Origin of the sequence: Bradyrhizobium sp. 1200_D9_N1_1 (assembly GCF_052075915.1) — a bacterium.
GTDB lineage: Bacteria > Pseudomonadota > Alphaproteobacteria > Rhizobiales > Xanthobacteraceae > Bradyrhizobium > Bradyrhizobium diazoefficiens.
This window is the reverse complement of the sequence record NZ_CP197226.1, coordinates 226,579-282,826: the sequence shown is the minus strand read 5'-3', so window position 1 is coordinate 282,826 and position 56,248 is coordinate 226,579. Positions and strand designations below refer to the sequence as shown.

The following is a 56,248-nucleotide window of genomic DNA, read 5'->3' as shown; positions in this document are numbered from 1 at the left end:
TCGCCTGCGAGCGCTGGCCCTTCATGGTCGCGGCGAAGCGCTCGAGAATGCCGTCCTCGAAGGCGGTGACGATGGTGTCGTGGACATAGCTCTTGCGGCAGATCGCCGGCGTGTTGGAGAGCTTGTCGGCCGCGGCACGGATCGCGTCCAGCACCTGCTTCTTGCGGCCGCGCTGGCTGGTCGCCGGCGTGATCCGCGACAGCGATTCCACCACGACGGCGGAGGCCATCAGGGTGCGAAAATCCTTCAGCGAAATCTTGATGCCGGCGATCTCGCGCAAAAACGCGTTCACCTGCGTGGTGTTGACCGCGCGCACGATGCCGTAGGCATCGCGATACTGGAACATGCGCTTGCCGGGAACGCCGCGCAGGATGCCGATGGCGCGCACCAGCTTGGCCGCGTCGCACTCCTTCCGCACCGCCTTGCCGCCCTTCGCCTTGAAGGTCAGCACGAAGCAATCGTCTTCCAGTGTCACGTTCGACTTCAGCAGTGTGGTCGCGCCGCGGGTTCCGTTGAGGCGGGCATAGGATTCGTTGCCGGGACGGATCGCGGTGCGCGCGATCAGCTCGATCACGGCCGAGAGCGCGAATTCGCGTGTCGGCTCGTCACCCGACAGGAACGCCGACACCTTGCGCCGGATCTTTGGCAGCGCGCCGACGAGCTTCTCCAGGCGATGCGCCTTGCGGTGCTCGCGGACCTTCTCCCAGTCGGCGTGATAGCGGTATTGCAGCCGGCCCGCGGCATCGCGTCCCACGGCCTGGAGATGCGTGCTCGGATCGGCCGAGTAGCGCACCTCGCGATAGGCCGGCGGCACCGCCATGGCGTGCAGCCGGCGGATGGTGCGGGCGTCGCGGATATGCGCGCCGTTGGGACGGACGAAGGAATAGCCCTTGCCGCGCTTGATACGGCGGATGGTCAGCTCGTTCTGGTCGCCGAGCCGCAGGCCCAGCTCCCTGGCCAGCGCCTCGACCGTCGCCGCGGGCGCCGTGTCGAAGACCTTTTTCGGGCTGAGACGCCCCGAAACGGCCGGTTTCGGCCATTGTCCCAGGGCCTTGGCCAGCGCAACAGCTGCAGGATCGGCTGAAGCGGGCCGCATCGTCCCGAGATTCTGCTGATCCATCATAGTGTTACGCCTTAGCCCTGCCTGTTACCGGTCAATGCCGCTGTTCTGATTTTTGTTCCTGGGGGTCTCTTTGGACCCGGGTTGGCCATTTAGGGTGTTCCGAACCGTATTGCGAGTCCCGAATCAGTGAGAGACGGTTCCCAAATACCTCCGAACGGCGCATGGGGCTCTGCGCAGGCCTGTTCCGGGGATCTGGGTAAAGAGCCGAAAGGCGCCGCCCGGCCTGTTTCAGATTTGCGACAGCCGGCCCGCGCACCTTGATCCTCCGCATGGCAGGCCGCTCGCCGAAGGTCCAGCTTGTGCACCTTGTCGGGTCCGGTTAGCCCGACGCATAATCAGCCCAATGATTGATGTCGGCATTGCCTGAGCTTGCCGCATGTGGAGGGAAATATGTCCGAGAAGATTTACGACGTGCCGGCGGAATGGGCAAAGCGCGCCTGGGTCGACCAAGCCAAGTACAAGGAAATGTACGCCCGCTCGATCTCGGACCCGAACGGTTTCTGGGCCGAACAGGCCAAGCGCATCGACTGGATGAAGGCGCCGACGAAAATCGAGAACGTCTCCTTCGCGCCGGGCAACGTCTCGATCAAATGGTTCGAGGACGGCGTCCTCAACGTCGCCCATAACTGCATCGACCGTCATCTGCACAAGCGCGCCAACCAGACCGCAATCATCTGGGAAGGTGACGATCCCTCGCAGTCCCGCCACATCACCTACAAGGAGCTCCACGACGAGGTCTGCCGGATGGCCAACATCCTGCGTACCCGCAACGTCAAGAAGGGCGACCGCGTCACCATCTACCTGCCGATGATTCCGGAAGCGGCCTACGCGATGCTGGCGTGCGCGCGGATCGGCGCGATCCACTCCGTGGTGTTCGCGGGCTTCTCGCCCGACAGCCTCGCCCAACGCATCAACGACTGCCAGTCCAAGGTGATCATCACCGCCGACGAAGGCCTGCGCGGCGGCAAGAAGGTGCCGCTGAAGGCCAATGTCGACGCGGCGCTCGCCAAGGCCGACGGCGTCGACTGGGTCGTCGTGGTCAAGCGCACCGGCGGCAAGATCGACATGAACCCGACCCGCGACCTCTGGTATCACGAGGCGGCGGCGATGGTGACGACGGAATGCCCGGTCGAGCATATGCACGCCGAGGATCCGCTGTTCATCCTCTATACCTCAGGCTCGACCGGCCAGCCCAAGGGCGTGCTGCACACCTCCGCCGGCTATCTCGTCTATGCCGCGATGACGCATCAATACGTCTTCGACTATCACGACGGCGACATCTACTGGTGCACCGCCGACGTCGGCTGGGTCACGGGCCACAGCTACATTCTCTACGGGCCGCTCGCCAACGGCGCGACCACGCTGATGTTCGAGGGCGTGCCGAATTATCCGGACAATTCCCGCTTCTGGAACGTCATCGACAAGCACAAGGTCAATACCTTCTACACCGCGCCGACCGCGATCCGCGCGCTGATGCAGGGTGGCGACGAGCCGGTGAAGAAGACCTCGCGCGCCTCGCTGCGCCTGCTCGGCTCGGTCGGCGAGCCCATCAATCCGGAAGCCTGGGAGTGGTATCACCGCGTCGTCGGCGAGGACCGCTGCCCGATCGTCGATACCTGGTGGCAGACCGAGACCGGCGGCATCCTGATCACGCCGCTGCCGGGCGCCACTAAGCTCAAGCCGGGCTCGGCGACGCAGCCCTTCTTCGGCGTGGTGCCGGAGATCGTCGATGCCGACGGCAAGGTTCTGGAAGGCGAGACCACCGGCAATCTCTGTCTCACCCGGGCATGGCCGGGCATGATGCGCACGGTCTATGGCGATCACGCGCGGTTCGAGCAGACCTATTTCTCGACCTACAAGGGCAAGTATTTTACGGGCGACGGCTGCCGGCGCGACGCCGACGGCTATTACTGGATCACCGGCCGCGTCGACGACGTCATCAACGTCTCCGGCCACCGCATGGGCACCGCGGAGGTCGAGAGCGCGCTGGTTGCGCATGAGAAGGTGTCGGAAGCTGCCGTCGTCGGCTTCCCGCACGACATCAAGGGCCAGGGCATCTACGCCTATGTCACCCTGATGGCCGGCGTCCAGCCGACCGAGGATCTGCGCAAGGAGCTCGTGACCTGGGTGCGCAAGGAGATCGGCCCGATCGCCTCGCCCGACCAGATCCAGTTCGCGCCGGGCCTGCCCAAGACCCGCTCCGGCAAGATCATGCGCCGCATCCTGCGCAAGATCGCCGAGGACGAGCCGGGCAGCCTGGGCGACACCTCGACCCTGGCCGATCCCGCCGTGGTCGACGACCTCGTCAAGAACCGGCAGAACAAGAAGTCGGCGTAAGCCAAGGTCTCGTGCCCGGGACGCAGCGCAGCGCGCACTTCAGCGGTGCGCTGCAGAGCCGGGGCCCGACTGTCCACACGCAAAGAACTGGGTCCCGGCTCTGCGCCTCGTCACTTCGTGCCGCGCCTTGTCCGGGACACGCGACCAAACCTCGCTCCGCACTCTGTCGCCCCCCGAAACAACAGCGGTTCACACCCTCACGCTCTTGTCAGGGCGCTTGCCGGCATGGCCGTATCTTTCCCGCCGAGTGTTGTTTTCCGGTCATTTACTTTATTTCGAACATTTCCTTTGTTCCCCCTGCTGGCTGGCCCTCGGCGGCCGCGCGTAGAAACCATCCGGTTAACAGGCGCGGTTAAGAATGTCCGGGCAAGGCAGCGATTGCCGGGTTCTGCGTAGATTTGGACGACCCGTACGGGGCAAGGGGAAGCATTGATGGCGATGAGGATTGCTGTGGCGCTGGCCGCCACCATCGGGGCAGGGATATTGATGTCAACGGCGGCGGAGGCGCGGCCGGAAATGGTGGGGACGCACCTGGCCGACTATTCGCCGGGCACTATCGTGGTCAAGACCAACGAGCGGCGGCTCTATCTCATTCTCGATGACGGCCACGCCGTGCGCTACCCGGTCGGCGTCGGCAAGTCCGGCAAGCAGTGGGCCGGCACGACCCGTATCGACGGCAAATACCGCAATCCGGCCTGGTCGCCGCCCGCCGAGGTGAAGCGCGACAAGCCGCAGCTTCCCGACGTCATTCCCGGCGGCTCGCCGCGCAACCCGATGGGCGTTGCGGCAATGACGCTCGCCGGCGGCGAATATGCGATCCACGGCACCAACGTGCCGGGCTCGGTCGGCGGCTTCGTCTCCTATGGCTGCATCCGCATGCTCAACGACGACATCACCGATCTCTACAGCCGCGTCTCTGTCGGCACGACGGTGGTCGTGACACGCTGATCACCGGGATCGGAGAGAATTGAAAGAGCCGAGTCCTCGACGCGGCTTTTTTGTTACCAGAAGCGCCACCCCCGCGCGCACCAGCCGTCGCGATGGCCGCCATTGTAGCTGCGCGCATAACCACCCGCGAGCAGCACGGCCGAGACGTTGGCCGCGCGTTTGGTCGCGACATCGGCAAGAACACGCCCGTATTTGTCGGGGCCGAGATTGGTGATCGTGACGCCGCCCTGGCCGAGCAGGTTGCGCAGCGCGTCGGTGGCGGCTTCAGCCTTGTCCAGTTCCTCCTGGCAGGACGCTTTCATCTCCGGCGCATCGATGCCGCGCAGGCGCACGCGCACGACGAGATCGCGGCCGCCCTGCTGATGCACGCGCGCGAGAAAAGTGTCGCCGTCGATGGTGCGGATGACGTCGACGGGCTGACGGCTAGCGGAATTGCCGGATTGCTGGAGGATGATCTCGGTATCTTGCGACCGACCGTCGGCTCCATGCGGAACGGGCACTCCGTGCCGGAAGGTGAGCACGATCGCCGCCGCGACGCCGACCACGAACATCCACGGCAACAGGCCCGCGAAGCGGCGGCCGAACGGCGAACCGCCGAACTGCGGCCGATAGGCATTGGGGCGATCGTGGAAGCGCATCAACTCACGCTAGGACTGAGTCGGGGAAACCGGCAAGGCACGATCGGCACCCGGGCTGATCGGTGATCGCCTGATCGCCCCGATCGTTGCCCGACGAAGAATCGTACCTATGCGCGGCGCGCTGTTCCAAACGCTCTCCGTTCGATACCTCCTGTAGTTGTACGGAATTTAAGATTCACGCGTTGTTTAGTAATAGGGCGGAGTACTCGGTTTGCGTGTGGGGAGCGGTAAGCATGGCATCGTTCAAGGTTCGCATCGGTACAAAACTGGGATTGACCGCGAGTGCGGGTGTCCTTCTCGTCGGCGGCATGCTCGCCAACCAGCTCATTCGCAACGAGCAGATCGCGGACCTGAGCCGGCTGGTGGTCATCAACACCGCGAACAAGGCCAACGCCCAGGGCGCCGAACTCGCAGTGACCCGGGCACGCCTCGCCATAGCGGAAATCGGATCCGCATCCTCCGCCGACGGTCTCGCCAAACATCTCGAAACATTGCGTGGCTCCATCGCCGGTGCCACGACCGAAATAGACGCCGCATTGGAACGGTCCAAGCGTGCCGAAGCCAAAGAGCTTTGTCGCGAGGTGAAGATCCTGCTCGACGCCTCTCTGAAGGCCGGCAACGATCTCGGCGAGGCTCGTGGCACCGCCGTCGCCGAATTCGCCGCGGCAAGCCAGATCGAGGAGGCCTGGAACAAGGCCCTCGAGACCCTGTTGGCGTCGTCCGCAATCGCCGCATCGCAGAACCGGCTCAACATCGAGGTCGCATTGCGCGAAGCCGACGCCTTGTTCAAGGCGGTCAGCGCGGCCGACTGGCATTTCACGGCGACCGGCGACGCCGTGCAGAAGGACCGCATCGCCGAACGCGCCGACGCCATGATCCGCGCTCTGAAACAGGTCCGTCAGTCCGCCGACGACAAGAAGATCGCCGACGGTGTCGACGCGCTCGCCGCGCTCGCCGGACGCTACAAGGCGGTAACCGGCGTAGCCATCAAGGCGGAGGAAGCCAAGAGGAGCATTTTCGACGAGCGGGTGCTTCCGGCCGCCAAGGAAATCACAACGCGCGTCGACAAGCTGGTCGCCGCCAACAACGAATATATGGCTCTGCGGCAGAGCCAGCTCGTGACCGCGCTGGAGCAGGCGACCCAGGTCAGCCTGGCCGTCGGCGTCCTCGTGATCCTGGTCCTGGCCGGCTCCGCCCTGTTTTCCGTGCTGAGCATCGCCCGGCCGATCCGTCGCATCGGCGACGTGCTGCTGCAACTCGCCGGCGGCAACAAGGCCGTCGAGATTCCCTACACCGCCCGCGGTGACGAAGTCGGCGACAACGCTCGCGCGGCCCGCACGTTCAGGGACAACCTGATCCGCATCGAGCAGATGGAGGCCGACCAGAAGGATCAGGAGGCCGCAGCCGCCGCGCAGCGCAAGCAGGAGATGATCCGGCTGGCGGGCGCGTTCGAGGATGCGGTCGGCGGCATCATCAATTCGGTTTCGGTCGCCTCGCAGCAGCTCGAATCCGCCGCCGGCACGCTGTCGGGGACAGCGGAAGAGACCGAGCAGCTTTCCGGAATGGTGGCCGCGGCCTCCGAAGAAGCCTCTGCCAATGTCGGAGCCGTGGCGTCCGCCGCCGAGGAGATGAGCGCATCGGTCGTCGAGATCGGCCGGCAGGTCCATGATTCCAGCCGCATCGCCGGCGAAGCGGTGAAGCAGGCCGAGCGTACCGACGTCCGGATCAACGAATTGCTCAAGGCCGCGGGCCGGATCGGCGACGTCGTCAAATTGATCACCGCAATCGCGGAGCAGACCAACCTGCTGGCCTTGAACGCCACCATCGAAGCGGCGCGCGCCGGCGAGTCGGGCCGCGGATTTGCCGTGGTGGCGAGCGAGGTCAAGGCGCTCGCAGCCCAGACCGCGCGGGCAACCGACGAGATCGGCGCACAGATCGCCGACATGCAGACGGCGACGGAAGACTCCGTCGGTGCCATCAAGGAGATCGGCACGACCATCTCCAGGATTTCGGACATCTCGACCACCATTGCCGCCACCATCGAGGAGCAGGGGGCTGCGACGGCCGAGATCGCACGCAATGTCAGCGAAGCGGCCAAGGGAACGGTCGAAGTCGCCGACAAGATCGCCCAGGTCAGTCATGGCGCCGGCGCCACCGGTTCGGCGTCGACGCAGGTGCTGGCTTCCGCGCGCTCACTCTCGACCGAGAGTGGCCGCCTCAAGCACGAGGTCGCGAAATTCCTCGATACGGTGCGGGCCGCCTGAGGACCCGCACCTCCTGCGGCCGGCCCGAGGCCGGTCGCAAGCCATCATTCTCATGTGACGAACAATCAACGGCTTTGGGAGACCCCCACGCCGAGCCCCCGCTCGCGCCTGGGTCAAACATATAGACTGGGGGATTGAGCGATGATCATCAGCATTGTCGGCGGTGGCGCAACCGGCATCACGATCTTGCGTCATCTGGCGGAGCTCGTGGCATCAGGGCGAGACAACGGCGCGATCAGCGGAATTCAGCTCTTCGACAAGTCCGGTTTCGATGGCGGCGTTGCCTATCGCACGCAGAGCGACCGCCATCTGCTCAACATGAAGGCGTCGACGATGTCGATCCGTCCGGGCGACGCGGACGAGTTTCTGCGCTGGCTTCGGGCCCGCGGCCTCTCCTGCCACGGCAACAGGCACCTGCCGCGGATGGTCTATCGGGACTACCTCGACGCCGTGCGACTGGCCGCGATCGCGCAATGCCGCGGCGCCGGCGTGCCCGTTCATGTCGAGCATGCCGAAATTGTCCGCATGCGGTTCTCGCCGGATCGCGATGTCCTGCTGACGACCGACCTCAACATCACGCATATCTCGTCCGTGCTGATCCTCTGCACCGGTCACAACGCGCCCGACGACCATTACGGCCTCGCCGCAATCCCGAACTACATCCGCGACCCCTACGCCCAATTCGCCTTCGCCGATCGCGACGGCGTCGAGGTCGGCATCCTCGGAAGCGGACTCAGCGCGGTCGACACCGCGGCGGCGCTGGCCAAAACCCACCAGTCCGTCAGGATGACCTGCTTCTCCAGAAGCGGCCTGTTTCCGACGGTGCAGCCGGTGACGCTTCCCGCCACCGCAGATGACTTCCGCGACGCCCTGCATCGCTATGTGGCCAGCCGCGAGCGAATCGAAGCGGACGCCTTTGCCGCCCGCCTTTCCGGACTGCTGCTGGAGACCACCGGAATTCGCTGCGATCTGTCTTGCCGCAACGTCGGCGGCGATGCGCTGGCCGATCTCGAGCACAACATCGGGCGCGCCGAGTCCGGCGAGCCCAGCGTCTACTCCTATCTCGTCAGTGTCATCGACGTGATGTGCGATGCCTGGAGCCGGATGCGCGATGTCGAGAAGATGCGCTTCATGGACGTCTACAATTCCGGCTGGCTCCGCAATCGTTCGGCGATGCCGCTGGAGAACGCAATCCGTATCCGCGACCTGATGCGCTCGGGCAGGCTCTCGGCCCGCGCCCGGCTGCGCAACGTGACCGGCATCGGCGGCCGATTTCGCGCGATCCTCGGCGACGGCGATCGTCACGACGTCGATTACGTCATCGACGCGACAGGACCGTCCTACCGGCTGGACTCGAGCCCGCTCTATCAGGACATGCAGCGACAGGGGCTCATCGCGTTTGACGCACTCGGCGGGATTCGCTGCGGCTACGACGACAGCCGTGTCCACGACCGCCACGGCACAGCTCATCCGAACGTGTACGCGGTCGGTGGCCCGACCAAGGGCACGCACTTCTACGCCGCCGCGGTCGATATCAACCTGCGCCGCGCCCAGGAGCACCATTATCTCTAGCGGCCGGGACGAGCCTTGCCCGCATCATCGGCCGATCCGGCTGACGGCTCAGAAATCGGAAGCGATGCCCTTGCGCTCCCAATCGCCGTAGCGGGTCGGCTCGGGTCCCTTCGGCCCCTGCAACTCCTTCGGCGTCGCCTTGGCGTCGTCCTCGGCCTGGATCGCCGCAGCCTGTCGGCGCGCCTCGGCCTCGGCCAGCGCGCGCTGGGCTGCCGGCGACAGCGGCTTGCGATCGGAAACGGGTGGCTGGTCACTCATCGCCAGGTCTTCTAGCGCAGGACGAGCCGCAATGCGACGTCCAATAACGCATTCCTGAAATCGGGCCCAAAGGGCTGAAAAAGCCGGAAGCGATTCTTACATTTGGCATATTCGCGTGCCAGAGATCGCTTTCTCAAGGCATGCGCCCATATCGGCGGAACTGCCGCTCGCTCAGAACCTTGCTTCCGCATGCCATCTCAACGTTTCGCCCCACCATCCGAAGTGCCTGGTCTCGCGGCGCGGCGGATTGCCGCCGACATCGTCGACGGCGTGCTGCACAAGCACCGCACGCTTGACGACCAGCTCGACGGCAGCGGCGCCCATCCCGGACTGAAGACGCTGGCCGACCGCGACCGCGCGCTGATGCGCCGCCTGGTCGCGACCGTGCTGCGCCGGCTCGGCACGCTCGGCCATGTGCTGTCCCGCCTGCTCGACAAGGGCATTCCCTCCGAAGCACCGCGCGCGCAGAGCGCGCTGCTGATCGGCGCCGCCCAGATCCTCTGGATGGACGTGCCCGATCATGCCGCCGTCGATCTCTCCGTCCGCCTCGTGCAATCCGACCGGCGCGCCGCGCGCTATGCCGGCCTCGTCAACGCCGTGCTGCGCCGCTGTGCGCGCGAGGGCCAGGCGCTGGTCGAGGAAGTCGCCACGCAATCGCTGGACCTGCCGCCATGGCTGCTGGCGCGCTGGCGCGCACATTATGGCGAGGCCACCGCAAGAGACATGGCGCTGGCGCTCGGCCATGAGCCGTCACTCGATCTGACCGTGAAGTCGGACGCCGAACAATGGGCGAGCCGCCTGCACGGCGAGACGCTGCCGACGGGGACGGTGCGGATGCTGCTGCACGGCTCGGTGACCATGCTGCCCGGCTTCGCCGAGGGACAATGGTGGGTGCAGGATGCCGCCGCCGCATTGCCGGCCCGGCTGTTCGGCGACATCAAGGGCAAGTCCATTGCCGATCTCTGCGCCGCCCCCGGCGGCAAGACCGCGCAACTGGCGCACGCCGGCGCGCATGTCACGGCGATCGACCGCTCGCCCGCCCGGGTCGCACGGCTGCGCGAGAATCTGGCGCGGCTGTCGCTCCAGGCCGAGACCGTCGTCGCTGACGCCGCGGAATGGGCCGGCCCCGCCGAAGGTTTTGACGGTATCCTGATCGACGCGCCCTGCACCTCGACCGGCACGATCCGCCGTCATCCCGACGTGGCCTGGCTGCGACAGGAGTCCGACATCGCCGCCCTGACCGCGCTCCAGCAGCGGCTGCTGCGAAAATCGGTCTCGCTGCTCAAGCCGGGCGGGACGCTGGTCTACTGCACCTGCTCGCTGGAACCCGAAGAGGGCGAACAGGCCATCGCCACGCTGCTGGCCGCAGAGCCTGCGCTTCGCCGCGTCCCGATCGAGGCGTCGGAGGTCTCAGGACTCTCCGAGATCATCACTGCCGAGGGCGACCTGCGTACCCTGCCCAGCCATCTGCCGAACGCCGATCCCAAGCTCGGCGGGCTCGACGGATTCTTTGCAGCCCGGCTCGTTAAATCCTGATTTTGCACTGGTTTTTGCAACCTCGGCGTTGATTCCCACCGTTCAAGGTGGTGTCAGACGGTCGATTTTGGGATTAATAAGGATTCGTCGGAATCCTCCTCTCCCCCTTCAAGGCAAGGCGTGTCGGTCGCTCAACGCAGACGTATCTCGACGCTGGTGATGAACCGCTTCGCGCGGAACATGCTCGCGCGCGCGAGCGGCGGCTCCGTTGCGCTGTCACGGGTCTGGCCCGGCCGCACCGACCGCCTGATCATCGCGCCGCATGATCTGCGCACCGCGGACGCGACCCGCGCCGCCGAGATCTATGCCGGCCGCTTCGTCTTCGCCGGCAAGATCGTCAATTGCCACGGCCGCTCGATCTTCGATCTCGAGCCGCCGTCGGAGGATTGGGAGGTTGCGCTGCTCGGCTTCGGCTGGCTGCGCCATCTGCGCGCCGCCGACACCGCACTGACGCGCGCCAATGCGCGCGCACTGGTCGAGGACTGGATCGCCAACCCCGCCAACAAGCGCCGCCCCGTCGCGCGGCGCGCCGACGTGCTCGCGCGGCGCGTGATCTCGCTGCTGTCGCAGGCGCCCCTGGTGCTCAACGACACCGACAACAAATTCTACCGCCGCTATCTGCGCGCGCTGGCCCGCGAGATCCGCTTCCTGCGCTACACCATGGTCAACATCCCGGACGGGGTGCCGAAGCTCCAGGTGCTGATCGCGCTGTGCTACACGACACTCTGCCTCGCCAACCAGGCGCGCCATATCCGCAGCGCCTCGAAAAAACTTTCGGACGAGTTGCAGCGGCAGATCCTGCCCGACGGCGGACACATCTCCCGCAATCCGGGCGCGCTGATCGAGCTCCTGATCGACCTCTTGCCGCTGCGGCAGACCTTTGCCGCGCGCAACATCGCGCCGCCGCCGGCGCTGCTCAACGCGATCGACCGCATGATGCCGATGCTGCGCTTCTTCCGGCACGGCGACGGCAATTTCGCGCTGTTCAACGGCATGAGCGCAACGCCCTCGGACCTGCTCGCCACGCTGCTCGCCTATGACGACACCCACGGCGCGCCGATGGCGAACATGCCGCATACCGGCTTCCAGCGCCTCGATGCCGGCCAGACCACGCTGATCATCGACACCGGCCCGCCGCCGCCGGCCGGCGTCAGCCACGACGCCCATGCCGGCTGCCTGTCGTTCGAATTGTCCTCCGGCATCAGCCGCATCGTCACCAATTGCGGGATGCCGACCACGGGCCGCGACAATTGGCGGCCGTTCGCGCGCAGCACGGCGGCGCATTCGACGCTGACCTATCACGACACCTCTTCATGCCAGTTCGTGGAGATGTCGGCGATGAAGCGGCTGTTGCATGGCTCGCCTGTCACCAGCGGCCCGGTCGAGGTCGAGAGCTATCGCGAGGTCGTTCAGAACGGCACGCTGCTCACGACGTCGCATGACGGCTATCTCGCCAAATTCGGCGCGATCCATCGCCGCGTCCTGATGATCGCCAATGACGGCGCGCGCATCGACGGCGAGGACACGCTGTCGCCGCCGCAAGGCGGACGTTTCAAGGGCGCGGATGCCGATTTCGCGGTCCGCTTCCATCTGCATCCGGCGGTGAAGGCGAGCCGGCTGTCGGATGCCCGCGGCGTCATGCTGGTGCTGCCGAACCGCGACGTCTGGACCTTCGAGGCGCTCGACGACAAGGTCGACCTCGAGGACAGCGTGTTCCTGGCCGGCAATGACGGCCCCCGCCGCACCGCGCAGATCGTGATCCGGCAGGATGCCCGCCAGGCGCCCTCGCTCCGCTGGAGCTTTGTCCGCTCCACCGCTTCGCCCGCTGTCACCAATGCCCGCCGCAACGCCCGCCGCGAGCCGGAACTTCCGCTGTAAATGCGCACGATTCGGCCCCATCTCATCGTTGTGAAAACGGCCGAAAGCTGCTATCGAGCGCTCGCTCGCGCGACTGGCGACCTTGGATGGAGCACCATCGGGAAGCGCGGGACTTAAGACGCCGCGCGCCTGGGCATAGACACTCCTTAAGACAGAGGATCTTGCTCATGACTGACCATCCCCGCCGCGTCACCCGTGCCCTGCTTTCCGTCTCCGACAAGACCGGCCTGATCGAATTCGCCAAGGCGCTTGCCGCCCATGACGTCGAACTGGTTTCGACCGGCGGCACCGCCAAGGCGATCGCCGCGGCCGGCCTCAAGGTGAAGGACGTTTCCGAGCTGACCGGCTTCCCCGAGATGATGGACGGCCGCGTCAAGACGCTGCATCCGAAGGTGCATGGCGGCCTGCTCGCGATCCGCGACAACAAGGACCATGCGGATGCGATGAAGGCGCACGGCATCGCGCCGATCGATTTGCTCGTCGTCAATCTCTATCCGTTCGAGGCGACCGTGGACAAAGGCGCGGGCTTCGAGGATTGCATCGAGAACATCGACATCGGCGGCCCCGCGATGATCCGCGCCGCCGCCAAGAACCATGACGACGTCGCCGTGGTGGTCGAGGCCGAGGACTACAAGGCGGTGCTCGACGAGCTCGCCGCCAACAAGGGCGCAACCACGCTGAAGCTGCGCCGGCGGCTTGCCGCGAAGGCCTATGCGCGCACCGCGGCCTACGACGCCGCGATCTCGAACTGGTTCAACCGGCAGCTCGAGATCGACGCACCTGATTTCCGCGCCTTCGGCGGCAAATTGATCCAGTCGCTGCGCTACGGCGAGAACCCGCACCAGACGGCGGCATTCTATGCGACTCCCGACAAGCGCCCAGGCGTCTCGACCGCACGGCAGCTGCAGGGCAAGGAGCTCTCCTACAACAACATCAACGACACCGATGCGGCATACGAGTGCATCGGCGAGTTTGACGCCAAGCGCACCGCGGCCTGCGTCATCGTCAAGCACGCCAATCCCTGCGGCGTCGCTGAGGGCTCCGACCTCGTCAGCGCCTATCGCAAAGCGCTCGCCTGCGATTCGACCTCGGCGTTCGGCGGCATCATCGCGATGAACCGCGCGCTCGACGCCGACACCGCGCGCGAGATCACGAAGATCTTCACCGAGGTGATCATCGCGCCCGACGCCAGCGAGGAAGCGATCGCGATCATCGGCGCGCGCAAGAACCTCCGCCTGCTGCTCGCGGGCAGCCTGCCCGATCCGCGCGCGCCGGGCCTCACCGCCAAGACGGTGGCCGGCGGCCTGCTCGTGCAGAGCCGCGACAACGCCGTGGTCGACGACATGACCTTCAAGGTCGTGACCAAGCGTGCGCCCACGGACGCCGAGATGCGGGACCTCAAGTTCGCGTTCCGGGTGGCCAAGCACGTCAAGTCCAACACCATCATCTACGCCAAGGATCTCGCCACCGTCGGCATCGGCGCGGGCCAGATGAGCCGGGTCGATTCAGCTCGCATTGCGGCGCGCAAGGCGCAGGATGCGGCGGTTGAGCTGAAGCTCGCCGAGCCGCTCACCAAGGGCTCGGTGGTGGCCTCGGACGCGTTCTTCCCGTTCGCCGACGGCATGCTCGCCTGCATCGAGGCCGGCGCCACCGCCGTGGTGCAGCCCGGCGGCTCCATGCGCGACGACGAGGTGATCAAGGCCGCCGACGAGCACGGCATCGCCATGGTGTTCACGGGAACGCGGCATTTCAGGCACTGATTTCGCCGTCATTCCGGGGCGCGCGCAGCGCGAACTCTGGTACGCAATTGCGCACCTGAGAATCTCGCGCGACAACTTCTGGATTCCGGGTTCATCGCTCCGCGATGCCCCGGAATGACGGCGGGAAGCTACTCCCGCACCCGCATCAAGAGCCCCAGTCCCGCGACGAAGAACACCACCAGCACGGCCATGCCGGCCTTCTGGCTGGCCGTCACCGCCGTGATCATGCCGATCAGCAGTGGGCCGATGAAGGACGTCACTTTCCCGGTCAGCGCGAACAGGCCGAAATACTGCGCGATGCGATCCTTTGGCGCGAGGCGGATCAGCAACGTGCGCGAGGCAGCCTGAAGCGGACCGCCGGCGGCGCCGATGAGGCAGCCCAGCACGAGATAGGCGCGTTCGGCCGCGCTCGAGAACAGGGGAGCGCCCGGCTGGGGGGCCGCGACCTTGACGAACAGCACGCTGTCCTTGTCGACCAGAAGGATCGCCGCCACCGACAGCAGCAGAATCAGCATGCTGCCGGCGATGACGCGCTTCGGCCCGAGATGATCGTCCAGCTTGCCGCCGAGCCAGGCGCCGAACGCGCCGGCTATCGCGAGCATGATTCCGAAGGTGCCGATCTGGATCGTGTGCCAGCCGAAGGTGCCGGCGGCGTAGATGCCGCCGAACGCGAACAGCGACACCAGGCCGTCGGTGTAGATCATGTTGGCGAGCAGGAACGCCGCGAGCGATTTCTGCTGCGGCAAACTCCTGATCGATTGCTTCAGCTCCGACAGGCCTTTGCGTAGCGCCTCGCGCACCGGCCGCTTCGCCGGATAGTCCGGCGTGAACAGGAACATCGGCGTCACGAAGATGATGAACCACACCCCGGTCAGCGGTCCGGCGGCGCGATCTCCCTGATGACTGGCCGGATCAAGCCCGAACAGCGGCGTGAAGCCGAGCAGCGTGCGTCCGGTCTCGGGATTCGCAGCGAGCAAGCCGAGCACGATGATCAGGCTGACGATGCCGCCGATGTACCCCGTGGCCCAGCCGGTGCCGGAGAGCCGGCCGATTCGCTCGGGCGGCACCAGGGTCGGCATCATCGCGTTGTTGAAGAGGGTGGCGAATTCCGCGCCGACGCTGGCGAGCGCGACCGCGGTGAGCAGGGGCGGAATGACTGAGGGATCGCCGGGCTTGCCGATCCACAGCGAGCAGGACGCCAGCACCAGCAGCGTGCCGAACCCCGCGATCCATGGTTTCCTGCGGCCCGAGGCATCCGCGATGGCCCCCAGCACCGGCGACATCAGCGCGATGGCGAGGCCCGCAGCCGCCATCGCAAAGCCCCACAGCGATTGGCCTGTGGCAGCATCTGGCGCGATGCTGGTGGCGAAATAAGGCGCGAACACGAAGGTCGTGATCAGCGTGAAATAAGGCTGCGCAGCCCAGTCGAAAAAGATCCAGCTGATGACAGCGGCGCGCGGCGGATAGGTCCGCAGCACGCCGGCCATGCGCGCATCCGAGGCGATCGTCGTCATCACGCAGTCCTCATCACGAACAGTTTTGCCTGTCTTGGGGCAAACCGTATAGCATAAGCGACGCGTGTGAACTGTCCCGAGGACCCGGCGGAAATTTGATGATGTCGTCATTTTCGACCCGGCGGACGTTTTTCGCCTTCCTGGCCACTCTGGCGCTTGGTCTGGCATCTGCGACCGCGCAGGATGCGCGGCGGGGCTATGTCCCGCCGGCGCTCGACACGGTGCATGCCGTTGCAGCCGAGCACGGCATGGTGGTGGCGCAGGAAAAGATATCGGTGCAGGTCGGCGCCGATATCCTGCGACGCGGCGGCAATGCCGTCGATGCCGCGGTCGCGACCGGCTTTGCGATGGCGGTGACCTATCCGCGCGCCGGCAATATCGGCGGCGGCGGCTTCATGATGATCCATTCCGCCGAGCGCAACGAGGACATCGCGATCGACTATCGCGAGACCGCGCCGGCAGCGACCACGCCGCAAATCTTCCTCGGCCCCGACGGCAAGCCCGACATTGCGAAGTCGCGCGATTCCGCGCTCGGCATCGGCGTGCCCGGAACCGTCGCAGGCCTTGCCCTGGCATTGGAAAAATATGGCTCGGGCCAGTTCACGCTCGCGCAATTGCTCGAGCCTGCGATCGCGCTCGCCCGCGACGGCTTCGTCGTCAGCGACGACATCGCCGACACGCTCCCGGGCTGGCACCGGCGGCTGACACGCTGGCCTTCCGCGGCCAGGATCTTCTCGCGCCCCGATGGCGCGCCGCTCAGTGACGGCGACAGGCTGGTGCAGGGCGACCTTGCCGATACGCTGGCGGCCGTCGCCGCGCAGGGACCACGCGGCTTCTATGAGGGCGCGGTCGCGGACAAACTCGCCAAGGCCGTGTCCGAGGCGGGCGGCATCATGACGCCAGCCGATCTGAAGACCTATCAGGCGGTGATCCGCACGCCGGTGCGCGGCACTTATCGCGGCTACGACATCGTGTCGATGCCGCTGCCTTCCTCCGGCGGCGTGGTGCTGGTGGAGACCCTCAATATCCTCGAAGGCTTTCAGCTTGCCGACCTCAAGCAGGGATCGCCGGCATCGCTGCATCTCCTGATCGAGGCCATGAAGCGTGCCTATGCAGACCGCGCGCGCTATCTCGGCGATCCCGCCTTCGTCAATGCGCCGATCGAGACCCTCACGGCAAAGGACTACGCCGCCAAGCTGCGCGCGGGCATCTCCACCAGCCGCGCCACGCCGTCGAAGCAGCTGGTCTCCGCCGCCGCCTCGCCGCGCGAGGGCAGCAACACCACGCATTTCTCCGTCGTCGACAGCCGCGGCAACGCCGTCAGCAATACATACACGCTGAACTTCAGCTATGGCGTTGGCCTCGTCGCCGAGGGTACCGGCGTGCTGCTCAACAACGAGCTCGACGATTTCACCGCGGCGGTCGGCGCGTCCAACGCCTACGGCCTTGTCGGCTTCGAGGCCAACCTGCCAGGGCCCGGCAAGCGACCGTTGTCGTCGATGTCGCCGACCATCGTGCTGAAGGACGGCAAGCCGGTGCTGGTGACGGGTTCGCCCGGCGGCAGCCGGATCATCTCCACCGTGCTCCAGGTGATCGTGAACGTGCTCGATTACAAAATGGATGTGGCCGCCGCCGTTGCCACACCGCGGCTGCACCATCAATGGCTGCCGGACGAGGTGCGCGTCGAGCGCGGCTTTCCCGACGATGTCCTGTTCGAGCTGAAGGCGATGGACCATCCCATCGTCGAGCCGATGGGACAGACTTCCGCCAATTCGATCGCGGTGACACCGAATGGCCCCCTCGGCGCACCCGATCCGCGCACACGCGGCGCAGAGGCGGCAGGGCAGTAACTCGTCCGCCGCATGGCACGGAAGCGGGCGCCGGCTTGCGCCCGCTGCTGCGCGTGCTACCACCGCGCGGCTTTTAAGAAACTGCCGGGGAAACACACATGACCACAGCCGATCCGAACCAGCGCATCGAACGCGCCGAGATCGAGGACACCAGCCTTCTCGCCTTCTATCGCGACATGAACGCGCCGGAGCGGCGGACGTTCTGGGCCTGCGCGGCGGGCTGGGCGCTCGACGGCATGGACTTCATGATCTATCCGCTGGTGATCGGCACCATCATCGCGCTGTGGAAGGTCGATGCGGCCTCGGCGGGTCTCGCCGGCACCGTGACGCTGCTGGCCTCTGCGATCGGCGGCTGGCTCGGCGGCCACCTCTCCGACCATATCGGACGAGTCAGGACGCTCCAGATCACCATCATCTGGTTCTCGTTCTTCTCGCTGGTCTGTGCCGTCGTGCAGAATTTCGACCAGCTCCTGATTGCACGCGCCGTGCTCGGCCTCGGCTTCGGCGGCGAGTGGGCGGCGGGCGCCGTGCTGATGGGCGAGGCGATCCGGCCGCAATATCGCGGGCGCGCGGTCGGCTCGGTGCAGTCGGGCTGGGCGGTCGGCTGGGGTCTCGCCGTGCTCTCGCAGGCGATCCTGTTCTCGCTTCTGCCGGCCGAGACGGCCTGGCGCTGGATGTTCGTGATCGGCGCGCTGCCGGCGCTCTTGGTGTTCTACATCCGCCGTTCCGTCACCGAGCCGGAGATCGCAGCCGAGGCCCGTGCCAGGCATGCGGAAACGGGCAGTCATCCGAAGCTTTGGGAGATCTTCACCTTCCCGATGGTGAAGACCACGATCCTGGCGTCGCTGATGGCGACGGGTTGTCAGGGCGGCTACTACGCCGTCACCTTCTGGGTACCGCAGTTCCTGACCAAGGAGCGGCATCTGTCGATCGTCGGCTCGACCGGATATCTCTCGACGCTGATCATCGGCTCCTTCATCGGCTATCTCACCGGCGCCTGGCTCGCCGACCGGATCGGGCGGCGCAATCTGTTCCTGATCTTCTCGCTCGGGGCCATGGCCGTGGTGCTGCTCTATACGCAGCTGCCGCTGACCAACGAGATCCTGTGGGTGCTCGGCTTCCCGCTCGGCTTTTTCGCCTCGGGCTATTTCTCGGGGATCGGCGCGTTCCTGACTGAGCTCTATCCGACGCGGCTGCGCGGCTCCGGCCAGGGCTTTTGCTACAATTTCGGCCGCGGCATCGGCGCGCTGTTTCCGTTCCTCGTCGGTGCGCTGTCGGCGACGACGTCGCTTGCGAACGCAATCGCGATGTTTGCGGTGGTAGCCTACGCGCTGTTCTTCATCGCCGCCTTCGCGCTGCCGGAGACGCGCGGTCGCGTGCTGCACGCGGATTAGTGGAAGGCTGTCATTCCGGGGCACGCGAAGCGTGAACCCGGAATCTCGAGATTCCGGGTCTGGTGCTTCGCACCATCCCGGAATGACAGGAACTAACTACCGCCCCACCTGGTACGGCCCACCCTTTTCGAGCGCTCTGGCGTAGGCCGGCCGCGCATGGATGCGCTCCAGGAACGCCATCGCCCTGGGATGGCCCTGCTCCAGCCCGCCGCGCGCTTGCGCGGCTTCGAGCGGAAAGCTCATCTGGATGTCGGCTGCGGTGAACTCGTTGCCGGCGAACCACTCGCTCTTCGCAAGCTCGCCTTCCCAGTAATCCATGTGCTGCTTGAGCTGCGGATTGACCAGCGCGGTGAGCGCCTGGTTCGAGACCTTGCGCACCAGCGGACGAAGCAGCGCCGGCGCACGCTTCGGCATCAGCGTGAACAGCAGCTTGAGCAGCAGCGGCTGCATCGCCGAGCCTTCCGCATAGTGCAGCCAGTAGGTGAAGCGCAGTCGCTCCGGCGTGTTCGGCGGCGGGATCAGTCGGCCGTTGCCGTAGGTGGCGATGAGATATTCGATGATCGCGCCTGACTCGGCGATGGTGTTGCCGTTGTCGGTGATGACGGGCGACTTGCCGAGCGGATGGATCGCGCGCAGCTCCTTCGGCGCGCGCATGTCGGGCTGGCGCTGATAACGCGCGATCTCGTAGGGCACGCCCAACTCCTCGAGCAGCCACAGCACGCGCTGCGAGCGGGAATTGTTGAGGTGATGGACGGTCAGCATCGGCGGGATCCCCAGGCTAGGCGTGGTCTGTTCGCCGCGTACGTGCCAGCCCGGGAACGCAATGTCGAGCCATCCGGACGGATATTTTAACCCGGGTATATTGACGCCGATAATTTACCCGGGTATTAAATGATCAACGTCATCGGGATATGGCAATGATTTCAATGCAGAGGACATTCACGGCCTTCCAGGGCCAGCGCCGCCTGGCGTCCGGGTCGGCCGGAGAGGTCGCACTGGTCGTCAAGCGGATCGTGCCCCCGCCGGACGAGCCCATCATCATCTTCGAGGACGCTACGGGCCGATCGATCGACTTCGATCTGCGCGGCGGCGATCGCGAGGTGCTGGCGCGGGTGGCGAAGCTTGTCCCGCCTCCGGTTGAGGAGACCGCACCACCGAGCGAGCCGCGCGGGCGCGGCCGGCCGAAACTCGGCGTGGTCGCGCGCGAGGTAACGCTGCTGCCGCGGCACTGGGAATGGCTCAACGCGCAGCCGGGCGGCGCCTCGGTCGCGCTGCGGAAACTCGTCGACGAGGCACGGCGTGCCAGTGGCGACAAGGACCGAGAGCGGCAGGCGCGCGATGCGGCCTATCACTTCATGTCGACCATGGCGGGCAACCTGCCGCAGTTCGAGGAAGCTTCGCGGGCGCTGTTCGCGGATGACCGGCGGCGCTTCACCGGGCTGATCGCCGACTGGCCGACCGACATCCGCGACCACATCGTCAAGCTCGCCTACAGCGACCGCGCGTAAACCGCGCGGCGCTTTCCCTCAACCCTATCGACGGCCCAAGCCGCGCCTCGCGCGGCAACGGCTTCGCACGTCCTGATGAAAGGCAAATCCATGTCCGCCGCCACGCCACTCTGGACAACATTCCTGCGCTTCCTCGCGCCCCTGATGCTGAGCAACGCGCTGCAATCGCTGTTCGGCACGGTCAGCAACGTCTATCTCGGCCAGATGATCGGCGTCGACGCGCTCGCGGCGGTCTCGGCGTTCTTTCCGGTGATGTTCTTTCTGTTCGCCTTCGTCATGGGCTTGAGCACCGGCGCCACGGTGCTGATCGGCCACGCGTTTGGCGCCGGTGAACATGGCCGGATCAAAATCGTTGTTGGCACGACGCTCGCGGTCGGCCTGCTGCTCTCGATCTCGATTGCACTGGTCGGCGGGCTGTTCAGCCGGCCATTGATGATGGCGCTCGCCACGCCCGCGGACATCCTCGACCAGGCCAGCGCTTATGCGCGCGTCATGCTGCTCACGATGCCGCTCGGTTTCGTCTTCCTGCTGATGACGGCGATGATCCGCGGTGTCGGCGATGGGCTCACGCCTCTGCTGGCGCTGGCGCTGTCGACCGCGATCGGCCTGATCCTGACGCCAATGCTGATCCGCGGCGCGTTCGGATTGCCGGCGGCCGGCATCACCAGCCCGGCATGGGCTGCCGCGATCGCCAACATTGCGACGCTGATCGTGCTGGCCCTCTATTTGCTGCGGAAGAAACATGCGCTTGCTCCCGATGCCGCGCTGCTGCGTCATCTGCGGCTCAACGGCGCGGTGCTCGGCAAGGTCCTCGGCATCGGATTGCCGAGCGCGATCGGCATGGTGGTGATGGCGATCGCCGAGCTGGTGCTGCTCGGCCTCGTCAACGGCTTTGGCTCCGACGCCACCGCGGCCTATGGCGCCGTCAACCAGGTGATGGGCTATACGCAGTTCACGGCGATGTCGATCTCGATCACAGTCTCGATCCTCGGCGCACAGGCCGTCGGCGGCGGCGACAGGGACCGGCTCGACGGCATCGTTCGCACAGGCCTCGCGTTCAACCTCGTCCTGACCGGCGGCCTCGTGGCGTTGATCTATCTCGCGCCACGCGCCGTGCTCGGCATCTTCATCACCGATTGCGCCGTGCTCGATCTGGCGAAGGAGTTGCTCACCATCGCCTTGTGGAGCTCGGTGCCGTTCGGCCTGGCAACGGTGTTTTCCGGCGCCATGCGCGCCGCCGGCGTGGCGCTGACGCCGATGCTGCTTTCGATCTTCGCGATTCTCGCGATCGAGCTGCCGGCCGCGGTCATCCTGAGCCGCACGATTGGCCTGAAGGGCGTATGGGCCGCCTATCCGATCGTGTTCTGCGCCATGTTCGTTTTGCAGATGGGCTATTATCTCCTGGTGTGGCGCAAGCGGACGATCCGGCGTCTGATCTGAGCCGGATCATCAAGGTATTATGACCATCATTAAACGGTGGACCTGTGGCGCGCGCTGCGCCAGAATGGACGAAAAGCCAGATCAAAAGTCAGGTCAGGGAGAACGATTTTGACCCGCACAGCCCCGCAATTCCTGTTCGATTTCGGCAGCCCGAACGCCTATCTCAGCCATCTGGCGATCCCGGCGATCGAGCAGCGCATCGGCGTCAAATTCGAGTATGTGCCGATCCTGCTCGGCGGCATCTTCAAGTCGACCAACAACAAGTCGCCGGCCGAGACGCTCGCCGGCGTCAAGAACAAGCGTGAATTCCAGGCGGTCGAGACCGAGCGCTTCATCAAGCGCTTCAAGGTTCAGCCCTATGTCTGGAATCCGCACTTCCCCGTCAACACGCTGAACCTGATGCGCGCCGCGATCGCGGCGCAGCTCGAGGGCGTGTTCGAGAAATACGTCGAGGCCGCCTTCCACCACATGTGGCGCGAGCCGAAGAAGATGGACGACCCGGAAATCGCGGCGAAGGCGCTGGCATCCTCCGGCCTCGATGCGCAAAAGCTGTTCGCCCGCGCCCAGGAGCCCGAGGTCAAGGGCAAGCTGATCAAGAACACCGAAGAGGCGGTCGCGCGCGGCGCGTTCGGCTCGCCGACCTTTTTCGTGGGCAACGAGATGTTTTTTGGCAAGGAGCAGCTGCGCGAGGTCGAGGAGATGGTATCGGGAAAGTGATTCCCGCATCTCCCGGAAAGCTAGCAATCTCCCCCGATGCCATCCTGGCCTAGTCGCAATTGCGCACCAGGTCAGAGCGACGTCCAAGAAGCGATAAGAGCAACAACAAGGAAGATCCCATGCGCATCCTCGTGGTCGGCGCCGGCGCCATCGGCGGCTATTTTGGTGGCAGGCTGTTGCAGGCCGGCCGCGACGTCACCTTCCTGGTCCGGCCGCGGCGCGCCGGCGAGCTTGCGAGCGCCGGCCTCGTCATCAAGAGCCCGAACGGCGACGTGACTCTGAAGGCTCCACCGACGGTCGAGGCCGACAAGCTGAAGGACAAGTTCGACGTCGTGCTCCTGAGCTGCAAGGCGTTCGATCTCGACGATGCCATCAAGTCGTTCGCGGCGGCGGTCGGGCCTGATACGGCGATCATTCCGATGCTGAATGGCATGAAGCATCTCGATACGTTGGATGCCAGGTTCGGCAAGGAGCGCGTGCTCGGCGGGCTCTGCGCCATCGCAGCGACCTTGAGCGAGAAGCGCGAGGTGGTGCAGCTCCAGCCGATGCAGGCGATCAGCTACGGCGAGCGCGACGGCAAGCTGTCCGACCGGGTCCGGGCGATCGACGAAGCCTTCAAGAGCGGCATCGTTGGGGCCACCGCCAGCCAGAACATCATGCAGGACATGTGGGAGAAGTGGGTGTTCCTCTCCTCGCTCGCGGCCTCCACCAGCCTGATGCGCGCCTCCGTCGGCAACATCCTCGCCGCCCCCGGCGGCAGGGATTTCCTGCTCGGCATACTCGATGAGACCAGTGAGATTGCCACCGCGTCAGGCTATCCGCCAGGAGGCCCGTTCTTCGAGCGGGTGAAGGGCAACCTCACCACCGAGGGCTCGCCGATGACCGCCTCGATGTTCCGCGACATCAAGGCCGGCCTGCCGGTCGAGGCCGATCACGTCGTCGGCGATCTCATCGCACGCGGCGATGCCGCCAAGGTGCCGCTGCCGAAGCTGCGCATCGCCTATACGCATTTGAAGGCGTATGAGAAGCAGCGGGCGGGGTAGCGGCCCGCTACACACTCGGGTGTCGTCCCGGACAAGCGTAAGCGCAGATCCGGGACCCATAACCACGAGAATACATCGTACGCGACGTCGTCACTCCGAGTCCCCATAACCACATCTTTCTGTGGTTATGGATCCCGGATCTGCGCGCGCTTGGGGCGCGCTTGTCCGGGATGACGGCGGAGTGTGGAGCTACTGCAAATGCGCCAGATAATGCGCGACCGCCGTAATCTCTTCTTCGCTCATCGCGTAGGCGACATCGGCCATCGCGGCGACGCCGCCGCCGACGCGCTGGCCGGCCTTGTAGTCGTGCAGCGCCTTCACGAGATATTCCTCGCGCTGGCCGGCGAGGCGCGCGACGGCCTTGGTGCCCGCGTAAGTGTCCGTGTGGCATGAGGCACAGCGGCGACCGGCCGCGACTTGTGTGCCTTTCTTCGACAGATCGGGATCCTGGTCTTCCGGCCCCTTCGGCGGCGCGAGCTGCGAGAAGTAAGCCCCTAGATTGCGGATGTCCTCGTTGTTGATCTCTTCGACGATCGGCTGCATCTGGTCGTTCTTGCGCGAGCCGGCGCGGAAGAACACCAGCTGCCATTGCAGGAATTGATCGGGCTGGCCCGCGAGCGAGGGGATGTTCTCGGTCTGCGAGATACCGTTCTCGCCGTGACAGCCGGCGCAGACCTCCGCCTTGGCCTTGCCGGCGGCAGTGTCGGCGGCATCGGCCGGGCAGAAGCCCAGCGTGACAAGCGCAATCGCGCTGATTGCGTGCGAGATGAACTGCCGGCGCATGATGGGGATTCCGATCTATCGAGATTGTCATTCCGGGGCGTGCGAAGCACGAGCCCGGAATCCATAACCACCAGTCGTGGTTATGGGTTCCGGACTTGCGCGCAAGGGCGCGCAATCCGGAACGACGGTCATTCACGAAAAAGGCTGCGGCCGCCTCATGCCCACCGCAGCCTTTGATTCGCCCGCGCGCTACTTCTTGCTGTAGCTGATGCGATAGATCGCACCGGCCCAGTCGTCGGCGACGAGGATCGAACCGTCCTTGGCGAGGATGATGTCGTTGGGACGGCCGAGATAGCCCTGGTCACCCTCGATCCAGCCGGAGGCGAACACCTCCTGCTTGGCATTCTTGCCGTCGGGCCCGACGATCACGCGCATGATGCGGCCGCCCTGGTACTTGTGGCGATTCCAGGAGCCGTGCTCGGCGATCAGGATGTTGTTCTTGTACTCGGCGGGGAATTGATCGCCGGTGTAGAACTTCATGCCGAGCGGAGCGACGTGCGCACCGAGATTCAGCACGGGCGGCGTGAACTCGGAGCACTTGTGACCCATCGCGAACTTCGGATCGGGCAGGTCACCCTGGTGGCAATAGGGATAGCCGAAATGCTCGCCCATCTTCGAGATCATGTTCAGCTTGTCGCTGGGCAGATCGTCGCTGATCCAGTCGCGGGCGTTCTCGGTGAACCAGTACTTGCCGGTACGCGGATCGACGTCGCCGCCGACCGAGTTGCGAACGCCGAGCGCATAGATCTCGGCGTTGCCGGTCTTGGGATCGACGCGGCGGATCTGCGAGACGCTGGTCGGGGGAACGCCGACGTTGAAGGGCGGTCCGAACGGCAGGTAGAACCAGCCTTCCTTGTCGACTGCGATGTACTTCCAGCCATGCGCGGCATAGGAAGGCATGTCGTCATAGACGACCTTGCCGTCGCCGAGCTTGTCCAGATTGGTTTCCGCGTTGTCGTAGCGGATCAGCTTGTCGACCGCGATGACGTACAGCGCGCCGTCCTTGAAGGCGAGACCGGTGGGCATGTTCAGCCCCTTCAGGATGGTCTTGACCTCTTTCTTGCCGTTGTTGTCCTTGATGGCATAGACGTTGCCGAGGCCGAACGAGCCGACGAACAGCGTGCCCTTGTCACCCCAGGCCATCTGCCGCGCGGCGAGAACGCCGGGTGCATAGACCTCGATCTTGAAGCCGGCAGGCAGCTTGATCTTCTTCATCATCGCCGCGAGCTCGGCCTCCGACGCACCGGTCGGCGGACCCGACGGCGGCGCGAGGCCCTTCTGCGCCTCGGTCTCGTCGCCCAGGAACCAGTCATCCGGCGGATGGGTCCAGAACTCCTTGGTGCCGGATTCGTATTTCTTCAGCGGCTTGTTCTTGTCCTGCTGTTGCGCATTGCCGGCGCTGGTCCCCGCGAGAAGCGCAACCGCTGCAAGCGCCAGGACGGATTGAAAGACGGATTGAAAGACGGATTGATGGAATTTCATCGCGTCACTCCCCTAAGGCAGCCGTCAGGGCTGCACGTTATTTTGTTTTGCTAGTCGAGAGGCGAAGTTTGGAGCCTGTCGAGGCGACAGACGCAAAAAGGTTAGCACATCTGCGAGCGGTGAGAAGCGCGCCGCGTGCACTGCGGTTGCGCTCAATAAAAATTGAGGCGGAATTTCTCCGAACGCGAACGCGGCGACGAAAACGGCCTCGCTGCAACGCGGCATCGACATGGCGCGTGGCTGATTTTCGGGCAGTGGGAGAGGCAGCCGCACAAAAAACGCGAAAACAACCCCATGCACAGTAGAACGGCAAAGACCATGTTGCGCCCGGTGGCGCCGGACAGACGTTTGACGCGTCGAGCAAAACAGCAACTTCGGCGCTTACGAGGCGACGGGGTAAGGTCCGTCGTCGAACACCGCGTCATGATAGCCCTTCGACCCGATCTCGCGCGCCAGCGTGCTGCGAAAATCCTGTCCCGCGCGGAGGCTGTGCAGCACATGCGCGAAGTCGAATTCCGGCCGCCACCCCAGCTCGTGCCGCGCACGATCGTTGACGTAGACGCGATCGATCTGCGGAAACAGGCGCCAGCCGTTCGCCGCATAGAGCTGCGCGCAATCCGGATAGAGCTCGCGCACGACGCCGGCCGCGTCGCGCGCCAGCGCCACGAGATGGTGCGGCTCGAACGGGCTCGTGGCCGACACGATGTAGCGGGCGAAGCCGAGGTCGGGCGCGCGCTGGACGGCGAGCAGATGGGCGCTCACCGCGTCCGCTATATCCAGCCGGCGATAGAGCAGCTCGTTGGCCTGCGCGTTGTCCAACGCGTAAGCCGACCGCATCGAAGGATCGTCGTCGTCCTCGGGGAAGAAGCGCGAGGTCCGCAAGACGACGACCGGCAGCCCGCGCTCGCGAAAGAACAGCTCGCACAAACTCTCCGCCATCAGCTTGGTCGTGCCGTAGATGTTCTTCGGCACCGGCGACAGGTCCTCGGTGACCCACACCGCGGCCTGTCCGGCCTCGGGGCGGAGCTGCGAGCCGAACGCGCTGGTGGTGCTGGTGAAGACGAAGCTGCGCACACCGGCGGCCACGGCCGCCTCGAGCAGATTGAGCGTGCCGGTGACGTTGGTGTCGACGAAATCCTGCCTGCCGTGGGTCGCCACATGCGGCTTGTGCAGCGTCGCGGTGTGGATCACGGCGGTGACGCCGTCCATCTGGCACCGCACGAAGTCCGGATCGACGATCGAGCCGACGGCATCGGTGAAGGGCGATGGCTTCAGGTCGACCCCGCGCACAGCGGACCCGCGCCCGCGGAGCGTGCGGAGAAGGGCCTCCCCAAGATGGCCAGCGCTGCCGGTGATGAGAATTGTCATTGCAGACCCAATACAGCCGCCAGCGGCGTGGAAAACCACGGCCCGACCCGGTTTGGCTGGATGCTCTGGGAAAAATTGGAGCGGGCGAAGGGGCTCGAACCCTCGACCCCGACCTTGGCAAGGTCGTGCTCTACCACTGAGCTACACCCGCATCCTGTGTCGGTCGCGTGACGCGCCGGCAACGGCTGTCGTATGCCAAAAGCGGGAGGGGAATGCAACAGCTACCGGCGGCATAGATTGGTATCTTCGGGCCTATATGGACCCCGAAATTGGCCAAATCGACCGAAAATGCCCCGGAACCGGCGAATCGGCCGCGACGGATTGAAATTCGGCCGCCCCGGCCCAATTTAGGAGCCGACAACGAAGCATATGCATTGGCGACGTGCTAAAGACCCGCCATTCCAGACATGAGACGAGGGAATCCCGTGACGATCATCGACCAGGGTAACGGAGCGGCGGGCCCGGCTGCGGCCGATCTGATCAAGGACACCACCACCCAGACCTTCGTGAAGGACGTCATCGAGGAATCGAAGCGCCAGCCGGTGCTGATCGATTTCTGGGCGGAGTGGTGCGGCCCCTGCAAGCAGCTCACCCCCGTGCTGGAAAAGGCGGTCAAGGCGGCCAAGGGCAAGGTCAAGCTGGTCAAGATGAACATCGACCAGCACCCGGCGATCCCGGGCCAGATGGGCATCCAGTCGATCCCGGCCGTGATCGCCTTCGTCAACGGCCAGCCGGCCGACGGCTTCATGGGCGCGGTGCCGGAGAGCCAGCTCAACGCCTTCATCGAAAAGCTGACCAAGGGCGTGACGGCGCCGGGCGAGCCCAATATCGCCGAGATCCTGCAAGAGGCCGAGGCGGTGCTCGCCGAGGGCGACGCCGCCGCCGCGGCGCAGATCTATGCCGAGGTGCTCTCGCACGATTCGACCAACATCGCGGCGCTCGCGGGCCTCGCCAAGTGCTACACCGTCTCGGGCGCGATGGAGCAGGCCAAGCAGACGCTGGCCATGGTGCCGGAATCCAAGCGCAACGACCCCGCCGTGAAGGCCGTGCAGACCGCGATCGATCTCGCCGAGCAGGCGGAGCAGCTGGGGCCGGTGGCGGAGCTGGAACAGAAAGTCGCCGCAAATCCGCTCGATCATCAGGCGCGCTTCGATCTCGCGACCGCGCTCAACGCGCAGGGCAACCGGGCAGCCGCGACCGAGCAGCTGCTCGCGATCATCAAGCGCGACCGCAAATGGAACGACGACGGCGCCCGCAAGCAGCTCGTGCAGTTCTTCGAGGCCTGGGGCGGCACGGATGATGCAACCGTCGAGGGGCGCAAGCGCCTGTCGACCATCCTCTTTTCGTAGGCGCGCGGCTATTTTTGGAGCATGATCTTGTCGGAAAACCGCTTCGCAATTTGCGCCAACGCGGCCCTCCGGCTCCGGATCATGCTCTAGCGCGCGGGACTTCAGCGGGGACCAGATGCCGATCAACATCGAATATCGCGGGCCCGCCGACCTTCCGGAGATCATTCCGGTATTCCCATTGCCGGGCGCGCTCTTGCTGCCGCGCGGCCAAATGCCGCTCAACATCTTCGAGCCGCGCTATCTCGCGATGGTCGACGATTCCTTCCGCGACGGCCATCGCCTGATCGGCATGATCCAGCCTGACGTGGCGCACTCGCCGAAGAATTCCGACAAGCCGGCGCTGTTCCGCGTCGGCTGCGTCGGCCGCATTACCCAGCTCGCCGAATCCGGCGACGGCCGCTACATCCTCGAGCTCACCGGCGTCTCGCGCTTCAAGGTGGTCGAGGAGCTCGAGGTGCTCACCGCCTACCGGCAGTGCAAGGTGGATTTCTTCACCTATGTCGACGACTTCACCGCGCGGATGGGCGAGGACGAGGTCGATCGCGAGGCGCTGCTGGCGGTGCTGGCGGACTTCTTGAAGGCCAACAATCTCAAGGTCGACTGGGAGGGCGTCGAGAGCGCGCCCAACGAGGCGCTGGTCAACGCGCTGGCGATGATGTCGCCCTACGGCCCCGCGGAAAAGCAGGCCATGCTGGAGGCGCCCGACTTGAAGACCCGCGCCGAGATCCTGATCGCGGTGACCGAGATGGACCTCGCCAAGAAGCGCACCAGCGGCGATCCGCCGTTGCAGTGAGGGCCTGAATGCTCAGGCCGCGCGAACGGCTGCGCCGGCACCTCGCCGTAGCATCCTGGCGATGTCGGATGCAGGCATCGGCCGGCTGAAATAGTAGCCTTGCGTTTCGAGGCACCCCTCTTCGCAGAGGATATCCAGCTGCTCCTTGGTTTCGACGCCTTCGGCGGTCGTCGTCTTGCCGAGGCTGACTGCGAAACGAACCACTGCGCGCGCGAGATGGCGCGCCTCTGCCCTTGCGCTCGAAAGTTCGTTGACGAAACTGCGATCGATCTTGATCTTGTCGAATGGGAACTTTTGCAGAAAGCTCAGCGATGAATAGCCGGTGCCGAAATCGTCGAGGGCGATTCGCACACCGAGCTCGCGCAATTGGCCGAGGACGGCGAAAACGGCTTCGCTGTCATGCATGATCACCGTCTCGGTGACCTCGAGCTCGAGCCTGTGCGGCGCAACTCCCGAACTCGCCAGCGCGCCGATAACGACTGGAACAAGCTCCTTGCTCCTGAACTGAGCGGGAGACAGGTTGACCGCGATCCTGACATGCGGGGGCCATTTGGCGGCTTCCGCGCAGGCGGCTCTCAGGACCCATTCTCCCAGCGGCACGATCAAGCCGGTCTCCTCCGCGAGCGGGATGAATTCGCTCGGCATGACCAGACCTTGTTGCGGGTGATGCCAGCGTAGCAAGGCCTCGAAACCATTGACCTTGCCGGTCGCGGGGCTGACGAACGGCTGGTAGTGGAGCTCGAACTGACGGCCGACAATCGCATCCCGCATGTCGCGCTCCAGGTTGCGTCGCGCATGCATGAGCTCGTCGAGTTCCGGCTCGAAGAAGCGGAATGCGCCGCGTCCGCCACTCTTGGCCGAGTAGAGGGCGAGATCCGCGCTCTTCATGATCACGTCGGAATCGTTGCCATCGCGCGGCGCGATGCGATGCCGATGCTGGTGCCCACCGTGACCCGGTGATCGCCGAGATCGAACGGCTCGCAAAGCGCCTTCCTGATGTTCTCGGCAAGGGCGGCGGCCTCCACGGCCGGGTTGGTCACGTAATCGATCACGGCGAACTCGTCGCCGCCCAGCCGTGCGATCAACGCGGTTTCCGTCGTGCATTCGCGCAAACGCGTGGCGACGGCGCGCAGCAGGGAATCGCCCGTCGGATGTCCCAGCGTGTCGTTGACTTCCTTGAAGCGGTCGAGATCCAGCATGAGCACGGCCAGATCGAGGCCGCCATTGCGCGTAACCGCGATGGCATGCTCCATCCGCTCCCTGAGCAGCACGCGATTCGGCAGATCGGTCAACGCATCGTGTTGTGCCATATGAGCGATCTTGGCCTCGGACCGGCGCTGCTCGGTGACGTCAAGATGCGTAGCCACCCACCCGCCGCCGGCCATTGGCTGTCGCGTCACGCAGATCAACCGACCATCCGTGAACTCGTCGATTCTGCTCGAGACTGCATCGAACGGCAACGCAGCCAGTTTCGAGAGGAATTGCTCGGCAGCGCCTTCGCTGGTGTCGCTCTTGAGGATGCCGGTCACGACGCGATGCCTGATGATGTCGGCGTGCGGTGTCCCCGTTCTCAACAGTTCCGGCGGCAGCTGATAGAGTCGAGCATAGCGCTCGTTGCAGACGACAAGCCGCTTCTCCGCATCGAACATGCACAGGGCCTCGACCATGTTGTTGATGGCCGTATCGAGCCTGAGTTTCTGCTCCTGGATTTCCTGTTGCGAATCTTCCACCTGCTGCCGGGCGAGCGAGAGCTCACTGATGATTTGCTCGAATCTGCTGGTTCTGGTCGCAAGGCGGCGATCCGCCAGCACGCCGACGAAGCTCATCCCGAGCACCGACAGGGCCACGCCCGCAATTGCCACGGCGAGGAAGGTCGGAGAAAGCGACAATGTATCGCTTGCCAGCGTAGGGTCTGGAACGATCTGCACGGCCCCCATGGCCGTGAAATGGTGCGACACGATGGCGAGCGTCAGCAGCAGCGCCGCAGCAAAGGTCCCCCACTTGTCCTTGTGGCCCAGGGCAACGGCGAGCGCAGCATAGCCCAGCACCATGCCGAGGCCGATCGAGATCAACACCAGCCCCGGCGACCAGGTCACGCGACCCGGGACCTCGAGGGCCCACATGCCGATATAGTGCATGCTTGCAATGCCCGCGCCGATGATGCCGCCACCGGCAGCTGCGCGCCACTGGCCGGAATTGTTGACGGCAACGCCAAAACCGCCCGAGGTCAGAATCATCGCCGCGGCGAGCGACAGCACCGTCAGAACGAGGCCGTAATTGGTCGGGACGCCGGGCTCGTAGGCGAGCATCGCGACAAAATGCGTTGCCCAGATTCCGTAGCCGATGGCGGCGCCGGCAATCGCAACCCAGATCAACCGCGCCCAGGCCCGCGAGGCGACCGCACGATGAAAGATGCTGACCGCAACGATACTTGCAACGAAGCATACCAAGCCGGCAAGCAGGACGAGACGCCAATCGTGCTCGGCCGTGAGGCAGGAAAAAACGCGGAACATCCAATAGCGCTCCCCTCGTCAATATCGTCGATGGTGGATCGCCTAGACGTTCTTCGCGTTAATTTTGTGCAACGCCTGATTGCATGATTACCAGCGGGTTAACGCGGCCCGTGCAATCCGATCTGCGGAAATTTGCGCCATCGACGGCCGGCGGACGTGCGCCGTGATCGGCAACGAACGTCTAGAGGTGAGTGCCGATGCGCTTGCGTCCGGTGATCATCGCGCGGATCAGGTTCTCGCGCTGGAGAATCCCCATCAGCACCACGCCCACGACGTGCAGCACGACCAGGACGATGACCGCGTCCGATGAATAGTGGTGGGCGTCTTCGACCCACCAGACGCCGAAGAAGGTGACGGTCACCGACATCGCTCCCGTGATCGTGGAGACGGCGAGCGAGGCCAGCAGCGCCACCAGCATCAACGTGCCGGCGGGATTGAGACCGATGTAGCGGCCGGTCATGCCGCGGCGCAGGTTCCAGAGATAGCCTGGCGCCGCGCGAAGCCTCACGCCGACCATGCGGAAGCGCGAATAGCGGCTTCCCCAAAAACCCCAGACCAGGCGGAAGGCCAGGAGCCCAAGCACCGTATAGCCGACGATGCGGTGCAGGCGGTCAAAGACGGTGGGGGTGAACCACGCGGCCAGAACACAGATCGCCAGGGCCCAGTGCCAGAGGCGCAACGGGAGGTCCCAGACCGCGATCGTGCGCGGAGCAGTTCGATCCGCGGGGCTCCTGTCGGACGCCCCGCGCGCTTCTGGCACCGCTTCTTCGATCAAGCGAAGACCACCCTCAAGCCTTACTTTGCGCAGATCACTTCGCGCAGGTCATTTCGCCCAAGTCATTTCGCGATCGTGTGCTTCAGGCTGAGATCTTCGGGGCTGTAGAACAGCTCGTAGAGCTTGCCTTCCTTGACGCCATAGACCTCATAGCACGAGCCTTCGACCTTGGAGCGCCGCACTTCGTAACCGAGCGCCTTGGCCTTGGCTTCGGCTTCGCTCGCCGGCTTCCACGACGCCTTGTCGAGCTTGGTGCAGTTCTTGAAACCGTCGGCCATGGCGGCGGATCCCGTGCCAATCCCGATCGTCAGTACCATGGCAACAACACGAATGACCTTCACGAACGTCTCCTCCTTTGTCGTGAGCGCTGCGCGAGAAGCCGCGAAGCGGGACGGAAGGAAGCAAAGCACATGATGAAGTCAATGCGGCTCGGAGCCGGTTCGCTTTAGAGATATTCTAACGATCCGAGAAAGATCAGCGCTCTCCGCATGCAGCACGCATTTGAACGACCGCTGCGGCCTTACGTCTCACGGGCCGGAGGCACGCTGCCGCCGGGCTGGTCATCCCTGGATCGCGCTTCGCGCAGCGGGGTAGTTGCGTTGCAGCCAGTCCGCCCAGGAGAGCCGTCCGCGAACGCCTTGGCTGACGACGAAGCCCATGCCGCGCGCCTTCGCGTCCGAAAGATTCATCGGCAGGATTTTCCGATGCAGCCCCCGGGCGTCCTGATACCGGCGGGCCAGCGAGACCAGCTCGATATCTTCGGGGCCGCCAATCTCCGCACGCTCGCCACGCGTCCCGTCGAAGGCGCAGGCCACGACGTGGTCGGCGACATCCGACGTATCGACGGGATTGAACAGCGTCGTCGGCACCGGCCACACTGGAAGCCAGGCGAGGCCCGAGAGCAGCCTGTCGAGCAGATAGTAGAACGGCATCGCGCGAACCACCGACCAGGACAGTGCTGATGCACGCACCAGCCGTTCGCCGGCAAGCTTGACCCGCGCGTAGGGCAGGGTTGCCTCATCGAGGCCGACGATCGAGACGTGGAGGAAGTGCCGCACCCTGGCCTCCCCGCAGGAGGACAGCAACCGCGCGGTGCCCTCGACGTCCACGGCGGAGGGCGAGGTGAAGAAGTCTGTCGGGCGAATGCCGCCGCGCCGCGCGATCGGCGAATAGGTCGCCGCGTTGATGACCGTGTCGACGTCATGCAGCGCGTCCCGCAACCCGGCGCCTGTGGCGAGGTCGCCGATCGCCCATTCGACGTCCGGTCGCGTGCCCGGCGATCGCGCAAGCACCCGGACGTGACGTCCGCTGCGAACGAGGCGATCGACGATATCCCGGCCGAGATGGCCCGTGCCCCCGGTGACGAGTGTCAGAGCCATGTTTGAAGCTCCATCTGCAACGGCTCGCCGTTCGCCGTAGCGGGAAGGCGTTCACGGCGAGCTCAGTAGCCGGCAACCGTCATGGCAACGACGGCGCTGAGCGCCATCCAACCAAAGTGCCGGCCGCGTGTCGCCCATGCGTTGGCGAAGGCGGAGAAACCGAACACGCAGGCCATGGTGATGACGATCCAGTGGCGCGCCGGCGCCGAGTCCATCCAGGGCGCCGCGATCAGGAGCACGCCGCCGCCGATCCAGGCGACGGTCGATGCCTGCCAGACCAGGCGGATCAGGGTGCGCAGCCGTTCCGGCTCGATGCTCGCGTGAGCAAAGACCTTGGTCTCGCCGAGGATGCCATGGATGAGGGCCACGACGATGGTCAGGACGCCGGCGCACTGGAGCAACAGATCACGCATCGATATCTCCGTACATAACTGTATGGAGACATAGGGGCTGGCCTGCCGCCTGTCAATACACTAGTGTATGGTCAAGTTCCGGGAACCTGGCATGACCGAACAGCTCTCCGCCGACGATTGGATCAAACAGGGGCTGAAGGCGCTCGCGAAAAGCGGCTTCACGGCGCTGAAGGCCGACCCGCTGGCAAAGGCCATCGGGGTTTCGCGCGGCAGCTTCTATTGGCATTTCGCCGATCTCGGCGCGTTCCATGCCGCCGTGCTGAAACGCTGGCGCGAGATCGCGGCCGAGCAGATCATTGCCGATGTCGAAGCCGCCGGCGACGAGCCGCTGAAGGCGCTGCTGCGCAGGTCCTTCGGCGCGCGGCTCGATCTCGAACGCGCGGTCCGCAACTGGGCGGCATTCGATGCCGCCGCGCAAGCCGCGGTGCGCGCGATCGACCGCCGCAGGCTCGACTATATCGAGCAGCTCCTGGACAAGCGCGGGCTAGACCCGGCGACGGCGCAGGCTCGCGCGCAGATCCTCTATTGGACATTTCTCGGCTTCGCCCTGTCGGGCCCGCCGGTGCCGGTGGCACGGCTCCAGGGCCTGCTCGACGACCTGCTACGGATGATCTCCGCCGAGTGACCCGTTCCAATAGAACGGGTCACTCGGCGGGCGCGAATTTCTGTGCTAGAGGCAGCCCATCGCCGGAGACCACAATGAACGCGCCCACCGAACGCCCCGAAACCAGCGTCGATCCGAAATTGCTGGAGATTCTGGTCTGCCCGCTGACCAAGGGTCCGCTGGAGTTCGATTCCGCAAAGCAGGAGCTGATCTCGCGCAGCGCCAAGCTCGCTTACCCGATCCGCGACGGCATCCCGATCATGCTGCCGGAAGAGGCGCGGAAGATCGATTGAGGTCGCAGTTTTGCGCAGCGGCCGCGCAACAATCGCGATGTCGTCCTGGCGAAGGCCAGGACCCATAACCCCAGGGAGGGGTTTGGCGCGAAGCTGGTAACTCCGAGTCTTCGCAAAACTATTGCTGCGGCGTATGGGTCTCGGACCTGCGCGCGCTTGGGGCGCGCTTGTCCGGGACGACGAGCGGAGGGTGGAGCGCCAGCGAGGATAAGAACTACAGCGCCTCGCCCTTCAGCAGCCGCGGCACCTCGCCCGTCAGGCCTGCGGCCTGGCGGATAAAGAGATTCTTCAGCGGCGGGGCGCGGTCGACGAGGCCGAGGCCGATGTCGCGCACGGTGCGCAGCAGCGTCGACTGGTTGGAGAACAGGAAGTTCAGCGAGTTGGTGGCAACGCCCATCGCCATGGTGTCGAAGCGGCGCCAGCGCTGGTAGCGCTCGAGCACGTCGGCCGCGCCGAGATCCATGCCGAGCCGCGCGGCATCGACGACGACCTCGGCCAGCGCGGCGACGTCCTTCAGCCCCATGTTGAGGCCCTGGCCCGCGATCGGGTGGATGACGTGGGCGGAATCGCCGACCAACGCGAGGCGCTCGGCGATGAAGGAGCGCGCCACGAAATAGGACAGCGGAAATGCGCGCGGCTTGTCGAGCGCCTTGACCTCGCCGAGATGCAGGCCGAAGCGCTGCTCGAGCTCGCCGTGAAACTCTTCGTCGCTGAGCGCGATGATGCGCGCGGCCTCAGCCCGGCGCTCGGTCCAGACCAGCGAGGAGCGCTTTCCGGACAGCGGCAGGATCGCGAAGGGACCTGCGGGCAGGAAGTGCTCTTCGGCGCGGCCTTCGTGGTCGCGCTCATGGCCGACGGTGACGACGATGCCGGACTGGTCATACTCCCAGCCATTGGTGGCGATGCCGGCGCGCTCGCGCAGCTTCGACCTCGCACCATCGGCGGCGACCAGCAGGCTGGCCGCGATCACGCTGCCGTCGCCGAGCGTCACGTCGATGCCGTCGGAGCGGGCGTCGTAGGAGGCGACCGTGGTGGCGCGGAGATCGATGCCCTCGGCCTCGGCACGCACGACCAGCGCGTCGATCAGGCGGCGGTTCTCGACCATGTGCGCAAAGGGCTCGCCCGGCGCGACGTCGCCGGCGAAGTTGAGGAACACCGGACGCGTGGCGTCCTCCAGCTTGGAATCGGTGACGACCATGTCGAGGATCGGCTGCGCCTCGCCCCTGACGTCGTCCCAGGCACCGATCGCCTCGAACAGGCGGCGGCAAGCGGCGACGATCGCGGTGGCGCGCGGGTCCCGGCTCGGCCGCGTGCTGAGCGCGGGATCGGCGACGATGACGGGAATCTCGGGCCCGAGCCCCTGGCGGAGCGCCAAGGCCAGCGCCAGGCCCGCAAACGCGCCGCCGCCAATGACAATGCTACCCTGTACCGACATACCAAGCTTCCCGGCCAATACTTCGCCTGTTCTTGGTCTTGCTAGCAGACTTGAGGTGGGCGAAACAGTGCGGTGAAACAAGGGCGGAACGGCCCAATTCCGTCATTCCGGGGCGCGGAAGCGCGAACCCGGAATCCAGAGGTTATCGCTCGGGATTCCGGGTTCATCGCTGGCGCGATGCCCCGGAATGACGAGATTTTCGAAAGCACCATCATGTCCAAAAGCCTGATCGACCTGATCTCGATCCTCGACCTCGAACAGCTCGAGGTGAACCTGTTCCGCGGCAACAGTCCGAAGACGAGCTGGCAGCGGGTGTTCGGCGGCCAGGTGATCGGGCAGGCGATGGTCGCGGCCTGCCGCACCGTCGAGGGCCGGCTGCCGCATTCGCTGCATTGCTATTTCATCCTGCCGGGCGATCCGCAGATCCCGATCATCTACCAGGTCGAGCGCCTGCGCGACGGCAAGAGCTACTCGACCCGCCGCGTCACCGCGATCCAGCACGGCAACGCGATTTTCTCGATCATGGTGTCGTTCCATGCCGAGGAGGAGAGCGCGTTCGATCACCAGGACAAGATGCCGGACGTGCCGCCGCCGGAAAAGCTGACGGCGGAGGAAGTGGCGAAGCAGCCGCTGTTCAAGGAGATGCCGGAGTTCATTCGCCGCTACTATGAATCCGACCGTCCGATCGAGCTGCGCCCGGTCGAGCTCGGCCGCTACTTCGGCCAGAAGATCGAGGACGGTCGCATCCACGTCTGGATCAGGACCGCGGCGAAGCTGCCCGACGATCCGGCGCTGCACATGTGCGCGCTGGCCTACGCGTCGGATTTCTCGCTGCTCGATGCGATCATGGCGCGCTACGGCCGCACGCTGTTCGACAAGCGCATGATGCCGGCGAGCCTTGACCACGCGATGTGGTTTCACCGCCCGTTCCGCGCCGACGAATGGCTGCTCTACGCCCAGGATTCGCCGAGCGCGCGAAGCGGCCGCGGGCTGACCCGCGGCTCGATCTTCAAGCCCGACGGCACGCTGGTCGCCTCCGTCGCGCAGGAAGGCTCCGTGCGCGAGCGGAGGGCGTAACGCCTAGAGGGAGCCGCGGGGGGCGAGCTCGGTCTGCGACGCAAACCAGTTCATGATCCAGCGATACACCCACGGGATCGGGATGATGAGGCTGAACAGGATTGCGGCCACGATTCCGCGCCAGAGAATCTCAAGACCGCTGCCCTTGAAGACGATCTCGCGCCGCGTGCCTTCAATGCTGCGGCAGAACCAGCGCATCTGAGCCGCGGCAACCCAGGCCCAGCCGACGATGGTAATGATCGAGATCGCGAACAGCAGATTCCAGCCGACATAGGCCCAGACCGAGCCGGTGAAGCTGATGCCGAGCGGCTGCCCATTGGAGGCGAGGTTCGCGACGATCCATTTGATGAGGAGCCAGTAGAGAACGATCTGCACGAGGAACAGCAGGTTGCTCAGCAACTGGCTGCCGATGAAGCCGATCGCGATCGCCAGAACGATGAAGCCGAAAAACCAGGGCACCAGCGCCATCGCATTGCCGGTGAAGCTGAGGTTCGGGCGTCCCGGGACCTTCACGCAAGGCACGATCCATTTTGTGTACCAGACGAAGACCCACGGCGCCGGGATGACAAAGCACATGCCTATCAGCATCACGATGCTACGCCAGGTGAATTCGAGGATGCCAAAATCGACCGACAGTGATCCGCCGGCGGCGCCACCATTGCCGCGGCCGCCCATCGTCGGCGGACCACCGGCCGGGATCATCGGCGGCGCGCCGCCGCCGACCAGGCCGGGGATCTCGGCGGCCTTCTGCCAGCCGGCCATGCCTTCGGTCCACACCAGCGTATCCGGGCGCACGACGCCCTGGGCGATGAGGTCGCGGAACTGCCCTTCGGGAAAGGGCCCCTGCTGCTTGCCCTCGGATGCGTAGAACCAACTCGCCATGAAACGTCCCCCTCAAACATACTTATGTACCGGCTGGGACGCTTCGGTTCACCGCATCCATGCCAAAAATGCATTGTGACGGATGAACGGCTGCCCTGTACAGAGGCGGCCGTTCACAACGCCAAACGTTTTTCCGCTTCAATCTGCAACTTTTTTATGCCATTTGCCCGGAAAGATGCCAGATTGACGCTGCGCCGGGGACATACGGCGCGGCGCATCCCGGGGAATAGGCCTGACCATGAAACTCGTCGTCGCGATCATCAAACCCTTCAAGCTCGATGAGGTCCGCCAGGCCCTGACGGCGATCGGCGTCCACGGCATGACCGTGACCGAGGTAAAGGGTTATGGCCGCCAGAAGGGCCACACCGAGATCTATCGCGGCGCGGAATATGTCGTGAACTTCCTGCCGAAGCTGCGCATCGAGATCGCGGTCGCCTCCGACGTCGCCGACAAGGCGGTCGCCGTGATCACCGCCACGGCGCGCACCGGGCAGATCGGCGACGGCAAGATCTTCGTCACGCCGATCGACCACGCGCTGCGCATCCGCACCGGCGAAACCGACAGCGACGCGCTCTAACGATTCTTCTTCGATCGCGCCGGGCAACGACGCCACAGCTGCGACGCAATTTCTATGCTGGGGGAAATGACATGGCGGGATTGTTGCGCCGCGCGGCCGTTGTAGCTGCGCCGGCCGGACTTATGTCGATCGTTGCCGCGCCGGCGCAGGCCGCGGGTTCCGAGATCAACACCGCCGACACCGCCTGGATGATCGTCGCCACCGCGCTGGTGCTGATGATGACGATCCCCGGCCTCGCGCTGTTCTATTCCGGCATGGTGCGCAAGAAGAACGTGCTCGCCACCATGGCGCAGAGCCTTGCCGCCGTGACGATGATCTCGATTCTCTGGGTCGCGTTCGGCTATTCGCTCTGCTTTGTCGGCGACGGCCCCTGGATCGGCACGCTCGACCGCTGGTTCCTGGCGGGCATGACGCTCGACAGCGTCAACCCGGCCGCGAAGACCATCCCGGAATCGCTGTTCATGCTGTACCAGATGACGTTTGCGATCATCACGGTGGCGCTGGTCGCGGGCTCGGTCGCCGACCGCATGCGGTTCTCCGCTTATCTGCTGTTCTCGGTCGCCTGGTTCATCTTCGTCTACATTCCGCTGGCGCATTGGGTGTGGGGCGGCGGCTTCCTCGCCAGCATGGGCGTACTGGATTTCGCCGGCGGCCTCGTGGTGCATCTGTCGGCCGGCACCGCCGGCCTCGTCGCCGCCAAGGTGATGGGGCGCCGCCACGGCTACGGCACCGAAAATCTCTCGCCGTTCGATCTGTCGCTCGCCGTGATGGGCACTGGCCTGTTGTGGGTCGGCTGGTTCGGCTTCAACGGCGGTTCGGCCGGCGCGGCCAATTCGCGCGCGGTGCTGGCGATCATCGCGACCCATCTGGCGGCCTGCTCCGGCGCGCTGACCTGGGGCGCAATCGAATGGTCAACGCGGCGCAAGCCTTCCGTGCTCGGCATGATCTCCGGCGCGGTCGCTGGCCTCGGCACCATCACGCCGGCTTCGGGCTTCGTCGCGCCGTGGCATGGCATCGTCATCGGCATCATCGCCGGGGCGGTTTGCTACTGGGCCTGCACCTGGCTGAAGCACCGCTTCGACTATGACGATTCGCTCGACGTGTTCGGCGTCCACGGCATCGGCGGTCTGACCGGCACCCTGCTCGCCGGGGTGTTCGCAACCAGCGCCATCGGCGGCACCGCCGGCCTGCTCGAAGGTCATCCGCGGCAGCTTCTGATCCAGCTTTATGGGGTCGCCGTCACCTTCGTTTGGGCGGCAGGCGTGAGCTTCATCCTGCTCAAGCTGGTCGGCCTGTTCGTGCCCTTGCGCGTATCCCGTGAGCACGAGCTCGAGGGACTGGATATTTCGCAGCACGGTGAGGCCCTGCAGTAAGCTGCGGGCGAGCGGTTCGAGGAATCGAGCAGCCTAAGGTCGCCCAGGGCTTGCGCAACACATAAGTGTATGCTTATGTGTTGCCATGATCGAAGCCGACATCTTCAAGGCGCTGGCCGACCCGACGCGTCGAAGGGTCTTTGAGAAGCTCGCTGGCGGAAGCCTGAATGCGAGCGCTTTGCGCGACGGATTGGAGATCAGCCAACCGGCGATGTCGCAGCACCTCGCGGTGCTGCGTGCGGCAGGTCTGGTGCGTGAACAGCGGCAGGGCCGCTTTGTGAACTACGAAGTCGACCCGGACGGAATCGTCGCCATCGGGGCATGGCTTGCGCGCTACCGGGCCTACTGGCCGAAGCGCATGGAAGCACTCGCCGATCTCCTCAAGGACATGGATCAATAAGGACCTGGATTAATAAGGACCTGGACCGATGAGCGACGCCGCGAAGCCTGATCGTCCCGACGAAGCCCTGGTGCTTGAATATGATTTCGATGCGCCGCCGGCAAAGGTCTGGCGCGCCGTGACCATTCCGGCCTTGCGCGAGCGCTGGTCGCCGGATTGCGACCTTGCGGGCGCCGAGCCGGAATCAACGATCGCAGGCGAAGAGGTGCGCTACCGGCTTCGCGATTCAGAGCCGCCGTTTCGCGAGAGCCACGTCATCTTCCGGATCGAGCCGAACGAGGACGGCGGCACCCGCTTCCGCATCATCCAGCAAGCCTGCGACGACCTCGCGAAACTGCCGCAGCCGGCCAACACCAATTGCCGCCTGATGATGGCGGCCTGACAGCAAAAGACTTCATCACCTGCAGACATGGAGGTCGCCAATGCGCGACATGCTTCAGCTCGTCCCTATGGTTGTCGAACAATCTGCCCGCGGCGAGCGATCCTTCGACATCTATTCGCGGCTCCTGCGCGAGCGCATCATCTTCCTCAACGGCGAGGTCAATGATGCGATGTCCGGACTGGTCTGCGCGCAATTGTTGTTCCTGGAGGCGGAGAATCCGAACAGGCCGATCAATCTCTACATCAATTCCTATGGCGGCGTAGTCACCAGTGGACTGGCGATGTACGACACCATGCAGTTCATCAAGGCGCCGGTTCATACGCTGTGCATGGGCACCGCGCGCTCGATGGGCTCGTTCCTGCTGATGGCCGGCGAGCGAGGTCACCGCGCCGCGCTGCCCAATGCGAGCCTTCACGTGCATCAGCCGCTCGGCGGCTTCCAGGGCCAAGCGTCCGACATCCTGATCCATGCCAACGAAATGCAGGAGACCAAGCGGCGCATCACCCGGCTCTACGCGCAGCATTGCGGGCGCACTGAGGCGGAGGTGGAACGAACCTTGGACCGCGACCACTTCATGACTGCACAGCAAGGGGTCGAATGGGGATTGATCGACCGGGTCTTTGCGGAACGCGACGCTACCTGACGGTCCGACGGCGGCTTCGGCCGGATACCGTCCGGCGAGCTTTGTTCTGCCCGAGCGGCTCGGCCGGTTGCGCGCATCCCGTGGGCACGAGCTCGGGGGGTTCGGTATTTCGCCGCACGGCGAAGCACTTCAGTAAGCTTTGCCCATAATTAGATACCTTCCAGCTGCCCGACACGTGAGCAACATTGTGTCGGCAGCCTGTCGTGCCCTCATTTTGAGCAGTCGTGACCAGCTTTTGAGCGCGACGTAATAGCGCACTGCACCGCGATACCCGCGAAACGCGAAAACCCCCGCTTTCATAATCCGTTAGGCAACACGCCCGTTCTGGCACGGCATTTGATTCTAGGGGGCGTGGCTGTGCCCGCGTAGTGAAACTTCTCCCTCGTGGCGAACCAGTCGAGAAACGCCCGGCCACGTCCGGACCGGGCCCAAGCGGGGATAGGACCCATGAAAATTGTTATGGCGATTATTAAGCCATTCAAGCTGGAAGAAGTCCGTGACGCCCTGACCGCCATCGGCGTTCACGGTCTCACGGTGACGGAAGTCAAGGGGTATGGCCGCCAGAAGGGCCATACGGAAATCTATCGCGGCGCTGAATATGCCGTGAGCTTCCTGCCCAAGATCAAGATCGAGGTCGCTGTCGCCTCCGACCAGGTCGACAAGACCATCGACGCCATCACGTCCGCCGCGAAAACCGGACAGATCGGCGACGGCAAGATCTTCGTCATCAACCTCGACCATGCGGTTCGTATCCGCACCGGCGAGGCCGATGCCGCGGCCCTTTGATTTCGCGCTCAACCTTATCCAATCAGGAGTAAATAATATGACGTTCAAGCGTCCCTATGGCGCGGGATTGGCGGCTCTCGCAGTCGGCCTGTTCGCTGCGACCGCAGCCTATGCCGAGCCAACGGTCAATAAGGGAGACAACGCCTGGATGCTGACATCGACAGTCCTCGTGCTGTTGATGACGATCCCGGGTCTTGCGCTGTTCTACGGCGGTCTCGTCCGTTCCAAGAACATGCTCTCGGTCTTGATGCAGGTCTTCTACACCGTCTGCGTCGTCACCGTGATCTGGGCCGTGTACGGCTACAGCCTCGCCTTCACCGGCGGTTCCGACTTCATCGGCGGCTTCTCCAAGGCCTTCATGATGGGCGTCACCACCGACTCGAAGGCCGCGACCTTCTCGGTCGACGCCAACATCTCGGAGCTCATCTATATGTGCTTCCAGATGACCTTCGCGGCGATCACGCCGGCCCTCATCGTCGGCGCCTTCGCCGAGCGCATGAAGTTCTCGGCGATCGCTCTCTTCATCCCGCTCTGGGTCACGCTGATCTACTTCCCGATCGCGCACATGGTCTGGTACTGGCCCGGCCCGGACGCGATCCAGGACGCTGCCAAGGCTCTGGCTGCGGCGACTGATGCGGCGGCGAAGACCGCGGCGCAGGCCAAGCTCGACGAGATCAACGCCGACGCCGGCTGGATCTTCAAGAAGGGCGCGATCGACTTCGCGGGCGGCACCGTGGTGCACATCAACGCCGGCATCGCAGGTCTCGTCGGCGCTCTCCTGATCGGCAAGCGCACCGGCTACGGCAAGGAGCTGATGGCTCCGCACTCGCTGACCATGTCGATGATCGGCGCCTCGCTGCTCTGGGTCGGCTGGTTCGGCTTCAACGCCGGCTCCAACCTCGAAGCCAACGGCGGCGCTGCCCTCGCCATGACCAACTCCTTCGTCGCCACCGCAGCCGCCGCGCTGTCGTGGATGTTCGCGGAGTGGATCGTGAAGGGTCACCCGTCGGTGCTCGGCGTCATCTCCGGCGCTGTCGCGGGTCTCGTGGCCGTCACGCCCGCCGCCGGCTTCTCCGGCGTCATGGGTGCGATCGTCCTCGGTCTCGTGGTCGGCGTGGTCTGCCTGTTCTTCTGCACCGTCGTGAAGAACGCGATCGGCTACGACGACTCCCTCGACGTGTTCGGCGTGCACTGCATCGGCGGCATCGTCGGTGCTCTCGGTACCGGCATCCTGGTGAACCCCGCCCTCGGCGGCGCCGGCATCATCGACTACACCGCGATCCCGCCGAAGGTTGCCGATTACGACTTCGCGGCGCAGATGGTGTCCCAGTTCTGGGGCGTCTGCACCACGCTGGTGTGGTCGGGCATCGGTTCGGCGATCCTCTACAAGGTCGTCGATGTGATCGTTGGCCTCCGCGCCAATGTCGAGAGCGAGCGTGAAGGCCTCGACATCACCGAGCACACCGAGCGCGCCTACAACATGTAACGTCTCCTCCCGGGCACGGTCTCCTCGGAGACCGCGTCCACAACTACGGTTTGGGCACATACCCGGCAATGCCCCGACCGTTGAGGGGCTCCAGCGCAAGCTGGAGCCCCTTTCTTTTTGCGCCGCGCGGCAAAGAAGCAAAGAAAAGGATTGCCATTCCAGATTGCCGGCGCAGAAATATCGACCACAACGAACAACAAACCGGGAGGTCGTCATGCGTTTGGAAGGCGGATGCTATTGCGGCGAAGTGCGCTACGTGGCCGAGGGCGACCCGATGATGCAGGCGCAGTGTCATTGCCGCGAGTGCCAGTACATCTCGGGCGGCGCGCCCAACACCTTCATCGCGATGCCGGTGGCCGGCTTCAGCTACATCATCGGGCAGCCCAAGCAGTTCACCCGCAAGGACCTCGAGCGCGCCGTGACGCGCGAGTTCTGCCCCGAATGCGGCACCCATCTGGTAACCAAGGTTCCGGGCCTCCCCGCAGCGATCCTGAAGGTCGGCACGCTGGACGAGCCCGAGCAGTTCCATCCGCAGATGGCGATCTACACCTGCGACAAGCAGGAATTCCACGCCATCCCCGCCGGCATGACGACGTTCGAGAAGCTGCCGGGGCACTAGTCCACGATGACGGCGCGCGCCCTCCCCCGCATGCGGGGGAGGGCGAGGGCAGGGGAGAGGGTGTCTCAACATCGGGACAGTCCCTCTGCGGAGAGAACCCTCATCCGCGCCTTCGGCGCGACCTCTCCCGCAAGCGGGAGAGGTGGAGGAACCAGCCGGCCCTGTAGCCCACCCATCCCGTTGTTGTCCGGCCTCAATATTCCCGCTCTGGACGGGGGCGGCGGCCGATGGTTAATCGCGTCTTAACCTCGCCCTATCTATGGTGAACTGAACCGCTTCCCGCCGGCGCCTTGGTGCGACCGGCTGTTCCAAGAGTGCTGGCGTCCAGAATGGCTATGACCGCTTCATCCCGTGCGCCGCAGGCCAGCGGAAGCTCCGATTCCGAACGCTCGCCCTTCGTCCGGCTGAACGAGCTGCTGGCCCCCCATCAGCCGGGTAAGCCCTTGATTACGCTTGCGGTCGGCGAGCCTCAGCATCCCGTGCCCGATTTCGTCGGCCCGGTCCTGGCCAAGCACACCGCCGATTTCGGCCGTTACCCGATGAACCAGGGCACCGAGCCGTTCCGGAAAGCCGCGAGCGCCTGGTTGTCGTCGCGCTTCAAGCTGCCGCGGCCGCTCGACCCCGCGAGCGAGCTTCTCGTCCTCAATGGCAGCCGCGAGGGGCTGTTCCTCGCCGCGATCACGGCCGCACGCTATGTCAGCCCGCGCCCCGGCAAGCCCGCCATCCTGATGCCGAACCCGTTCTATCCGGTCTATGGCGCCGGCGCCCGCGCAGCGGCTTGCGAGCCGGTCTATCTGCCGACCACCGTCGAGAACGGCTTCCTGCCCGATCTCGACGCCATCGACGAGGCGACGCTGGCGCGCACGGTGGCGTTCTATCTGGCCTCGCCCGCCAATCCTCAGGGCTCGGTCGCCAAGCCCGACTATTTCGAGCGGTTAAAGCAACTCGCCGACCGCTACGGCTTCGTAATCCTCAGCGACGAGTGCTATTCGGAGATCTACACCCGCGAGGCCCCGGGCAGCGCGCTCGAATGTGCCGGCCCCGACTTCACCCGCGTGGTTGCGTTCCAGTCGCTGTCGAAGCGCTCCAATTTGCCGGGCCTGCGCGTCGGGTTCGCCGCCGGCGACAAGAAGTTCATCGGCATGTTCCTCGAGCTGCGCAACATCGCAGCGCCCCAGGTGCCCGTGCCGCTCCAGCATGTCGCCACCGTCGCCTATGGCGACGAAGCGCATGTCGAGGAGAACCGCAGGCTCTACCGGATCAAGTTCGACCTCGCCGACCAGATCATCGGCAATCGCTACGGCTATCGCCGGCCCGACGGCGGCTTCTGCGTCTGGCTCAACACGTCCGAGCTCGGCGACGACGTGTCGATCACGCTCAGGCTCTTCAAGGAAGCCGGCGTGCGCGTGGTGCCCGGCAGCTATCTGGCGCGGCTCCAGCCCGACGGCTTCAATCCCGGCGCAGGCTACATTCGCCTCGCGCTGGTGCAGGATGGCGAGACCACGGCACAGGCGCTGCACCGCCTGGTCGAGACTCTGGGTTAGGCGGGGCCCGTGAGCATGTCGGCAATCGAACGTGTCATTCCACTGGTCGGCCATCTGCCGCCGTCGATCCGCGAGGGGCTGGCGCGGCGTATGCGCGAGCTCGCCGGCCTCGGCCTGATCGCGCTGTCGGGGCTCGCCTCGGCCGCGCTCATGACCTGGTCGGTGCAGGATGCAAGCCTCAGCCACGCGACCTCGCGGCCGATCCGCAACATCCTCGGCTATGCCGGCGCGATCGGCGCCGACCTTGCGATGCAGATCCTCGGGCTCGGCGCGATCATGCTGGTCCTGACGGTCGCGGTCTGGGGCTGGCGCATGATGACCCATCGCCCGTTCGACCGCGAGGCGCTGCGGCTCGGCTCCTGGATTCTCTGCACCGTGATCGCTGCGGGCTTTGTCAGCTGCTGGCCGCACGGCGGCGCATGGCCGCTGCCGACCGGACTCGGCGGCGTGGTCGGCGATGCCCTGGTGCGCGCGCCCGCGGTGATTTTCGGGCCGCCGGGCATGATCTATCGCACCGTGCTCGGCGTGATCCTGTTCGCGGCGATGGCCGCGACCTTCCTGATCGCCTGCGGTCTTGGCGCGCGCGAGCATGACGACGAGCTCGCCGAGATCGAGGATGACGACAAGCCGCTCGATGAAGACGAGGAGAGCGATCGCGGCTCGGTGTCGCTGGGCTGGCTGTTCCATGCGCTGATGAGCACCAAGGCGCGCCTGATCTGGCTGTGTGGTGCCGCTTACCGCTCGCTGGTCTCGAGCGGACCGAAGACCAGGGCCGTTGGGTTCAGCCGCCAGGAGCCGAATCTCGGCGGCGGCCGCGCCGCGCCGCCGATCTCGCCGCGGTCCGAAGACGAGGACTACGAGGAGGAGCACGAGGAAGAGGAAGACGAGGAGGAAGAGGAGGAGCCTGCCGCGCGCGCACCGCGCAAGAAGGCTGCGCCGAAGGCCGCGGCGAAAAAATCCTCCGACAAGTTCGAGCTTCCGTCCGTGTCCGTGCTGGCCGCGCCCAAGGCCGGCGATCGCCAGCCGCTCAGCAAGGCCGAGCTGGAAGCCAATTCGCGCGCGCTCGAAGGCGTGCTGCAGGACTTCGGCGTGCGCGGCGAGATCGTGAAGGCCAATCCGGGTCCCGTCGTCACGCTGTACGAGCTGGAGCCGGCGCCCGGCATCAAGTCGTCGCGCGTGATTGGCCTCGCCGACGACATCGCCCGCTCGATGAGCGCGCTGTCGGCGCGCGTCGCCGTCGTGCCCGGCCGCAATGCCATCGGCATCGAATTGCCGAACGCCCATCGCGAAAAGGTCTATCTGCGCGAGCTGCTGGTCGCCAAGGAGACCGTCGACACGGTCGCAAAGCTGCCGCTCTGCCTCGGCAAGACCATCGGCGGTGATCCCGTCATCATCGACCTCGCGCGCACGCCGCACATGCTGATCGCCGGCACCACCGGCTCGGGCAAGTCGGTCGCCATCAACACCATGATCCTCAGCCTGGTCTACCGGCTGCGTCCGGACCAGTGCCGGCTGATCATGGTCGATCCGAAGATGCTCGAACTCTCCGTCTATGACGGCATTCCCCATCTGCTCACGCCCGTCGTGACCGACCCGAAGAAGGCGGTGGTCGCGTTGAAATGGGCCGTGCGCGAGATGGAAGAGCGCTACAAGAACATGGCCAAGCTCGGTGTGCGCAACATCGACGGCTACAACACGCGTCTGCTCGAGTTGAAAGCCAAGGGCGAGGAGCCGACGCGCACGGTGCACACCGGCTTCGACAAGGAAACCGGCAAGGCGATCTACGAGGAAGAGAAGCTCTCGCTCGACCCGCTGCCCTACATCGTCATCATCGTCGACGAAATGGCCGACCTGATGATGGTCGCCGGCAAGGACATCGAAGGCGCGGTACAGCGTCTCGCGCAGATGGCGCGCGCCGCCGGCCTGCATGTGATCCTGGCGACACAGCGTCCGTCGGTGGACGTCATCACCGGCACCATCAAGGCGAACTTCCCGACCCGCATCGCCTTCCAGGTCACCTCCAAGATCGACAGCCGCACCATCCTCGGCGAGATGGGCGCCGAGCAGCTGCTCGGCCAGGGCGACATGCTCTACATGGCGGGCGGCGGCCGCATCAGCCGCGTGCACGGACCGTTTGCGTCGGACGACGAAGTCGAGAAGGTGGTGCGCCACCTCAAGACGCAGGGCCAGCCCGAATACCTCGAGGCCGTCACGGCCGAAGAGCCGACCGAGGACGAGGACGGCGGCGCCGTGTTCGACGCCAGCGGCATGGGCGCGGATGGCGGCGGCGATCTATTCCAGCAGGCCGTTGCCATCGTCAAACGCGACCGCAAGGCCTCGACCAGCTACATCCAGCGCCGCCTGCAAATCGGCTATAACCGCGCCGCATCGCTGATGGAGCGCATGGAACTGGAAGGCATTGTCGGTCCCGCCAACCACGCCGGCAAGCGCGAGATCCTGGTCGAGGAAGAAGACAGCCATATGTGAGGCGAGCCGCCTCAAAACAGGCTTTCACGCAAAATCGATATCTGCTTTTGCCCGAAATCACGCTAAAAGGCGCCTAGCCATACAGGACGACGCGTTGATCAGACATCCGGACATTCGATTCGCTGCCACCATCGCCGCGCGAAGCGCGCGCGTGGCCGGCGTGCTTCTCGTCACCGCCGCGATGGTGACCGCGGCGTCGTCCGCGCAGAACGTGCCGGTGCCGAAGCCCGCGCCGAAGGGCCGCGACAATGGTGCGGCCGCCGGCGGGCCTGCGGTCACCGGCGCGACCCAGACGCCGCCGAATCCGGTGATCCCGGATCCGCGCCGCAACGTGCCGAGCAGCATCTTCCAGACCTTCGACGCCAACCAGAAGGCGCAGGCGGCCAAGGTCAGCGCCTATCTGTCCTCGCTGTCGACGCTGGTCGGTAATTTCGTCCAGGTCGGCCCCGACGGCAGCAAGACGCAGGGCGATTTCTACATCCAGAAGCCGGGCAAGGTGCGCTTCGAATATGACGCGCCGAGCCCGATCGACATCGTCGCCGACGGATCGTCGCTGGTGGTGCGCGATCGCAAGCTCGCGACCCAGGACGTCTATCCGCTGTCGCAGACGCCGCTGCGCTTCCTGCTGTCCGATCGCATCGACCTGATGAAGGACACCAACGTCGTCAACGTCTCGGCCGACGACGTCTTCGTCAGCGTCACCATCGAGGAGAAGCAGGCGCTGGTCGGCACCAGCCGCCTCCTGCTGATGTTCGGCGCCAAGGACGGCCAGCTGAAGCAGTGGACCGTCACCGACCCGCAGGGCTACGACACCACGATCGCGGTCTACAATCTCGACGCAACCAAGAAGCTCGATCCCGGCATGTTCAAGATCGACTTCACCAATTACGGCCCATCGCCAGGATAGTTGCTGTATGGTGGGCAAAGGCGCACTTGCGCCGTGCCCACCACCTCTCCTCCTCGCGGCAGGAATGGTGGGCACGCTTCGCTTTGCCCACCATACGAGAGCTCGCTATGGACAAGCATTTTCCCCGCGCCAATCCATGCTAAGACGCATCCCTCATGCGTCTTTCCCTGACAACCTGGAACATCAATTCGGTGCGGCTGCGCATCGATCTGGTCGCGAAATTCCTCAAGAGTGCGCGGCCGGACGTGCTGTGCCTCCAGGAGACCAAGTGCATCGACGATGCCTTTCCGCTGAAGCGCTTCAAGCGGCTCGGCTATGAGCACGTCGCGCTGAACGGGCAGAAGGGCTATCACGGCGTCGCCATCGTCTCGAGGATCCCGTTCGAGTCCAAGGACATCCGCACCTTCTGCGACAAGGTGGATTCGCGCCACATTTCTGTATCTTTCGGGACGCAGGCCAACATCGCAAAGCCGCTGGTGCTGCATAATTTCTACGTGCCGGCCGGCGGCGACATTCCCGATCCGGCGCTGAACGAGAAGTTCGACCACAAGCTGCGCTTCCTCGACGAGATGACGGCGTGCGAGCCGCTGCATCCGCGCGGCGATGACCGCCACATCCTGGTCGGCGATCTCAATGTCGCCCCGCACGAGAACGACGTCTGGTCGCACAAGCAGCTTCTGAAAGTGGTCTCGCACACGCCTGTCGAAACCGAGAAGCTGAAGGCGGCACTCGCGGCCGGTGAGTGGGTCGACGTCGCGCGCGAGCGCATTCCGATGTCGGAGAAGGTCTACACGTGGTGGAGCTACCGTTCCGCCGACTGGACCGTCGGCGATCGCGGCCGCAGGCTCGACCACATCTGGGTCTCGCGCGCGCTGAAGGACGCGGTCCAGGATTTCAAGATTCTCCGCGACGCGCGGAGCTGGGAGCGTCCGTCGGACCACGTGCCGGTGACGGTGACGCTGGAGGTGTGACCTCCTGTCATTCCGGGGCGCGCGTAGCGCGAGCCCGGAATCCATCGGGCGGCAGAGTTGGTGGATGAATGGATTCCGGGCTCGCGACTTCGTCGCGCCCCGGAATGACAGGGGCCTCAGGTCGTCAGCTTCGCACCGGCCATCAGGATATCGCTCGCGATCTGGCTGGAGCGAACTGCGAATTCGTCGCGCAGGCGAACGGCGGCGGCGGGGTCGCTTTCGAGCACGCGCTGAAACAGGCTGCGCGCGACGCGGATGACGGAGGAATGCTCCAGCGCGATCGCGCTCGACGGCCGCTTCATCGGCACCACCAGCGCGAGCTCGCCGATCAGCGCGCCGGGACCCACGGTCATCTCGGCGCCGGCGCCGTCTTCGACCCGGAAGGCGCCGCGCTGGACCACGAAGCCGGCATCGGCGTCGTCGCCAAGATTGAACAGGATGTCGCCGCGGACGAAGTCACGCTGCTCGGAGCCGATCGCCAGCATGCGCAACGAGGCGTCTCCCAACAGGCGCAGTGTCGGGACCCGCTCGAGAAGCGCTACGTCGTCGTCAATTGACATTCAGATCCGAGGCTCAAGGGCACGCGATCTAAAACGATTCGCACGCCCCCAAAGCGTATCACGGCACCAGCTTGTAGCCACCGGCTTCCGTTACCAGGATCTCCGGGTTGGCGGCGTCCTTCTCGATCTTCTGGCGGAGGCGGTAGATGTGGGTTTCCAGCGTGTGGGTGGTGACGCCGGAATTGTAGCCCCAGACCTCCTGGAGCAGGGTCTCGCGCGACACCGGCATCTGGCCGGCGCGGTAGAGGAAGCGGAGGATGGCGGTTTCCTTCTCCGTCAGCCGGACCTTGCGCGCATTGGCGGCGGTCAGCATCTTCGAGCCGGGCCGGAAGCTGTAGGGGCCGACCGAGAACACCGCGTCCTCGCTGGCTTCGTGCTGGCGGAGCTGGGCGCGGATACGGGCCAACAGCACGGCGAAGCGGAAGGGTTTTGCGACGTAGTCGTTGGCGCCGGATTCCAGGCCCAAAATCGTGTCGGAATCGGTGTCATGCCCGGTCAGCATGATGATGGGGGCCTTGAAGCCGCCCTTGCGTAAGGAGCGGACCACCTCGCGGCCATCGGTGTCGGGCAGACCGACGTCCATCAGGACGAGATCGGGGGAATTGGCCTTCGCGGCGCTCGCGCCCTTGGCGCCGGTATCGACGGCGGAGGCTTCAAATTCTTCGTGCAGCGATAATTGCTCCACCAACGTATCGCGCAGATCGGTATCGTCATCCACGATCAGGATCTTGCGGGCATTGGCCATAGGGTATCATCCTTTTGGGGTCCGGCTCGGCGCGCATGCATGCCGCGCCCAGCCGCGAGGGGAAGTTTAGGGGTCGCCGTTATTATTGTTGTTCGTGTTGAAGTAGTGGGCTGTTACCGATTCACAAGCCAGAAGCACTCTAACCTAGAATAGCAGGGCGTTTTGATGAATGTCCTGTAATGAATGCGACATCGCACGGTCACATGAAAAACAACGCTGCTTCAGCTACTTACACCAAAAATCGAGGCGCCGGACCGCTGTCCGCGATCCGCGTTAAGCCTGCCGCCGGTAATCCGCGCCGCGGCTGGCTGACGGCCGGAGCGCTGACCATTCCGGTGGCGCTGGGGCGGGGCGGTATTCTCGCCAACAAGCGCGAGGGCGACGGCGGCACCCCGAGGGGCAGCTTCCGACCGCGGCGACTGTGGTGGCGGGGCGACCGGCACAGCCGGCCGCAAACCTTCCTGCCGGCGCGGATCATCACCGGCGAGGACGCCTGGTGCGAGGACCCCCACGACCGTCATTACAATCAGGGAATCCGACTCGGCGAGGGGCAGGGCGGTGACCGGCTCAAGCGGGCCGACCATCTCTATGACTTCATCATCGAAATCGACCACAACACGCGCCCGCGCATCGCCGGCCGCGGCAGCGCGGTGTTCCTGCATCTGGCGCGCGACAATTTCGGCCCGACCGCGGGCTGCGTTTCCATGACCAAATCCGCGATACTGCAATTGCTGCGGCGGCTGGGCCCACGAACGAGAATCATCATCGGGTGAGGGCACATGCTCGAGAAGGATCAGATCGCCGCCGCATCGCGGGTCCTCGTTCAACACTGGCGTGACGACACCAAGCTCGACGCGCTGGAGGGATATCTGCGGCCGCAGACCCGCGCCGAGGGCTACGCCATTCAGGCCGCGCTCGAAGCGCAATCGCCCGGAAAGCTGTTCGGCTGGAAGATCGCGGCAACGAGCTTGTCCGGACAGAAGCACATCAATGTCACGGGACCGCTCGCCGGGCGCATCATGAGCGACACCGTGATCGCCGATGGCGGCACCGCGTCGATGAAGGGCAACGCGATGCGCGTCGGCGAGCCGGAATTTTGCTTCCGCATGGGTCGCGATCTGGCGCCGCGCGCGGCGTCGTTCGCCGTCGACGAGGTGCTGGGCGCCGTGGACAGCTTCCATCCCGCGATCGAGATTCCGGATTCGCGCTTTGTCGATTTCGCCGGCGCCGGCGAGGCGCAGCTCATCGCCGACAATGCCTGCGCGCATCTGTTCGTGCTGGGCGCGGCGACGCCTGCGAACTGGCGCGGGATGGATCTCGTCGAAGAACGGCCGCAGATCACGCTGCGCGGCGAGCGCTACATCGGCCATGGCAAGAACGTGCTCGGCGATCCCCGTGTTGCACTCACCTGGCTCGCCAACGAGCTGCGCGGACTCGGCATCACCTTGCGGGCAGGGGAGGTGGTGACCACAGGCACCTGCCATCCGCCGCTGCCGATCCAGGCCGGCGATCACTTTGCGGTGGATTTTGGCGTGTTGGGAAAGGTGTCGGTGGGGTTCGAATAATCACTGCTGTCGTCCTGGCGAAGGCCAGGACCCATACCGCGTGATCTCTCGATTCCGCTCGGTTGCAATACCGACGGCCAATCTTCGCCAAACCACTCCCTGGGGTAATGGGTCCTGGCTTTCGCCAGGACGACCCAAGACAATTATCTATGCCCGAAGATCGCGCTTCCCACGCGCACATGCGTGGCGCCGAGCATGATGGCGGTGGCGAAATCCGCGCTCATGCCCATCGAGAGATTCGTCAATCCATTGCGCGCGGCGATCTTGGCGGTCAGCGCGAAATGCGCCGCCGGCGGCTCGTCAACCGGCGGGATGCACATCAGTCCGGAGATCGTCAGTCCATAGGTATCGCGGCAGCTTGCGAGGAAGGCATCGGCCTCGCCGGGCGCGACGCCGGCCTTCTGCGGCTCCTCGCCGGTGTTGATCTGGACGAAGAGCTGCGGGTGCTTTTTCTGAGATTCGATTTCCTTGGCTAACGCCTGGCAAATGCTCGGGCGGTCAACCGAATGGATGGCGTCGAACAGCGCGACCGCCTCTTTCGCCTTGTTGGATTGCAGCGGCCCGATCAGATGCAGCGCGATATCGGGGTAAACGGACGTTAACGCCGGCCACTTGCCTTTGGCCTCCTGCACCCGATTCTCGCCAAATACGCGCTGTCCGGCGGCGATGACCGGGGTAATTGCATCCGCGTCGAAGGTCTTCGACACCGCGATCAGCGTGACCGAGGCGCGATCGCGCCGCGCGTCCTTGCAGGCGCGGGCGATTTCGGCTTCGACCGCGGCGAGCGCGTTTGGTGAATGGCCGGTTACCGGCGCGGCGTTGGCTTCTGTCATGACGTCGATTGGCTGTGGTCGTAACCGAGGTAAGTCCAATTTTACCGAGTTCAAGAAAGAGTTTTTGAACCCTTCGCTTTACCTTGGCCCATGGGGTGGGCAGCGAAGATGGCAAACGTCAGTTTCAACCGTAAGCGAGCAAAACTCAAGCAGGTCCTTGGAATCCGGGCGCGGCTTGCGTTGCTCGCCGTGATTCTGGTGGCGCCCTTGATGCTCGAGCGCATCCGTTCGCTCGAGAACACGCGCACCAGCCAGATCGCGCAGGCCGCGGCCGAGTTCAACACCGTCGCAAGGCACAGCGCCGATGCGCAGCGCGAGGTGATCTCGTCGGTCGAGACCATCCTGAAATCGGAAGCCTTCATCCGCGCCTCCGCCGGCGGAATCAGCAAGAGCTGCGACGTGCTGCGCGCGAGCCTGCCGTCGAACCTTCCCTGGATCCGCACGCTTCTGATCGCCGGCCAGGACGGACGCATCCAGTGCGCCACCAACAACATGTATGTCGGCCTCGATCTCAGCGACCGGCCTTACTTCCAGCAGGCGCAGGAAACCGGCCGTTTCGTGCTGAGCGACTTCATCCTGTCGCGGCCGGTGCCGTCACCGACCGTCATGGCGGTCTATCCGGTGTCCGCCTTCAGCGGCGTCGCCGATGCCGTCGTGCTCGCCACCGTCAACCTCGACTGGATGTCGAAGGTCATGAGCAATCTCGGTGGTCGCGCCGGCATCACCGCCGTGCTGGTCGACAGCGCGGGCACCGTGCTGGCCGCACCCGCCGACCAGCACAGCGCGGTCGGCCGTCCCCTCGACAACATGCCGCTGATGTCCGCAATCGCCGACAAGGCGCTGCGGTCGGACCAGGACGAGGGCTCGCTGTCCTTCCTCGCCGCCGACGGCTCGCGCCGCGCCGTCAGCTACATCCGCATCGCCGGCACAAATGCCCGCCTGATCGCCAGCATCGACGAGGACAAGGTGTCTGCGGCCGTGAGCCGCGATATCCGCACCGCCTATCTCCAGCTCGCTTTCGTCGTCCTGTTCGTCCTGCTCGGCGCGCTGATCGCCGCCGAGAAGCTGGTGATCAAGCCGATCGAGATGCTTGCCGACATGGCCAAGCGCCTCGGCGAGGGCGATCTGTCGGCACGCGCGGCGCGCAATCGCCTGCCGGCCGAATTCGTGCCGCTGGCCCGCGCGTTCAACGCGATGGCCGCGCAATTGAGCCAGCGCGAGCGCGAGCTGATCGCGAGCAACGACCGGCTGACGGTAATGGCCTCGATCGACATGCTGTCGGGCCTAGCCAACCGCCGCGGCTTCCAGAGCCGGCTCGACTTCGAATGGATGCGCGCGCAGCAATATGGCAGCGACCTCGCGCTGCTGATGATCGACGTCGACCACTTCAAGCTCTTCAACGACACTTACGGCCATCTCGAAGGCGATTCCTGCCTGACCCGAC

Annotated in this window: 51 protein-coding genes, 1 tRNA gene, 1 pseudogene and 1 riboswitch (2 of these 54 running past the window's edge); of the genes and pseudogenes, 34 read left to right on the top strand and 19 right to left on the bottom strand. The window is 65.1% G+C overall.

Annotated features, from left to right (window positions below):
• Positions 1-1,123, bottom strand: partial view of a DNA topoisomerase IB gene (locus AB5K84_RS01305; protein WP_011083401.1) — the 5' portion only. 47 nt of this gene lie to the left of the window's left edge; the window shows 1,123 of its 1,170 coding nt (coding positions 1-1,123); the start codon lies at positions 1,121-1,123; its stop codon lies beyond the left edge, outside the window.
• Positions 1,124-1,513: 390 nt separating this feature from the next.
• Here AB5K84_RS01305 and acs point away from each other — a divergent pair, with 390 nt between their 5' ends.
• Together acs and AB5K84_RS01295 are read left to right on the top strand one after the other, a co-directional pair.
• Positions 1,514-3,460: an acetate--CoA ligase gene (gene acs / locus AB5K84_RS01300; RefSeq protein ID WP_028174953.1), complete on the top strand. Its 1,947-nt coding sequence runs from the start codon at positions 1,514-1,516 to the stop codon at positions 3,458-3,460.
• Positions 3,461-3,892: 432 nt separating this feature from the next.
• A complete protein-coding gene (locus AB5K84_RS01295; protein WP_011083403.1) occupies positions 3,893-4,408 on the top strand; it encodes a L,D-transpeptidase in 516 nt (171 codons plus the stop codon).
• A 53-nt stretch (positions 4,409-4,461) separates the two neighbouring features.
• On the opposite strand, the gene AB5K84_RS01290 is transcribed toward AB5K84_RS01295, so the two are convergent.
• Entirely contained in the window at positions 4,462-5,046 is a 585-nt protein-coding gene (locus tag AB5K84_RS01290) for a thermonuclease family protein (protein ID WP_011083404.1), read from the bottom strand.
• Positions 5,047-5,279: 233 nt separating this feature from the next.
• Here AB5K84_RS01290 and AB5K84_RS01285 point away from each other — a divergent pair, with 233 nt between their 5' ends.
• Positions 5,280-7,310, top strand: a complete 2,031-nt coding sequence (locus AB5K84_RS01285; protein ID WP_038965108.1) for a methyl-accepting chemotaxis protein — start codon at positions 5,280-5,282, stop codon at positions 7,308-7,310.
• A 141-nt stretch (positions 7,311-7,451) separates the two neighbouring features.
• Positions 7,452-8,882 (top strand): FAD/NAD(P)-binding protein, encoded by a 1,431-nt coding sequence (locus tag AB5K84_RS01280; protein WP_011083406.1) that lies wholly within the window; start codon positions 7,452-7,454, stop codon positions 8,880-8,882.
• Positions 8,883-8,930: 48 nt separating this feature from the next.
• Here AB5K84_RS01280 and AB5K84_RS01275 read toward each other — a convergent pair whose 3' ends face one another.
• Complete coding sequence (locus AB5K84_RS01275; RefSeq protein ID WP_011083407.1) at positions 8,931-9,140, bottom strand: DUF1674 domain-containing protein; 210 nt, start codon at positions 9,138-9,140, stop codon at positions 8,931-8,933.
• Between the two features lie 189 nt (positions 9,141-9,329).
• Here AB5K84_RS01275 and AB5K84_RS01270 point away from each other — a divergent pair, with 189 nt between their 5' ends.
• The 3 genes from AB5K84_RS01270 (at position 9,330) to purH (ending at position 14,314) form a co-directional block, all read left to right on the top strand.
• On the top strand, positions 9,330-10,676 hold the full coding sequence (locus AB5K84_RS01270; protein ID WP_011083408.1) for an RsmB/NOP family class I SAM-dependent RNA methyltransferase: 1,347 nt from the start codon (positions 9,330-9,332) through the stop codon (positions 10,674-10,676).
• A 159-nt stretch (positions 10,677-10,835) separates the two neighbouring features.
• The gene (locus tag AB5K84_RS01265; RefSeq protein WP_038965110.1) at positions 10,836-12,554 is read left to right on the top strand and encodes a heparinase II/III family protein; all 1,719 of its coding nucleotides are present in this window, start codon (positions 10,836-10,838) and stop codon (positions 12,552-12,554) included.
• 59 nt (positions 12,555-12,613) lie between these two features.
• Positions 12,614-12,696, top strand: a riboswitch (ZMP/ZTP riboswitch).
• Between the two features lie 25 nt (positions 12,697-12,721).
• A complete protein-coding gene (gene purH, locus AB5K84_RS01260; RefSeq protein WP_011083410.1) occupies positions 12,722-14,314 on the top strand; it encodes a bifunctional phosphoribosylaminoimidazolecarboxamide formyltransferase/IMP cyclohydrolase in 1,593 nt (530 codons plus the stop codon).
• Between the two features lie 128 nt (positions 14,315-14,442).
• Here the strand turns inward: purH and AB5K84_RS01255 are convergent, their stop codons facing one another.
• Positions 14,443-15,828, bottom strand: coding sequence for an MFS transporter (locus AB5K84_RS01255; RefSeq protein WP_011083411.1), 1,386 nt, complete (start codon positions 15,826-15,828; stop codon positions 14,443-14,445).
• A gap of 98 nt (positions 15,829-15,926) precedes the next feature.
• Between AB5K84_RS01255 and ggt the strand changes: the two genes are divergently transcribed.
• Together ggt and AB5K84_RS01245 are read left to right on the top strand one after the other, a co-directional pair.
• A complete protein-coding gene (gene ggt / locus AB5K84_RS01250) occupies positions 15,927-17,678 on the top strand; it encodes a gamma-glutamyltransferase (RefSeq protein ID WP_011083412.1) in 1,752 nt (583 codons plus the stop codon).
• Positions 17,679-17,776: 98 nt separating this feature from the next.
• A complete protein-coding gene (locus AB5K84_RS01245; RefSeq protein WP_011083413.1) occupies positions 17,777-19,072 on the top strand; it encodes an MFS transporter in 1,296 nt (431 codons plus the stop codon).
• A gap of 96 nt (positions 19,073-19,168) precedes the next feature.
• On the opposite strand, the gene AB5K84_RS01240 is transcribed toward AB5K84_RS01245, so the two are convergent.
• A complete protein-coding gene (locus tag AB5K84_RS01240) occupies positions 19,169-19,834 on the bottom strand; it encodes a glutathione S-transferase family protein (RefSeq protein WP_011083414.1) in 666 nt (221 codons plus the stop codon).
• Between the two features lie 149 nt (positions 19,835-19,983).
• Between AB5K84_RS01240 and AB5K84_RS01235 the strand changes: the two genes are divergently transcribed.
• From AB5K84_RS01235 to panE, 4 genes are all read left to right on the top strand, one after another.
• Positions 19,984-20,580 carry a DUF2239 family protein gene (locus AB5K84_RS01235; protein WP_011083415.1) on the top strand — a complete coding sequence of 199 codons (597 nt, stop codon included), beginning with the start codon at positions 19,984-19,986 and terminating at the stop codon, positions 20,578-20,580.
• Between the two features lie 90 nt (positions 20,581-20,670).
• Positions 20,671-22,020: an MATE family efflux transporter gene (locus AB5K84_RS01230; protein WP_171463729.1), complete on the top strand. Its 1,350-nt coding sequence runs from the start codon at positions 20,671-20,673 to the stop codon at positions 22,018-22,020.
• Between the two features lie 108 nt (positions 22,021-22,128).
• Positions 22,129-22,737, top strand: coding sequence for a 2-hydroxychromene-2-carboxylate isomerase (locus tag AB5K84_RS01225; RefSeq protein ID WP_028174966.1), 609 nt, complete (start codon positions 22,129-22,131; stop codon positions 22,735-22,737).
• Between the two features lie 119 nt (positions 22,738-22,856).
• Positions 22,857-23,780, top strand: coding sequence for a 2-dehydropantoate 2-reductase (panE, locus tag AB5K84_RS01220; RefSeq protein WP_011083418.1), 924 nt, complete (start codon positions 22,857-22,859; stop codon positions 23,778-23,780).
• 189 nt (positions 23,781-23,969) lie between these two features.
• On the opposite strand, the gene AB5K84_RS01215 is transcribed toward panE, so the two are convergent.
• The 4 genes from AB5K84_RS01215 to AB5K84_RS01200 all read right to left on the bottom strand — a co-directional run bounded on the left by AB5K84_RS01215 (position 23,970) and on the right by AB5K84_RS01200 (position 27,564).
• Complete coding sequence (locus AB5K84_RS01215; protein WP_011083419.1) at positions 23,970-24,563, bottom strand: c-type cytochrome; 594 nt, start codon at positions 24,561-24,563, stop codon at positions 23,970-23,972.
• Between the two features lie 189 nt (positions 24,564-24,752).
• Positions 24,753-26,045, bottom strand: coding sequence for a PQQ-dependent sugar dehydrogenase (locus AB5K84_RS01210; protein ID WP_011083420.1), 1,293 nt, complete (start codon positions 26,043-26,045; stop codon positions 24,753-24,755).
• Positions 26,046-26,426: 381 nt separating this feature from the next.
• Entirely contained in the window at positions 26,427-27,413 is a 987-nt protein-coding gene (locus AB5K84_RS01205; protein ID WP_038965112.1) for an NAD-dependent epimerase/dehydratase family protein, read from the bottom strand.
• Positions 27,414-27,489: 76 nt separating this feature from the next.
• A tRNA-Gly gene (locus AB5K84_RS01200) sits at positions 27,490-27,564 on the bottom strand.
• Between the two features lie 274 nt (positions 27,565-27,838).
• Here AB5K84_RS01200 and trxA point away from each other — a divergent pair.
• Positions 27,839-28,762 (top strand): thioredoxin, encoded by a 924-nt coding sequence (gene trxA, locus AB5K84_RS01195; protein ID WP_028174970.1) that lies wholly within the window; start codon positions 27,839-27,841, stop codon positions 28,760-28,762.
• Positions 28,763-28,877: 115 nt separating this feature from the next.
• Positions 28,878-29,555 carry an LON peptidase substrate-binding domain-containing protein gene (locus AB5K84_RS01190; protein ID WP_011083424.1) on the top strand — a complete coding sequence of 226 codons (678 nt, stop codon included), beginning with the start codon at positions 28,878-28,880 and terminating at the stop codon, positions 29,553-29,555.
• Positions 29,556-29,567: 12 nt separating this feature from the next.
• On the opposite strand, the pseudogene AB5K84_RS01185 reads toward AB5K84_RS01190, so the two are convergent.
• Positions 29,568-32,005, bottom strand: a pseudogene (locus AB5K84_RS01185) (EAL domain-containing protein).
• On the opposite strand from AB5K84_RS01185, the gene AB5K84_RS01180 reads away from it, so the two are divergent.
• Entirely contained in the window at positions 31,961-32,155 is a 195-nt protein-coding gene (locus AB5K84_RS01180) for a hypothetical protein (protein ID WP_441232801.1), read from the top strand. The pseudogene AB5K84_RS01185 and the gene AB5K84_RS01180 overlap by 45 nt on opposite strands.
• Positions 32,156-32,249: 94 nt before the next feature.
• On the opposite strand, the gene AB5K84_RS01175 is transcribed toward AB5K84_RS01180, so the two are convergent.
• The 4 genes from AB5K84_RS01175 to AB5K84_RS01160 form a co-directional block, all read right to left on the bottom strand.
• On the bottom strand, positions 32,250-32,843 hold the full coding sequence (locus AB5K84_RS01175) for a cytochrome b/b6 domain-containing protein (RefSeq protein ID WP_038965113.1): 594 nt from the start codon (positions 32,841-32,843) through the stop codon (positions 32,250-32,252).
• Between the two features lie 62 nt (positions 32,844-32,905).
• Positions 32,906-33,184: a PepSY domain-containing protein gene (locus AB5K84_RS01170; protein WP_028174973.1), complete on the bottom strand. Its 279-nt coding sequence runs from the start codon at positions 33,182-33,184 to the stop codon at positions 32,906-32,908.
• Positions 33,185-33,403: 219 nt separating this feature from the next.
• Positions 33,404-34,222 carry an SDR family oxidoreductase gene (locus AB5K84_RS01165; RefSeq protein WP_011083428.1) on the bottom strand — a complete coding sequence of 273 codons (819 nt, stop codon included), beginning with the start codon at positions 34,220-34,222 and terminating at the stop codon, positions 33,404-33,406.
• 62 nt (positions 34,223-34,284) lie between these two features.
• Positions 34,285-34,635, bottom strand: coding sequence for a hypothetical protein (locus AB5K84_RS01160; RefSeq protein ID WP_011083429.1), 351 nt, complete (start codon positions 34,633-34,635; stop codon positions 34,285-34,287).
• A 91-nt stretch (positions 34,636-34,726) separates the two neighbouring features.
• On the opposite strand from AB5K84_RS01160, the gene AB5K84_RS01155 reads away from it, so the two are divergent.
• Together AB5K84_RS01155 and AB5K84_RS01150 are read left to right on the top strand one after the other, a co-directional pair.
• Positions 34,727-35,260, top strand: a complete 534-nt coding sequence (locus AB5K84_RS01155) for a TetR/AcrR family transcriptional regulator (RefSeq protein ID WP_038965114.1) — start codon at positions 34,727-34,729, stop codon at positions 35,258-35,260.
• Between the two features lie 74 nt (positions 35,261-35,334).
• Positions 35,335-35,532, top strand: a complete 198-nt coding sequence (locus tag AB5K84_RS01150) for a Trm112 family protein (RefSeq protein ID WP_011083431.1) — start codon at positions 35,335-35,337, stop codon at positions 35,530-35,532.
• A gap of 214 nt (positions 35,533-35,746) precedes the next feature.
• Here AB5K84_RS01150 and AB5K84_RS01145 read toward each other — a convergent pair whose 3' ends face one another.
• Positions 35,747-36,967 (bottom strand): ubiquinone biosynthesis hydroxylase, encoded by a 1,221-nt coding sequence (locus AB5K84_RS01145; protein ID WP_011083432.1) that lies wholly within the window; start codon positions 36,965-36,967, stop codon positions 35,747-35,749.
• Between the two features lie 213 nt (positions 36,968-37,180).
• On the opposite strand from AB5K84_RS01145, the gene tesB reads away from it, so the two are divergent.
• The gene (gene tesB / locus AB5K84_RS01140) at positions 37,181-38,044 is read left to right on the top strand and encodes an acyl-CoA thioesterase II (RefSeq protein WP_028174978.1); all 864 of its coding nucleotides are present in this window, start codon (positions 37,181-37,183) and stop codon (positions 38,042-38,044) included.
• A gap of 3 nt (positions 38,045-38,047) precedes the next feature.
• Here the strand turns inward: tesB and AB5K84_RS01135 are convergent, their stop codons facing one another.
• The gene (locus AB5K84_RS01135; protein WP_011083434.1) at positions 38,048-38,926 is read right to left on the bottom strand and encodes a DUF4339 domain-containing protein; all 879 of its coding nucleotides are present in this window, start codon (positions 38,924-38,926) and stop codon (positions 38,048-38,050) included.
• A 238-nt stretch (positions 38,927-39,164) separates the two neighbouring features.
• Between AB5K84_RS01135 and AB5K84_RS01130 the strand changes: the two genes are divergently transcribed.
• The 12 genes from AB5K84_RS01130 to xth all read left to right on the top strand — a co-directional run bounded on the left by AB5K84_RS01130 (position 39,165) and on the right by xth (position 51,101).
• Positions 39,165-39,503, top strand: a complete 339-nt coding sequence (locus tag AB5K84_RS01130; RefSeq protein ID WP_008142802.1) for a P-II family nitrogen regulator — start codon at positions 39,165-39,167, stop codon at positions 39,501-39,503.
• 71 nt (positions 39,504-39,574) lie between these two features.
• Positions 39,575-40,876 carry an ammonium transporter gene (locus AB5K84_RS01125; protein WP_038965115.1) on the top strand — a complete coding sequence of 434 codons (1,302 nt, stop codon included), beginning with the start codon at positions 39,575-39,577 and terminating at the stop codon, positions 40,874-40,876.
• An 85-nt stretch (positions 40,877-40,961) separates the two neighbouring features.
• On the top strand, positions 40,962-41,276 hold the full coding sequence (locus AB5K84_RS01120; RefSeq protein ID WP_011083437.1) for an ArsR/SmtB family transcription factor: 315 nt from the start codon (positions 40,962-40,964) through the stop codon (positions 41,274-41,276).
• A 28-nt stretch (positions 41,277-41,304) separates the two neighbouring features.
• A complete protein-coding gene (locus AB5K84_RS01115; RefSeq protein WP_011083438.1) occupies positions 41,305-41,658 on the top strand; it encodes an SRPBCC family protein in 354 nt (117 codons plus the stop codon).
• A 40-nt stretch (positions 41,659-41,698) separates the two neighbouring features.
• Complete coding sequence (locus AB5K84_RS01110) at positions 41,699-42,301, top strand: ATP-dependent Clp protease proteolytic subunit (protein ID WP_011083439.1); 603 nt, start codon at positions 41,699-41,701, stop codon at positions 42,299-42,301.
• A gap of 447 nt (positions 42,302-42,748) precedes the next feature.
• Positions 42,749-43,087, top strand: a complete 339-nt coding sequence (locus tag AB5K84_RS01105; RefSeq protein ID WP_008142813.1) for a P-II family nitrogen regulator — start codon at positions 42,749-42,751, stop codon at positions 43,085-43,087.
• A 37-nt stretch (positions 43,088-43,124) separates the two neighbouring features.
• Entirely contained in the window at positions 43,125-44,573 is a 1,449-nt protein-coding gene (locus AB5K84_RS01100; RefSeq protein ID WP_038965116.1) for an ammonium transporter, read from the top strand.
• Between the two features lie 214 nt (positions 44,574-44,787).
• A complete protein-coding gene (locus AB5K84_RS01095) occupies positions 44,788-45,192 on the top strand; it encodes a GFA family protein (RefSeq protein ID WP_011083442.1) in 405 nt (134 codons plus the stop codon).
• A gap of 329 nt (positions 45,193-45,521) precedes the next feature.
• Entirely contained in the window at positions 45,522-46,736 is a 1,215-nt protein-coding gene (locus AB5K84_RS01090) for an aminotransferase class I/II-fold pyridoxal phosphate-dependent enzyme (RefSeq protein WP_063921599.1), read from the top strand.
• Between the two features lie 9 nt (positions 46,737-46,745).
• A complete protein-coding gene (locus tag AB5K84_RS01085; protein ID WP_011083444.1) occupies positions 46,746-49,223 on the top strand; it encodes a DNA translocase FtsK in 2,478 nt (825 codons plus the stop codon).
• A gap of 151 nt (positions 49,224-49,374) precedes the next feature.
• Positions 49,375-50,130 carry an outer membrane lipoprotein carrier protein LolA gene (locus AB5K84_RS01080; RefSeq protein ID WP_011083445.1) on the top strand — a complete coding sequence of 252 codons (756 nt, stop codon included), beginning with the start codon at positions 49,375-49,377 and terminating at the stop codon, positions 50,128-50,130.
• 155 nt (positions 50,131-50,285) lie between these two features.
• On the top strand, positions 50,286-51,101 hold the full coding sequence (xth, locus tag AB5K84_RS01075) for an exodeoxyribonuclease III (RefSeq protein ID WP_011083446.1): 816 nt from the start codon (positions 50,286-50,288) through the stop codon (positions 51,099-51,101).
• Positions 51,102-51,217: 116 nt separating this feature from the next.
• On the opposite strand, the gene AB5K84_RS01070 is transcribed toward xth, so the two are convergent.
• Positions 51,218-51,661 carry a cyclic nucleotide-binding domain-containing protein gene (locus AB5K84_RS01070; RefSeq protein WP_011083447.1) on the bottom strand — a complete coding sequence of 148 codons (444 nt, stop codon included), beginning with the start codon at positions 51,659-51,661 and terminating at the stop codon, positions 51,218-51,220.
• Between the two features lie 58 nt (positions 51,662-51,719).
• Positions 51,720-52,406 (bottom strand): response regulator transcription factor, encoded by a 687-nt coding sequence (locus AB5K84_RS01065; protein WP_008142830.1) that lies wholly within the window; start codon positions 52,404-52,406, stop codon positions 51,720-51,722.
• Between the two features lie 203 nt (positions 52,407-52,609).
• Here AB5K84_RS01065 and AB5K84_RS01060 point away from each other — a divergent pair, with 203 nt between their 5' ends.
• Together AB5K84_RS01060 and AB5K84_RS01055 are read left to right on the top strand one after the other, a co-directional pair.
• Positions 52,610-53,179: a L,D-transpeptidase family protein gene (locus tag AB5K84_RS01060; protein ID WP_038965122.1), complete on the top strand. Its 570-nt coding sequence runs from the start codon at positions 52,610-52,612 to the stop codon at positions 53,177-53,179.
• Between the two features lie 6 nt (positions 53,180-53,185).
• Positions 53,186-53,971, top strand: coding sequence for a 2-keto-4-pentenoate hydratase (locus AB5K84_RS01055; protein ID WP_011083449.1), 786 nt, complete (start codon positions 53,186-53,188; stop codon positions 53,969-53,971).
• A gap of 143 nt (positions 53,972-54,114) precedes the next feature.
• On the opposite strand, the gene AB5K84_RS01050 is transcribed toward AB5K84_RS01055, so the two are convergent.
• A complete protein-coding gene (locus tag AB5K84_RS01050) occupies positions 54,115-54,804 on the bottom strand; it encodes a YggS family pyridoxal phosphate-dependent enzyme (RefSeq protein ID WP_011083450.1) in 690 nt (229 codons plus the stop codon).
• 108 nt (positions 54,805-54,912) lie between these two features.
• Between AB5K84_RS01050 and AB5K84_RS01045 the strand changes: the two genes are divergently transcribed.
• Positions 54,913-56,248: the 5' portion of a diguanylate cyclase domain-containing protein gene (locus AB5K84_RS01045; protein WP_038965141.1), read on the top strand. 362 nt of this gene lie beyond the right edge of the window; only the first 1,336 of its 1,698 coding nucleotides appear in the window; the start codon lies at positions 54,913-54,915; its stop codon lies off the right edge, out of view.

What these genes read in the sequence shown, in the direction of transcription:
- acs (WP_028174953.1), top strand. Translation starts at nt 1,514, where the DNA reads ATGTCCGAGAAGATTTACGACGTGCCGGCGGAATGGGCAAAGCGCGCC.
- AB5K84_RS01135 (WP_011083434.1), bottom strand. Translation starts at nt 38,926, where the DNA reads ATGGCGAGTTGGTTCTACGCATCCGAGGGCAAGCAGCAGGGGCCCTTT.
- xth (WP_011083446.1), top strand. Translation starts at nt 50,286, where the DNA reads ATGCGTCTTTCCCTGACAACCTGGAACATCAATTCGGTGCGGCTGCGC.
- AB5K84_RS01275 (WP_011083407.1), bottom strand. Translation starts at nt 9,140, where the DNA reads ATGAGTGACCAGCCACCCGTTTCCGATCGCAAGCCGCTGTCGCCGGCA.
- AB5K84_RS01190 (WP_011083424.1), top strand. Translation starts at nt 28,878, where the DNA reads ATGCCGATCAACATCGAATATCGCGGGCCCGCCGACCTTCCGGAGATC.
- AB5K84_RS01130 (WP_008142802.1), top strand. Translation starts at nt 39,165, where the DNA reads ATGAAACTCGTCGTCGCGATCATCAAACCCTTCAAGCTCGATGAGGTC.
- AB5K84_RS01125 (WP_038965115.1), top strand. Translation starts at nt 39,575, where the DNA reads ATGGCGGGATTGTTGCGCCGCGCGGCCGTTGTAGCTGCGCCGGCCGGA.
- AB5K84_RS01235 (WP_011083415.1), top strand. Translation starts at nt 19,984, where the DNA reads ATGGCAATGATTTCAATGCAGAGGACATTCACGGCCTTCCAGGGCCAG.
- AB5K84_RS01145 (WP_011083432.1), bottom strand. Translation starts at nt 36,967, where the DNA reads ATGTCGGTACAGGGTAGCATTGTCATTGGCGGCGGCGCGTTTGCGGGC.
- AB5K84_RS01065 (WP_008142830.1), bottom strand. Translation starts at nt 52,406, where the DNA reads ATGGCCAATGCCCGCAAGATCCTGATCGTGGATGACGATACCGATCTG.
- AB5K84_RS01070 (WP_011083447.1), bottom strand. Translation starts at nt 51,661, where the DNA reads ATGTCAATTGACGACGACGTAGCGCTTCTCGAGCGGGTCCCGACACTG.
- AB5K84_RS01160 (WP_011083429.1), bottom strand. Translation starts at nt 34,635, where the DNA reads ATGCGTGATCTGTTGCTCCAGTGCGCCGGCGTCCTGACCATCGTCGTG.
- AB5K84_RS01055 (WP_011083449.1), top strand. Translation starts at nt 53,186, where the DNA reads ATGCTCGAGAAGGATCAGATCGCCGCCGCATCGCGGGTCCTCGTTCAA.
- AB5K84_RS01215 (WP_011083419.1), bottom strand. Translation starts at nt 24,563, where the DNA reads ATGCGCCGGCAGTTCATCTCGCACGCAATCAGCGCGATTGCGCTTGTC.
- AB5K84_RS01120 (WP_011083437.1), top strand. Translation starts at nt 40,962, where the DNA reads ATGATCGAAGCCGACATCTTCAAGGCGCTGGCCGACCCGACGCGTCGA.
- ggt (WP_011083412.1), top strand. Translation starts at nt 15,927, where the DNA reads ATGATGTCGTCATTTTCGACCCGGCGGACGTTTTTCGCCTTCCTGGCC.
- AB5K84_RS01205 (WP_038965112.1), bottom strand. Translation starts at nt 27,413, where the DNA reads ATGACAATTCTCATCACCGGCAGCGCTGGCCATCTTGGGGAGGCCCTT.
- AB5K84_RS01255 (WP_011083411.1), bottom strand. Translation starts at nt 15,828, where the DNA reads ATGACGACGATCGCCTCGGATGCGCGCATGGCCGGCGTGCTGCGGACC.
- AB5K84_RS01090 (WP_063921599.1), top strand. Translation starts at nt 45,522, where the DNA reads ATGGCTATGACCGCTTCATCCCGTGCGCCGCAGGCCAGCGGAAGCTCC.
- AB5K84_RS01245 (WP_011083413.1), top strand. Translation starts at nt 17,777, where the DNA reads ATGACCACAGCCGATCCGAACCAGCGCATCGAACGCGCCGAGATCGAG.
- AB5K84_RS01110 (WP_011083439.1), top strand. Translation starts at nt 41,699, where the DNA reads ATGCGCGACATGCTTCAGCTCGTCCCTATGGTTGTCGAACAATCTGCC.
- AB5K84_RS01100 (WP_038965116.1), top strand. Translation starts at nt 43,125, where the DNA reads ATGACGTTCAAGCGTCCCTATGGCGCGGGATTGGCGGCTCTCGCAGTC.
- AB5K84_RS01095 (WP_011083442.1), top strand. Translation starts at nt 44,788, where the DNA reads ATGCGTTTGGAAGGCGGATGCTATTGCGGCGAAGTGCGCTACGTGGCC.
- AB5K84_RS01230 (WP_171463729.1), top strand. Translation starts at nt 20,671, where the DNA reads ATGTCCGCCGCCACGCCACTCTGGACAACATTCCTGCGCTTCCTCGCG.
- panE (WP_011083418.1), top strand. Translation starts at nt 22,857, where the DNA reads ATGCGCATCCTCGTGGTCGGCGCCGGCGCCATCGGCGGCTATTTTGGT.
- AB5K84_RS01285 (WP_038965108.1), top strand. Translation starts at nt 5,280, where the DNA reads ATGGCATCGTTCAAGGTTCGCATCGGTACAAAACTGGGATTGACCGCG.
- AB5K84_RS01150 (WP_011083431.1), top strand. Translation starts at nt 35,335, where the DNA reads ATGAACGCGCCCACCGAACGCCCCGAAACCAGCGTCGATCCGAAATTG.
- AB5K84_RS01270 (WP_011083408.1), top strand. Translation starts at nt 9,330, where the DNA reads ATGCCATCTCAACGTTTCGCCCCACCATCCGAAGTGCCTGGTCTCGCG.
- AB5K84_RS01155 (WP_038965114.1), top strand. Translation starts at nt 34,727, where the DNA reads ATGACCGAACAGCTCTCCGCCGACGATTGGATCAAACAGGGGCTGAAG.
- AB5K84_RS01295 (WP_011083403.1), top strand. Translation starts at nt 3,893, where the DNA reads ATGGCGATGAGGATTGCTGTGGCGCTGGCCGCCACCATCGGGGCAGGG.
- AB5K84_RS01240 (WP_011083414.1), bottom strand. Translation starts at nt 19,834, where the DNA reads ATGCTGACCGTCCATCACCTCAACAATTCCCGCTCGCAGCGCGTGCTG.
- AB5K84_RS01050 (WP_011083450.1), bottom strand. Translation starts at nt 54,804, where the DNA reads ATGACAGAAGCCAACGCCGCGCCGGTAACCGGCCATTCACCAAACGCG.
- AB5K84_RS01105 (WP_008142813.1), top strand. Translation starts at nt 42,749, where the DNA reads ATGAAAATTGTTATGGCGATTATTAAGCCATTCAAGCTGGAAGAAGTC.
- AB5K84_RS01165 (WP_011083428.1), bottom strand. Translation starts at nt 34,222, where the DNA reads ATGGCTCTGACACTCGTCACCGGGGGCACGGGCCATCTCGGCCGGGAT.
- AB5K84_RS01280 (WP_011083406.1), top strand. Translation starts at nt 7,452, where the DNA reads ATGATCATCAGCATTGTCGGCGGTGGCGCAACCGGCATCACGATCTTG.
- AB5K84_RS01180 (WP_441232801.1), top strand. Translation starts at nt 31,961, where the DNA reads ATGAAAGATGCTGACCGCAACGATACTTGCAACGAAGCATACCAAGCC.
- tesB (WP_028174978.1), top strand. Translation starts at nt 37,181, where the DNA reads ATGTCCAAAAGCCTGATCGACCTGATCTCGATCCTCGACCTCGAACAG.
- AB5K84_RS01060 (WP_038965122.1), top strand. Translation starts at nt 52,610, where the DNA reads ATGAAAAACAACGCTGCTTCAGCTACTTACACCAAAAATCGAGGCGCC.
- AB5K84_RS01210 (WP_011083420.1), bottom strand. Translation starts at nt 26,045, where the DNA reads ATGAAATTCCATCAATCCGTCTTTCAATCCGTCTTTCAATCCGTCCTG.
- AB5K84_RS01290 (WP_011083404.1), bottom strand. Translation starts at nt 5,046, where the DNA reads ATGCGCTTCCACGATCGCCCCAATGCCTATCGGCCGCAGTTCGGCGGT.
- AB5K84_RS01115 (WP_011083438.1), top strand. Translation starts at nt 41,305, where the DNA reads ATGAGCGACGCCGCGAAGCCTGATCGTCCCGACGAAGCCCTGGTGCTT.
- AB5K84_RS01265 (WP_038965110.1), top strand. Translation starts at nt 10,836, where the DNA reads ATGAACCGCTTCGCGCGGAACATGCTCGCGCGCGCGAGCGGCGGCTCC.
- purH (WP_011083410.1), top strand. Translation starts at nt 12,722, where the DNA reads ATGACTGACCATCCCCGCCGCGTCACCCGTGCCCTGCTTTCCGTCTCC.